The sequence below is a fragment of the Draconibacterium sp. genome (genome assembly GCF_041583095.1).
GTDB lineage: Bacteria > Bacteroidota > Bacteroidia > Bacteroidales > Prolixibacteraceae > Draconibacterium.
In genome coordinates this window covers 1-41,225 of the sequence record NZ_JBFHGM010000010.1, presented here as the reverse complement: position 1 = coordinate 41,225, position 41,225 = coordinate 1, and the positions used below count along the sequence as shown (strand labels likewise).

The 41,225-nt window shown below is 40.7% G+C and carries 24 protein-coding genes and 1 pseudogene; 24 read left to right on the top strand and 1 reads right to left on the bottom strand.

Translation table 11 applies throughout. The annotated features are described in order from the left end of the window. Positions 1-470: 470 nt before the first annotated feature. The 22 genes and pseudogenes from ABZB17_RS01815 (at position 471) to ABZB17_RS01710 (ending at position 39,568) form a co-directional block, all read left to right on the top strand. Positions 471-2,594: a discoidin domain-containing protein gene (locus ABZB17_RS01815; protein WP_372647734.1), complete on the top strand. Its 2,124-nt coding sequence runs from the start codon at positions 471-473 to the stop codon at positions 2,592-2,594. Positions 2,595-2,627: 33 nt separating this feature from the next. Then, positions 2,628-2,972, top strand: a pseudogene (locus ABZB17_RS01810) (discoidin domain-containing protein); the annotation flags it as partial. Positions 2,973-4,216: 1,244 nt separating this feature from the next. After that, positions 4,217-7,381 carry a SusC/RagA family TonB-linked outer membrane protein gene (locus tag ABZB17_RS01805; RefSeq protein ID WP_372647732.1) on the top strand — a complete coding sequence of 1,055 codons (3,165 nt, stop codon included), beginning with the start codon at positions 4,217-4,219 and terminating at the stop codon, positions 7,379-7,381. Between the two features lie 18 nt (positions 7,382-7,399). Beyond that, positions 7,400-9,145: a RagB/SusD family nutrient uptake outer membrane protein gene (locus ABZB17_RS01800; RefSeq protein ID WP_372647730.1), complete on the top strand. Its 1,746-nt coding sequence runs from the start codon at positions 7,400-7,402 to the stop codon at positions 9,143-9,145. 71 nt (positions 9,146-9,216) lie between these two features. After that, entirely contained in the window at positions 9,217-12,240 is a 3,024-nt protein-coding gene (locus ABZB17_RS01795; protein ID WP_372647728.1) for a SusC/RagA family TonB-linked outer membrane protein, read from the top strand. Positions 12,241-12,257: 17 nt separating this feature from the next. Then, positions 12,258-14,435, top strand: a complete 2,178-nt coding sequence (locus tag ABZB17_RS01790) for a RagB/SusD family nutrient uptake outer membrane protein (RefSeq protein ID WP_372647726.1) — start codon at positions 12,258-12,260, stop codon at positions 14,433-14,435. 38 nt (positions 14,436-14,473) lie between these two features. Next, positions 14,474-15,907 (top strand): DUF1735 domain-containing protein, encoded by a 1,434-nt coding sequence (locus ABZB17_RS01785; protein ID WP_372647724.1) that lies wholly within the window; start codon positions 14,474-14,476, stop codon positions 15,905-15,907. Between the two features lie 204 nt (positions 15,908-16,111). After that, a complete protein-coding gene (locus tag ABZB17_RS01780; RefSeq protein ID WP_372647722.1) occupies positions 16,112-18,058 on the top strand; it encodes a DUF4859 domain-containing protein in 1,947 nt (648 codons plus the stop codon). 134 nt (positions 18,059-18,192) lie between these two features. Further along, positions 18,193-20,901 carry a DUF5695 domain-containing protein gene (locus ABZB17_RS01775; RefSeq protein WP_372647720.1) on the top strand — a complete coding sequence of 903 codons (2,709 nt, stop codon included), beginning with the start codon at positions 18,193-18,195 and terminating at the stop codon, positions 20,899-20,901. Positions 20,902-21,073: 172 nt separating this feature from the next. Beyond that, entirely contained in the window at positions 21,074-23,713 is a 2,640-nt protein-coding gene (locus tag ABZB17_RS01770) for a T9SS type A sorting domain-containing protein (RefSeq protein WP_372647718.1), read from the top strand. A 40-nt stretch (positions 23,714-23,753) separates the two neighbouring features. Then, a complete protein-coding gene (locus tag ABZB17_RS01765) occupies positions 23,754-26,003 on the top strand; it encodes a DPP IV N-terminal domain-containing protein (RefSeq protein ID WP_372647716.1) in 2,250 nt (749 codons plus the stop codon). Positions 26,004-26,023: 20 nt separating this feature from the next. Next, positions 26,024-26,857 (top strand): hypothetical protein, encoded by an 834-nt coding sequence (locus ABZB17_RS01760; protein ID WP_372647714.1) that lies wholly within the window; start codon positions 26,024-26,026, stop codon positions 26,855-26,857. Positions 26,858-26,875: 18 nt separating this feature from the next. Then, a complete protein-coding gene (locus ABZB17_RS01755; RefSeq protein WP_372647712.1) occupies positions 26,876-27,595 on the top strand; it encodes a Crp/Fnr family transcriptional regulator in 720 nt (239 codons plus the stop codon). A gap of 141 nt (positions 27,596-27,736) precedes the next feature. Then, positions 27,737-29,140 (top strand): M61 family metallopeptidase, encoded by a 1,404-nt coding sequence (locus tag ABZB17_RS01750; protein ID WP_372647710.1) that lies wholly within the window; start codon positions 27,737-27,739, stop codon positions 29,138-29,140. An 8-nt stretch (positions 29,141-29,148) separates the two neighbouring features. Then, entirely contained in the window at positions 29,149-29,541 is a 393-nt protein-coding gene (locus ABZB17_RS01745; protein ID WP_372647708.1) for a PDZ domain-containing protein, read from the top strand. An 8-nt stretch (positions 29,542-29,549) separates the two neighbouring features. Then, complete coding sequence (locus tag ABZB17_RS01740; RefSeq protein ID WP_372647706.1) at positions 29,550-31,688, top strand: family 43 glycosylhydrolase; 2,139 nt, start codon at positions 29,550-29,552, stop codon at positions 31,686-31,688. 319 nt (positions 31,689-32,007) lie between these two features. After that, entirely contained in the window at positions 32,008-32,688 is a 681-nt protein-coding gene (locus tag ABZB17_RS01735) for an NUDIX domain-containing protein (RefSeq protein WP_045028179.1), read from the top strand. Positions 32,689-32,733: 45 nt separating this feature from the next. Further along, positions 32,734-34,245: an L-arabinose isomerase gene (gene araA / locus ABZB17_RS01730; RefSeq protein ID WP_372647704.1), complete on the top strand. Its 1,512-nt coding sequence runs from the start codon at positions 32,734-32,736 to the stop codon at positions 34,243-34,245. A gap of 33 nt (positions 34,246-34,278) precedes the next feature. Continuing rightward, complete coding sequence (locus tag ABZB17_RS01725) at positions 34,279-35,958, top strand: sodium:solute symporter (RefSeq protein WP_372647702.1); 1,680 nt, start codon at positions 34,279-34,281, stop codon at positions 35,956-35,958. Positions 35,959-35,976: 18 nt separating this feature from the next. Next, positions 35,977-36,660, top strand: a complete 684-nt coding sequence (araD, locus tag ABZB17_RS01720; RefSeq protein ID WP_372647700.1) for an L-ribulose-5-phosphate 4-epimerase — start codon at positions 35,977-35,979, stop codon at positions 36,658-36,660. Between the two features lie 94 nt (positions 36,661-36,754). Further along, entirely contained in the window at positions 36,755-38,422 is a 1,668-nt protein-coding gene (locus ABZB17_RS01715; protein WP_372647698.1) for a ribulokinase, read from the top strand. A 24-nt stretch (positions 38,423-38,446) separates the two neighbouring features. Further along, on the top strand, positions 38,447-39,568 hold the full coding sequence (locus ABZB17_RS01710) for an aldose epimerase family protein (protein ID WP_372647696.1): 1,122 nt from the start codon (positions 38,447-38,449) through the stop codon (positions 39,566-39,568). Positions 39,569-39,710: 142 nt separating this feature from the next. Here the strand turns inward: ABZB17_RS01710 and ABZB17_RS01705 are convergent, their stop codons facing one another. Next, the gene (locus tag ABZB17_RS01705) at positions 39,711-40,586 is read right to left on the bottom strand and encodes a carbohydrate kinase (RefSeq protein WP_372647735.1); all 876 of its coding nucleotides are present in this window, start codon (positions 40,584-40,586) and stop codon (positions 39,711-39,713) included. Between the two features lie 227 nt (positions 40,587-40,813). Between ABZB17_RS01705 and ABZB17_RS01700 the strand changes: the two genes are divergently transcribed. Further along, positions 40,814-40,942 (top strand): hypothetical protein, encoded by a 129-nt coding sequence (locus ABZB17_RS01700; protein ID WP_372647694.1) that lies wholly within the window; start codon positions 40,814-40,816, stop codon positions 40,940-40,942. Beyond that, the coding region (locus ABZB17_RS01695) for a hypothetical protein (RefSeq protein ID WP_372647693.1) at positions 40,942-41,225 on the top strand (284 nt) is incomplete at its 3' end. The genes ABZB17_RS01700 and ABZB17_RS01695, both read left to right, overlap by 1 nt.

Below are 41,225 nucleotides of genomic sequence, written 5' to 3'. Positions count from 1 at the left end.
CCGTTTTAAATACCGTATTAGAACGGTTAACCTTTTGCACAATTTGGATGCTGACCGAACCGCTTCGATTTTTGTTTTTTTCGGATAAACATACCCTAAAAATAGCTCCGCATGACCCAAATTGCAAATTTTAAACTCGTATGTTGCTGATATTCAATAGTGCTTTTTAAGAGCGTTCACGTCGCGCACAAAACAGGAAGATATTGATACCCAGCAAGCACTTTGACATTCGTATAATTTTTTTGGACATCCGTTATCGTCGGTTTCATCAAATTAGAATTACTTGCTCATAACAATACCAGCTGTGAAACTGATTGCGCTTAAGAAATGGGTTCCGATTGTTCGGAACGAATAGAATGTGATGCCGTTGGAATTAAAACATTTTACGATACTTACGGACGTCACTCAGTGTATTTGGATCTTGCCTTGAAAAAGTTTATTATCCTTATCGTATTTAAAACAACAAAGTAATGAAGAGTATAAAAATTCTACTATTGGTAATATCTCTGGGATTATTATTTTCCTGTAATCAACAATTAATTGATAAGCAAGAAACACTTGAATGTTTCGATTTTTGGTCGAATCAAGACTGGGAATGGTATAAAAGCAACATTCCGTTTTTGGAAACACCGGATAAAGACATAGATCTCACCTATTATTATCGATGGGAACTGGTAACTATGCACTTGGTGTATGGCTCTCCGGAGAATGGTTATGCCTCTACTGAGTTTATCGACCGCCCATGGTGGTCGGGTGCATATGGCACAATAAGTTGCCCTGTTGGTCATCATTTGTACGATTACAGATGGCTGCGCGACCCGAAATACTTGAGGGATTATACCAAATTCTGGTTTCATCATCCCGGGGCGCAACCTCATAATTATACAAACTGGCTTGGCGATGCTGTGTGGCAAGGTTACAAGGTTCATCAGGATACTGAATTTGTTACAGGTTTATTGAAAGGGCTGATTAATGACTACCAAAGATGGGAAGACCTTTATTGGGTTGAGGAAGAAGGGATGTTCGCCTGGGACGGAATGCACGATGGCATGGAAACCAATATAAACAGCAGGCAAACACCAAATTGGTTTGCTGGTGCCCCCGGTTATCGTCCTACCATTAACGCTTACATGTGGGCACATGCCAATGCCATTGTAAACGTTGCTAAATTAACCGGAGACAATAAAACGATTGACAAATTCACGGATAAGGCAAATACAATTAAATGCAATTTTCAGGATAAATGTTGGGATACAAACCGAAGTTTCTTTTTTCACCGGTTTAAAAATGATGAAGTTACGGCTGACAGAAGCGACACAATAAAAGCCAATACGCTAACCTACCAAAGTGGCAAATACGAAGGAAGCCCTCATGGACGAGAGTTAATGGCTTATGTTCCCTGGTATTTTAATATGATTGATGATACCCCGGAATTTGGGTCAGCATGGCAATTTTTAATGGATCCTGAATTTTTCTATGCAAAGTTTGGTCCTACAGTAACAGAGCGAAACGATCCCTTGTTTTTGATCTCGCCTAGATGTTGTGTGTGGAGTGGGAATTCGTGGCCTTTTGCAACTTCCCAAACCTTAAAGGCAATGTCGAATGTCCTTAATAACTACCAAAATCAGTTGATAACAAAAGAGGATTTCTTGGAAATGTTCAGCATATTTTCCATAACACACCGACAAGATGGCAAACCCTACATTGCTGAGGCTTTGCACCCCGATAATGGCTCTTGGGATGGGCACGATGTTCCCGGTCATAGCGAGCATTATTACCATTCATCTTACATCGATTTGGTTATTTCTGATTTGATCGGACTAAAACCCCAGGCAAGCGATTCTATACTTGTAAAACCTTTGATACCTGACGAATGGGAATACTTCATACTGGAGGATGTGGTGTATCATGGTTACAATGTTTCTATTGTTTGGGACAAAACCGGAGAAAGGTATAAAAAGGGAAAAGGTTTTCGAATTTTGGCAGATGGAAAAACCATTGCTTCTGCAGAACAGGTGCAGGATCTAAGTGCTTATTTGACGTCGAAACAAGTAAATATCACGGAAGAAAGCCAGGTTAACTATGCCGTTAATAACACCGACAAATATTACCCCAAAGCCATTGCATCATTTCCCGGGATTAAAGATCGTGTGAGCAAATTAAATGATGGACAGTTTTGGTATTTGACTCGCACTACAAACCAATGGAGCAATGAATATTCTGAAGAGGAGCAGGATTGGGCTGGAATTGACTTTGGAATTGAAAGGGATATAAAGAAGATTATTGTATATTTTGTAGAAGACGATAATAAAATTAAATCGCCCCAAGCCTACGAGCTTGAATACTGGGATGGAAAGGACTGGGCAAAAATACAAGGACAGAAAAGACAATATGAAAAGCCAATGGCGCGCAAAGGGAATTCCATTGAATTTAAAGCGCTAAAAACGTCTAAGATACGTTTGCTACTTCATCCTCAGGAGGGATACAATATTGCCATAAGTGAAATAGAGGCATGGGGGAAGCCAAATCTTCCATTGATTGAACCAAAAGAAAGGGATTCGATTCAATTGGGGTATAATTGCAGTGCATCTTAGACGTCAAGGTATGATAATTTAGATTTTTTAGCGGATGGCAAGATTTATCGAAATCAGCGGTGGACATCCTATGAATCGCCTAACGATATGGATTGGGTAGAAATTGATTTCAACAAGCAATACACGTTCAATCGGATATATGTATATTTTTTTCAGGATAATAATATTCTTCCTCCCGAAGAAATTATAGTTGAGTGTTGGGACGGTAGTAGTTGGAAAAATACAGCTATTGTTAAGAATATTCCTGAGAAGTATATCGGAAATGCTCTGAACATTCTTGCCGTTAACGAAACAATAGCTTCTAAAGTAAGGCTAAATTTAGTTCATCAAAAAGGGAAAAAGAGCGGTATATACGAAGTTGAGTTTTTAAACAAATAGTTACGGCTAAAGTGAAAACTCTAGCTCAACATCCAACAATTGCACAGAGGATAATATGAGAAATAGAAGTTTGATTCTTTCCATGATTAACAGTTAAACTTAAGCTAAAATTTGGTTCTTTTGTTTCAAATATCTCAATATTCACAAACAGTCAATCATATATGTTTACAACTTGCATAAATCACTTTACATATTGCTGAAGGAAGCAGCATTAGTTAATTTCCATATGATTATTTGAATAAAATGAGAGAAGAACGAACAATTGTACAAGTACATTACACATTTGTAATGCTTCCGTATTTCTTCCTTGATATTTCTATCCATAATGACAATGATAAGTTAGAGATGTGGTTATTCTTATCGTTCAGATCTTTAGAGAAGATTAAAGCCGGAACCATACTATAAATGCAAGCTTTCATAAATAGTGAGTTAGATAGCACGGTCAGTTTCTATGTCTTCAGTATCTTGAAGCAAGGAGCTGACTTCTTTTTTGCGGTTTAACAATGTATATTATTGAGGCTTCATTGACAATTCTTGCAGCTGTTATGTTTTTCATATTCAATGTGTCTATTTCTTTGAATGTTATCTACTGGATAAAATGTAATATGATTAGCTGCCAATTGTATGGATTTTTCTGGACAGGCATGTTGTGATAATAGGTTAAATAATGATTTGAATAGGCTGGATCATAAAGTAATTATTCATCTTTTTCTGATTTGTTTGGTTATAAAAGTAATTTTTACCTGTTCTAAGTTGTTGAATTGCAGCGGTATTTACATTTGTGATAGTTTTGAGAACATCTGTTATGGTGAAAATTGTCATTTGCTGCTTAATTGCGTATGATCTCTTTTCCCGGAAAGTACTATTGTGCAGGAAATGGAAAAGGGTAAACTAAAACGCTAAATAGAAATGCTTATGAAAAAATTAATTCTAATTCAGATTGTTCTTTAGACCTGTTTTTAATATCTGTTTCAACGGAGAAATTAATTACAGAGCAAATTGCCAAAAGAACGCAGCAACATTATCAGAATTCAACCGATCCGGCATTTATCAGTCCCGGATTTAATACTAAAACAGACCAAAAAACATGTGCTTATGGAAAAGACCAAATTGTAGAAAAATGTTAATCCTGAAACCTCCGGAAACTTCCTCGAAAAAAACAATGTCTTATTTCAAATTCAATAGGACCATTAAAGAGGGGTAAATTAATTCTAACACTAAAACGAATTTAAAAAGTGATGTAAATGAAATCCAAATCTATTGTGAAAATTCGATTACTGTTTTATGTTATCTGTATGATTTTCATACCCTTTTGGGCAGAAGCTCAGGAAAGGGGTATAACAGGAATGGTTTACGATGAGAAGGGAGAACCTATTCCCGGAGTAACCATTTTAAAAGTAGGTACAACTGAGGGAACAACTACCGATTTTGACGGGAAATTCTCTATAAGTGTAAGCGAAGGCGACATCCTGCGTTTTTCTTTTATCGGTTTTACTCCCCAGGAGATAGAAGTAGAAGATCAGGAAACTTTAAAAGTTGCATTAAGTTCCGATGTTAAAAGCCTGGATGAGGTAATGGTAGTTGCCTATGGTGTCCAGAAAAAAGAATCGGTAGTAGGCGCAATCTCCCAGGTTTCAGGAGAAAAGTTGAAATCCATTAAAATGGGAGGTAGTATTGAGAATACATTACAGGGAAGCTTACCAGGCTTAACTGTTATTATGACCGACCCTACTCCCGGAGAGGAAGCTATTGGTGGTTATTACGCTGCATCGCCTATTCAAATGGCGATTCGTGGTACTGCCTCAATGGGAAATAACAATCCTCTGGTAATTGTTGATGGGGTTGAGCGTAGTTTTTCAAATATTGATCCAAACGAGATTGCCTCGATTTCTATTTTGAAAGATGCTTCGGCAACCGCTGTTTACGGGGTAAAAGGGGCTAACGGTGTAATTATTGTGAACACTAAAAGAGGTAGAGCCGGTGCTGTGGAACTGGACTTTAGTGCTAACTGGACAATGAAAACGGCAGCAATATTGCCAGAGTACATGAACTCTTACGAAACGATGATGCTCAGAAACGAAGCCTACCGAAATGATGGAATGTGGGATATGTTAATTTCAGATGAAGCACTTCAGCATTATAAAAATCAGGACCTGCCTTACCTTTATCCTGATTTCGACTGGATGGACTACTTGTTTGAGCCAGGTTTCGATCAAACTTATAACCTGAATGCAAGGGGAGGTAACAACTTTGTTCAGTACTTCGTGTCGTTAGGGTATTTGGAAGAGGGAGATATTTTCTCTGTTGGAAATAAATTTCCTTACAATTACGACAAGAAAAATGCACACTACTGGCACCGACGTTATAATTTCAGAAATAACCTTGATTTTAACATAACAAGAACAACAAAACTATCTGTTAATTTAGGGGGTAACATTAAAGTATGGAATAAACCGGAAGATACATTTACCCAAATGATCTGGTACGAGAGTCCGACCAACCTGCCATTTTATCCTGCTGGTATCCTCGATCAATATCCTGATGATGTTATACCATATAATCAAACAGGCGACAGGCCTTTTATAAATCCTTCAAAAGGTGAGGTAAAATTACACTGGCTTGGTGGACGTGGTTTTTTACGTAGAAAAGCAAACGAAATTAATTCGGATCTTCGCTTAACACAGAAGCTTGACTTTATTACTGAAGGACTTTCATTTTCTGCAATGTATTCGTACAACAGCCAGGCGATATACAGTAAAACCTACTTTTATGAACCATACTATGGATATTATCTCGATCCGGAGACAACGCAATGGGGACGTTATGATGCCTGGGGGGCTGAAGATTTTGATACTCCACAACCACCTTTAACAGTAAGCAATAACGACAACTTGTGGCAGGTTGGTCGCTCACACTACTACGAAGCACAACTGATGTACGGCCGCCAATTCGGAAAACATAATGTTGGAGGGGTTGGTGTATTTAGCCGTCGTCAATCAAGAGCAATTGACGATTTCCCACATTACGAAGAAAACTGGGTAGGTCGTGGTACTTATAACTACGACGAGAGATATTTCTTTGAAGCAAGTGTTGCTCATACCGGATCAGAAAAATTTGCACCTGGACTACGATTTGGAACTTTTCCTGCATTTGCAGGAGGTTGGATGATTTCGAAAGAAGAATTCTTTACTCCAATTACACATCTATTCAACACCTTAAAGTTGAAGTACTCCTGGGGTAAAGTAGGTAGCGATGCCGGAATTGGTCGCTGGCTTTATATTTCAGAGTATTCGGATGCTGCCGGTAGTATTGGATTTGGTTACCCAATGCAGGGGTATCCTTACATTCAGGAAGGAAATATTCCTGTAACCAATGCAACATGGGAAGAGGCAATCAAACAAAACCTTGGTTTTGAGCTGGGAATGTTCGATAGCCAGATTACATTAAATGTAGATCTCTTCAATGAACGACGTAAAAATATGCTGCAACAACGTATGTCCGTTCCTACTTATGTTGGGGTAACTGAAATTAGAGGTAACCTTGGAGAAACCAAAAGCCACGGTATCGAGATCGACCTGTCAGTTAACAAGCAGTTTGGAAACGGATTAGGACTTTATCTTGACGCCAATGTTGCAGTGTCAGAAAACCGTGTGGTATTCTATGATGAGCCGGATAAAAACCCGTTCAACATAAAAGCGGAAGGGAAACCTGTTGATATAGCACGTCGTCTTGGTACTTATACTCCAGGATCTGGTTTAGTTGATGCCGGTTTTTATCAAAACTTCGACGAGTTGTTCTTATTCCCAACAGCAACAGGAGGTTCTCCAATTGTAGGTGACTTTAAATACCTTGATTTCAACGGAGATGGTGCTATTGATGCACAGGATTACGTTGTAGCAAAGGATCCTACAGTACCAAACTTAACTTTTAATGTAAAGCTTGGAGCAACCTTTAAAAAATGGTATGCTGATGCTACCATATATGGAATTGGACCAGTACAGAGTCCAATGCGTCAGGGAGGTATGTTTTACTTATATCCTTTCTCGGATAACGAAAGTAACGCTTACACTGCTCACGCAAATCACTGGACTCCTACAAATACCAATCCTGAGTTCCCTGCGGTTCATTACGCTGCGGCTGACCAGTACAACTACCAAATAAGTAATTTTTCAATGATTGATGGTCAGTATCTTCGTTTAAGAAACGCACGAATAGGTTATAACCTTGATATTCCTGCATTAAAAGATATTGGTGTACAGCGAATGAGTTTAGCACTTATCGGAACAAACCTTTTAACCTGGAAGAAAAGAAGCTGGGGGGGAGATCCGGAAGGATATAACTACGGAGTAGATTTTGGTGCATATCCGCAAACGAGAAGATATACGCTGGAGTTGAATGTGACATTTTAATTGTGAAAATAGAAACATATGAAAAAGATATTATTAATATTATTTACTGCAATAGCCTTGTTTGGATGCGAGGAATATCTTGACAAGGTTGAAGATTCGGATGGACTGCAGGAAGAAGATGTTTTTACAGACTACTTGAAGTTCAGAAACTTTGAAGACCGTATGTACAAAGATTTGAATAATTATTTGTCAGACGGTGATTATACCTATATCGCGGCATTGTGCGACGAAGGACATTTAGGACCAGGTTGGGAAACAATGCCGGTTGCTCAAAGTGGCGACTGGATCCGCTCGTACAAAACGGGTCAGGCACTTCAGTTTTATGGTGTTTGGGATGCTTGGCAAAGTATACGAATTGCAAATATTGTACTGCAAAACCTTCATATGCTTGAGGGAAATGCTACTGCAGAGCAAATCAATCAACTAAAAGGTCAGGCGCATTTTATGAGAGCCTGGTATTATTACGAGTTTCTGAAACGTCAAGGGGGGATGCCTTATATAAAGAATGTTTTTAGTGGTACCGATAACTTTGCTTTAGAGCGTTTATCATATCATGAAACAGCATTGGAAATTGCCGCCGATTGCGATACTGCTACTATGTTATTGCCATCAAGATGGGATGATGCCAATATTGGACGCCCAACTGTAGGAGCGGCAATGGCATTAAAAGCGTCAACGTTTTTGTTTGATGCCAGCCCGAGCAATAATCCCGGGAATGATAACTCAAAATGGGAAGCTGCTGCCGGTGCTGCCTGGGATATAATTCGAATGGCACAATCAACAGGGCGCTATAATTTGTTGCCTTGTAATGGTCAGGATCAGGTATCATACACAACTCCATCAGGAATTAAAACCATAGATTACGTTAGTGGTTACGATAGTATTTTTATGTATCAGCCATTTAACGACGAAATAATCTGGGAATTCTATGGAGCAAGTTGGAGCGGTAACGGAATGTGGACGGTATTTACAACACCGAGTATAAGTGGTGGTGGTGTAATACAGGGATTCAGCCCATCGGCCAATATTGTAGATAAGTTTGAAACTGATAAAGGATTGGCAATTGAAGATGATCCTGATTTCGATAATCAGGACCCTTATGTAAATCGCGATCCCCGCTTTTACCATTCTATCCTCTTTAACGGTGAGCGATGGACAAGTCAAACCGATCGTTACCTGGAATTGTTTAATGGCGGTGCCGAGCGCAAAAATGCTGAACACAACTCGTTCTCTGGTTATCTGGCCCGTAAATTCTGGGCTAAAAATGTAGACCAGTGGTCGGGAACTTCCTCACCTTTTACTCACGTAATTTATTTCCGTTTAGCAGAAATGTATTTACAATATGCTGAAGCAGCTAACGAAATTGGTGGTCCAAATCATACAATTTCAGGAGCTGATTTATCTGCAGTTGAAGCAGTAAATATTGTTCGCGCAAGGGTAGGAATGCCTCCTGTTAATGCACAATACCTAACAAGTAAAGAAGCTTTCCGCGAACGTATTAAGAACGAACGCGCTGTAGAACTTTACCTCGAAGGAAAAAGATTTTTCGATCTTTCAAGATGGGGAGATGCACATAAAGCAGAACACCGCAACCTGTATGCTGACAATTTTGAAGAAGACAGTGCAAGCCCCACCGGCTACAAAATTACTCGTTCTTCTGATCCATTCGCCAGCTTAACTTTTGCACAAAAACATTATAAGTGGCCTATCCCGCTGGAGGATGCTTTAATGTTTGATGAGTTTAAACAAAATCCCGGATGGTAGAAACACTCTGAATTGTGTATAAAATCCATACGAAAGAAATACAGGATTCAGTTAAAAAAAGAGTATTTGATATGAAAGAAAAATATATAAATAGACTTTTGATCTTGGTCACCATCATCCTGATAGGTTTAAGCACAAATGCACAGGAGGAAAAGGTACCGACAAAAGAAATTACAGCAATTCTTGTTGATAACGATAATGTACCGGTTGCCGATGCAGTTGTGTCGTCGTTTATTGCCAGGGATAAGGCTGTTACTAACGAAGATGGTAGTTTTACAATCAACATTGCAGCTGCAACACAAGAGCATCTGACGGTTAATGAAAGTGGTTATAAACCACTGACCATCGAAATAGAAGAAGGAGAACTTGAGAATAGTTCTTTGGTAATTGCAAAAGAGAATATTTACTCGGGAGATAAGGTACTTAATTTTCCTTACCAGGATATGTTAGCCAATCGTTCGGTATCGGCAACAACTGTAATTACCGGAGAAGAACTGAAAGCTTACCCAACTGCAAACTTTCTTGAAGCTTTAAGCGGAAGAGTTCCCGGGATGATCGTTTCGACTGGCAATTCTATGCCAGGATATGAAACAGTAGGAGTTAGTATACGCGGAGTAAGTGCAGTGACCTATATTGATGGAATTTTGCGCGATGCAACTGATTTGGCAATTGAAGAGGTAGACAAGGTGCATATTATTCGCGATTTAAGTGGCCGTGCCATGTTAGGAATAAGTGCTACCAATCCGGTAATCTATATTACTACAAAAACTGGTACTTCGTACAAAAGAGAGATTAATGCCATGGCAAGTTTTGGTGTGAGCTCTCCTGAGAGTTTACCAAAATATCTGGATGCATACGATTATGCAACATTGCATAATGAGGCTCGCCAAAACGATGGATTAAATCCACTTTATTCGCAGGAAGCGCTTAATGCATACCAGAATAACTCTGATCCTATCAGATATCCAAACATCGATTACCAGGACGAGTACCTGAAAAAGCAAACAATGTACCGGAAAGCTAATGTAAACTTCAGTGGTGGCGACCAGAAAGTAAGCTACTACTCGATGTTAGACTATGTTGGTACTGATGGTTTGGAAGCTGTTGGTCAGGATATGAAATACAACCGCTACAAAATCAGGGGTAATGTTGATATTAAGTTGAACGATTGGATGAAAATGAACGTTCACCTGTCGGCTGTATATGGCAAAAACAAATATGCAAACCAAGGCAATGGTTCAGATCCTTTTGATTTGATCTATTATACTTCAACTTATCCGTCGAATGCACATCCAATTACGTATGATGACAAGTATATTATCAGCGACAATTATCCTGTAAACTTAACCAACGAGTTGGTTTACGGAGGTTACGCCGAGAGTGTAGCACTTAACACTCAAAACGGTGCCGACTTAATAATCGACCTGGGTAGCGTGCTTGAAGGATTAACGTTTAAAGGTTCTGCTGCATTTGATGTTTATAACTCGATTACCAATAATAAAGGGGGAACAGAAGCACTGTATCGCCTCAATTTCAACGGCGATGAAATTGCAACAGAAAGAATTGTTGAGCGTGAAGTTGTTCCGAGTTTATGGAGTGGAGATAACAGTTACATGCGAAGAACTACCGGTTATGGACTTTTTACCTACGACAGAACATTTGATAAACATGCCTTAACCGTTAATACTTCTTACCTGCAATTGATGGAAGAGGTGAGGAACGTAGATCCAAACTACCAACCATTAAAAAGACAAGACCTGTCGTTCAGAGCGAACTATGCTTACGATAACAAGTATGTTGCACAAGTAGATATGAGTTACTCGGGAAGTATGTTCCTGCAAAAGAACGACCGTTTCAATCTTTATCCTACAGTTGGGGCCGGATGGGTTGTTAGCAACGAAGATTTTATGGCCGACAGTAAAGCTGTTAATTATTTGAAACTTTATGCTTCGGCCGGATACACTGGAATTGAGTATGTTGGTTTGGCCGGATTTAACTCGTACTACTTATTCGAAACTTTGTGGCAGGACGTTAGCGACTGGCAACCTGGTATTGACGGAAATAAAGGTGGTTCAGTTAATGTTTACAACATTATGCAGGCCGGTAGCGAAAGTTTTGAGCTTCCTACACTCCGCTTCATTAATGTGGGTGTTCAGAGTAGCTTGTTTAACAACTCCCTGGCAGTTGAGTTAAATTACTACAATCGTAACGAAAGTGATCTTTTCTCTTTGAAACAATACGAAACACCTTCGTTATACGGTGGATATGATTTCTTACCTGCTACAAACTATGGCGAGAATCAATATTGGGGATTGGACGGACTTGTACAGTATACCAATAAAATAGGAGAGCTGGAATATTCGATTGGTGCCAATGCCACATACAACAGGGGGAAAGTTATAACAATTGATGAACCTGTTGCATTGGAAGAATACCGAAAAAGAGCAGGAACACAAATCGACAATATTTTTGGTTATCAGGCTGATGGTTTGTTTCAATCGGAAGCTGAAATTGCAGAACGTGGAATTTCTCAAAGTTGGGGAGCTCTTCAACCGGGAGATATCAGATACGTTGATTATAACAACGACAAGGTTGTTGATGAGAAAGATGTTCACGACCTGGGAGAACATATTCCACGTATTTACTACGGACTTAATCTGAACCTGAAATACAAAGGAATAGGTTTAAGTGTAATGGGAACAGGTAGAGCCGATGGAAAGTATACGGTTGCAAATTATGAGATGATGGCTTCATCTACAGCAAACTTTACAGAACCAATGATGGATCGCTGGCCGGAAACAAATGACTACCCACGTTTATCATTTCAATCAGATAACAGCAATCAAATGTCGTCTTTCTGGTTAAGAAACGGAGCTTATTTCACCATGAAAAATGTGGAGCTAAGTTATACACTGCCACGTAGAATTTCTCAGAAATTCCTGATGAGTAATCTGAAAGTGTTTGCACAAGGAAAGAACCTGTTTACTGTATCAGAATACAGCAAATACGGTATTAATCCTGAAAACACCCTTGCAGGATCTTATACGTATCCGATAATGAGAACCATTGCCTTTGGGGTAGCATGTAAGTTTTAATTGTTAAAATTTCACGTATGAAACGAATAGAATTTATTATATTATTAATAGTAGTCTTTGGCTTTACATCTTGTGATTTTCTTGATCCGAGACCAATCCAGGATCAAACTACAGAAGACTTATGGAGCCATGCTACCTATGGAGAGGGTATCTTAACCAAAGCATACTACGATCTTGAATCGAATTATCCCATAAGGAATGATTTTTATACCGATAATGCGGTGCCAAATACAACAGGTTTAAATAATCTGGCTCTTGGTTCGTGGACGGTACAGAATAATCAGATAGGTGAGTGGGATCAATGTTACGAAAACATTCGTTACCTGAACTTATTCCTTGAGAATGCTGAGGGTATGCCTTATAAGATTTCTGATCCGCAGAAAGATTCACTTATTGCCATTCAACGGACCGGAGAAGCTTATTTCCTTCGTGCATGGTACCAGTGGAAATTGTTACGCGACTATGGTGGTTATGCCACTGGGGAGACCGAGGCACTTGGTTTTCCAATCGTAACCCATGTGTTAGGCCAGGACGAAGAACTTGATATTCCTCGTAATACATACGAAGAATGTGTTGAACAAATAGTGAGCGATTGTGATGAGGCGATTGCTATTTTACCAAATGATTATTTAAATGGTGATGATGAGTTAACAGGTTTGGTAAACAGGGGAAGAGCTTCTGCATTAGCAGCCAAGGCGCTGAAAGCCCGCATGTTTTTATATGCTGCCAGCCCGGCTTATTCAGGTGCTGAACAATCAAAATGGGAAAGAGCTGCCAGCGCTGCTGCCGAAGCTATTGAAGCAGCAGGTGGATTAACTGATTTGGTTCAGTTTGGTAATTTTAATAACGCAACCAGTATCGACAACATTTGGATTTCTCCCACATGGAACGGCGTATGGGAAGGATCTTTTTATCCTCCATCGCTTTATGGTACAGGACTTTGTAATCCATCGCAGGAACTTGTTGATGCTTTCCCTGCAAAAGACGGTTACCCGATTGTTGAAAGTGCTGTATATAAAAGTGGTGTTCCATACAAGAACCGCGACGGAAGATTCGAAAGATTCATATTCTTTAATCAGGATCTGTATAACTCAACCTACATTAAAACTGTTGAAGGTGGTGCCGATGCTCCGGGTGGATTAAGCCAGAATGGTACACGCACCGGTTATTACATGAAAAAGTTAATGAGTAAGAACGTTCGCCTTACACCTGGTGATGTTACTTCCGATGTTCACTTTTATGTACGCTTTAACAAAACAGAACTGTACCTTAACTTTGCTGAAGCAGCCAATGAGGCTTATGGTCCAACCGATGCAACACTTGGTTTTTCTGCGCTTGAAGCGATGCAGAAAATCAGAGAGCGTGCCGGAATCGATTCTGATCTGTCTTCTGCAAGTTATGATGATGCATACCTTGAAGCACAAGCGGCAGCTGGTAAAGATGCATTTAGAGAGTTGATTAAAAACGAGCGACGCCTGGAACTATGTTTCGAAGGTCACCGTTTCTGGGATATTCGCAGATGGAACGAACCATTAAACCATACGGTAAGTGGTGTACGTATTACGGTTTCTAATGAGCAGTTGGAACAAGAACCATTCAATGTAGCCTTGGCATCAACACCAAGTACCGACTATGTTTCAGGTTGGGAAGACTTAAATTCAATCAACAACGGATATGAAAATCCAACTTCCTCAACGGATCACAGCCGTGGTATCTACGGTAACTGGTACAGTGGTGGTGAGTGGAGATATGTACAATATGATTTCCCGGAATACCTTACTGCGAACGGAACAAGTACGAAGCATACTGTTGATCAGTCTGATATTTATTGGTTTGCTGATGGAGGTGGTCTTTTGGCTCCCGATAGTATTTACATTCAATACTGGGATGATAATACTTCAGCTTGGGAAGAAGTAGAGAATGCAGATGCCTATGGAAACGCACTTGACCAGTGGAATACAACAACTTTCGATCCTGTATCAACAAGTAGTATTCGAATTAATTTTAAGAATAATGTCGAATCATGTGGTATAATCGAATGGCAGGTTTGGGGAGTTCAAACAAGTCCTGCTAACTTTAATTACGAATACCGCACTGTTGAGAATCATACTTACCAGGATTATATGAGGTATATTCCTGTGCCATACACGCAAACGCTTATTATGAGTAATCTTAAACAAAACAGTGGATGGTAGCAGTTAGCTTTATATCTAATAACGTAAAATCAGTTACTATGAGAAATATAATTTTAATATTAATGTTGGTCGGTCTCTTGTCCGGATGTTATGACGACTACAGGCTTGATTATCCATATTCAACGGTTGCATTTTCTGATGCTACAGGAGGAGTGGATGTTCCCGGAGTATTGGGTCGCACTGTTGTAAAAGGCGAAGGATTGAGTCTTGAAATGGGAGTGTATTTGGCCGGTGTCCTTGAAAACGACCAGGAAAGATGGGTAGAATACGAAATCGATGAGAGCCTATTGGAAGGTACTTCTTACGAGCTTTTACCTTCTTCGTACTATCAATTGAGCGATAACGGCAAGTTTGTAATTAAACCTGGTGAATTTACAGGAAGAGTTACTGTTACGCTTGACTCAGTTGCTTTTTTGAACGATGCGAGTGCTACGAATTATAAATTGGCATTGCCAATCAGACTGCTTCAGACTTCTGAAGATTCTATTCTGCAAACACAGAGTACCAAAATTATTGCTATTAAATATATTAACCACTATGAAGGTTATTATGATAATAGCGGATCATTTGTTACTTTAAGTGAAACCGGAGAGGAATTGAATTCTGGCGATGTTGAGAATGTGATTACAGGTACAACCTTAAATCTTGATACAATTGTTATAAACGGTCTTATTGATGGAGTTGGAGAAGACTACATGGCTAAATTGCTAATCAACCCAGATAACTCGTTATATATCAAATATCTTCCGAAAGTAGAAGAAGAGGTAGTAGAAGAAAATGTTGCTTTAGCAAGTACTCCTTCAACATCATCTGTTTCATCGTGGGAGAATTTAAATGGTATAAATGATGGACAGGAACCGGTAAATTCTGAAACAAAAAGTGAAGGTGGTGCATATGGTAACTGGCCAAATGCCGAAACATGGAACTGGGTTCAGTATGATTTTCCACAGTACTATAATATAACAAAATCGGAGGTATATTGGTGGACTGACAACGGTGGTATCTTGATTCCTTATAACTCGTACATTGAATACATGGATCCTGAAACCGGCGAGTGGACATTACTACCTGATCCGGTTGTTAACGGAGAAAGTATTTCTGCTGCTGATTATGGTAATAAAACCTTGTTCTCTGGCGATAATCCTGGTTTCGGAAACGAAAAAGATCAGTTCAATGAAACAACGTTTACATCAGTGATTACTAACAAAATTCGTTTACATTTTATTGCTGTGGAATCACAGGGTATTCATGAATGGAAAGTTTGGGGTACAAAAGGAAAGTTGGCAGGATATGAGCAGGAACCAATAGAAAACCTAACCTTAACAGAAGGTAGTGGCTATGATCCTTCAACCAGTACAATTTCTCTCAACTACCGTGTAAATTACGTAGGTAAGGAACATTACACAAATGTTTCTTCAAAATTAGTATGGAGAAACAGAGTGCGTGATGGCGTGAATGAATGGAGACGATAGTTTAAAACAAAAAGACAGAGAGTATGTATTTTACTTGCTCTCTGTTATTTTCTAATGATCCATATGAGGTTGGTTAATTCGTCAATGGGGGCGGTAAATTTGATAGATATTAAGATGAAACAGAGCTATAAGCGATATCGAGCGAGCTATCGTATAAATATTTTTAATTATTCTTTGCTAAATATTTTTTTGCTTGTTTTTGGTATGATTGGATGTAGCAGTAATATGCCCGACCCGGTTCCCGATGAACCAATCGGCAAGACTGATCCGGTTGATCCGGTTACCGTTCTTACTGAAGCAGAAGTACTGGACTACGAAAAGTTTTACAAGCCCGGCGAATTTGCCAACATGGATTTTTTGCGTGCCGACAGCAAATGGTCGTTCGTGCGCAGCAAACAATCGGAGCATTTTATCGTGTTCTGGGAACCTCAATTTGGCGCAGATCCGAATGCACTCAGTGTGCCTGAAACGCTAAGGGTTGATATTGACGATATGCTGAAAAAAGCAGAGCAATTTTACGAAATAAACGTAAATACACTGGGATTTGCTGAAACTGGTGCCGCAAAATCAAATCTTGACAATTACAAGATGCAGATTTACCTTTTTTACACCCAGGACTGGATGGCTTTTGGGGCAGGTTACGACGACTTTATTGGAGCCTTGTGGGTTAACCCAAGTACTTGTAAGCCGGTTGGCTCTACCATTGCACACGAAATTGGACATACTTTTCAGTATCAGGTGTATGCAGACTTACTGGCCTATAGCGGAATTCCAAATGATTTTAACCGTGGCTTCCGATATGGTTATGGTGGAAATGGCGGAAATGGTTTTTGGGAACAGTGTGCTCAATGGCAATCTTTCCAGTCTTATCCGGCTGAAGCTTTTACTTCATACAACTTTGGGGTTTATATGGCAAATTATCATCGTCATTTTAACCACGAATGGCACCGATACGCCAGTTACTGGTTACACTATTACTGGACCGATAAACACGGCATCGATTTTATTGGCAAATTGTGGCGCGAAGCTGTTGGTCCCGAAGATCCGATTGAAGCTTACATGCGAATAAACGGTTTGTCGGTGGCTGAAATGAATAATGAACTTTATGATGCTGTAGCACATTTGGTAACCTGGGATATTGACGCTATTCGTTCAATTGGCAATGATTATATTGGGCAATTTGAGTATAAATTTTACGATGATCAGAATGGATCGTATCAGGTAGCCTACAGCAAATGCCCGGGAACAACCGGTTACAATGTTATTCCTTTAAATGTTCCTGAAGCGGGAACAGTGGTAACAACATCATTTACTGCATTAGCGCCAGGGGCGGCACTGGCACCGGGCGACCCGGGCGAATATAAAGATAACGGCACAACAAAAACAACAAGCAGTTACAACAGCAGTTCGTTAACAAGAGCCGGATGGCGTTATGGTTATGTTGCCCTGCTTGAATCGGGAGAACGGATTTACGGTGAGATGAACCGCGAAACCTCGGCAAGTGTTGAATTTACCGTTCCTGCAGGTTGTGAAAGGTTGTGGTTTGTAGTTCTCGGTGCTCCTGCAACCTACGAGGCTCATGCCTGGGATGAACTGGAAAGTAACGATGATCAATGGCCATATAAAGTGAAATTTACCAACACCGATCTTTTGGGAAATGTGGTAATTGATCCGAATGAGGATCCGCAAGATCTTACATTGACTTACAATATTTCATTTGCAGCTGATGCTGAAGCATATTCAGGCACTAAAGTAAACCTGAATAATAATGGTGACATAAATAAAATAGTTAAGGCGCTGACAATGCAACCTTCAGAAATTATCAGTGCTCTCCTGGCAGCAAAAGAGACTCCTCAGGAAGGGAAAGTTGCTTTCGCCGCTGTGGAGTCCGATGGTTCGTTAAATTACAACACAACGGCAAACGGTTACGGATTCTGGTTCGATAGTAAAGGAGATGTTACTGGCTGGGGTAGCGACAACGACAGTAAAGTATTTTCTGAATTTACCGCTTCCAATTTCGAATTTAGTATTGGTCAGTTTCCCGGAAAATCAAGCGCCGGAAATTCGAACACAATAAAAGAGGCATTGGTTTACCAAAAAGAAGGAACGCAATACAAGGTAACATTTGTTTTTAACATTACTATAAACTAATAAATTTGTAAGCATAAATCATTTCTACTGAACTATTGCTTATTAAAAACAAATAATATTTTAAAACAAAGCATCAATTTATAAGAAATATAACTTCCCGGAGTTAATTAATAAATACATTAAATAGACATTAAATGAAACCAAAGAATATTCTTTTCTTTCTGCTGTGCTGGAGCCTTTTGATGAATGCCGGAGCATATGCATCATCCTTTGTTGCTTCTTCTGATTCTATTGACATAAACAAAGGATCGTTTGAATTTTCTACCCCCGATCTTCGCATTGAAATACTAAAGTCTTCGCACACAGTAGCGGGGCTACATCCAATCTCCGAACCTGAATTTGATTTTACTCCGGGCGAATTACTAGCCAAAAGAAACAAGCTTGGTTTTTATCACCTTGGAGATATTAATTTCCGTGTTAAAACGGAGGGTGAATCGGCATGGACTTCGTTTTCATCGGCTGCTTCCCGCAAAAGTGTTACAACTCTGGAACCGAAAAGCGAACATCAGTTAGCTGTTTCCGATCTTAGTGAAATTCTTGAAAACAGCCCGGTACAGGTACTTCGGTACTGGGAAAAGCACGATGGACATCTTGCTTTGCGTTTCGAGATCAAAAACACTTCATCAAAAGCTGTTGAAATTGGTGCCCTTGGAATTCCTCTGATCTTCAACAATAACCACGACAGGAAAACACTGGACGAGGCACACGCCGAAAATGTTTTTTACGATCCGTACATTGGTATGGATGCCGGTTATTTACAGGTAATTCGATTAAAGGGTAGCGGACCGGTATTGTTGGTACTACCTTATGGCGAAACACCTTTTGAAGCGTGGAATCCGCTGCTTGATGATCCAACCCGAAGAGGAATTACATTTGAAGGTTTTCACGAGTGGATGCCGTTAACCTTAGCTTATGCTGAAAACGAATGGAAAGAAGCCACTCCCTGGAACACCCCTTCATCGAAAATACTAAAACCGGGAAAATCGGTTAGCTACGGTGTACAGTTTGTACTTACCGACGCGATTAAAAACATTGAACCTTCACTGATCGAAAACGATCGTCCGGTTGCATTTGGTGTGCCTGGTTACGTTGTCCCGCAAGATGTTAATGCCGATTTGTTTTTAAAGTACAGTCAAAAGGTAAAATGCATGCAGGTTGAACCTGAAGGCGCGCTGGAACTGAAAAAACCGGAAACAACAAAAAATGGCTGGGTAAAATATGCTGTTGCTGCAAAAACATGGGGCAGAGCACGTTTAACAATCACGTATAAAGATGGCTTAACGCAAACCATTAACTACAAGGTTATTAAGCCGGAGGAGCAGGTAGTTGCCGACAACGGAAACTTCTTAATGACAAAACAGTGGTTTGACGATGAAGACGATCCATTTGATCGTGGTCCGTCGGTTATCACCTACGATTACGAAGAGCAAAAACAGGTAACAGAAGATAGCCGTGCCTGGATTTGCGGATTGAGCGACGAAGGTGGTGCCGGTGCGTGGTTAAATGCTGTAATGAAACAATTGGTTCAACCGGATAAAAAAGAGGTTGCCATGTTGGAAGATTTCGTTCAGAAAACGATCTGGGGCGGAATTCAATACAACGAAGGACATGAAAAATATGGTGTTCGAAAAAGTATGTACTACTACGAACCCGACTCAATGCCTGCAGGTACTTACAGCAAAGATGTAAATTATAATACCTGGGCTGCCTGGGATAAAAAACATGCCGAAACGGTTGAGCGTTCATATAATTATCCACACGTTGCTGCAGCACACTGGGTGATGTATCGTTTGGCCCGAAATTATGAAGGTTTGGTGTCGCAACAAACCTGGGATTGGTACCTGATGAGTGCCTACCAAACTTCAATGGCCATGATGGAGTTGGCTCCGTATTACGCTCAGTTCGGCCAGATGGAAGGTAGTGTTTTCGTTCATATTCTTGATGATTTAAAAGCTGAAGGATTGTGGGAATATGCCCGTAAACTAGAAGGAACGATGAAACGTCGTGCCGATCACTGGGCATCGTTAAATTACCCATTTGGTAGCGAAATGCCTTGGGATTCAACAGGTCAGGAAGAAGTGTACATGTGGTCGCGCTACTTTGGTTACGGCGAGAAAGCTGAAACTACCTTAAAAGCAATTTTGGCTTACATGCCAACTATTCCTCACTGGGCCTATAACGGTAATGCACGTCGTTACTGGGATTTTCTTTACGGAGGTAAACTTTCACGTGTTGAGCGTCAGATTCACCACTATGGTTCAGCTTTGAATGCTATTCCTGTATTATACGAATACAAAGAGCATCCTGAAGACTTGTACTTGTTGCGTGTTGGTTACGGTGGTTTAATGGGATCCATTTCAAATATTACACAAGATGGTTTTGCTCCTGCAGCATTTCACTCGTTTCCGTCAACATTGAAAAACGACCCTATCTCGGGTGACTACGGAACCGGCTATTACGGATATGCTGTAAATACTTCAACTTATTTACTATTTAACGACGAATTTGGCTGGTTGGCTTTTGGTGGTAATGTTACCGAAGATGGAGATGTAGTGAAAGTTGATTTAACAACAGCAGCTAAATCACGTGTTTATGTAGCTCCGTTAAAAATGTGGTTAACACTTGATGCAGGTAAATTTAAAGCCGTTTCGTACAATAAGACTTCCGGAAAAGTTGAGGTTGAATTAGAAGAAGCAAATGAATTTACACCAAACGCATATTTAAGAATCAAATCATTTGACGAGGAAGCAGCTGCCAGCAGTGTTGCCGGACTTGAAAAAAATGAAAGAGGACAATATGTAATTCCACTTAAAAAAGAAGTGGTAAAAGTTGAAATGAATTAATCATTTTACAGAATAAATTCCGCAGTGATAAATAATTGCTGCGGAATTTCTAAAAAACTCAAAAAGCAAAATTTATTCAACTATCAACAGGAAGCTAAATGTGCCTGGGAAACGAATAAAATTTAAATCGAAAAGATTTACACCTCTCATAGAACAACAAAAATCAAGCAATATGAAAAGATCTACCTATTTAAAGCTGCCACTTCTCTTGTTTCTGATAGGCATTTTCCAGATAAATGCTTATACATTATCGGCAAATGAAACGGAGAGTGACAGTATAAATATTGCCCTCATTGCTAAACCTACTACATCGTTTGTTTCGGGTTGGGAAAACCTTGGAGCAGTAAATGATGGATTTACGCCAGCAAATTCCGGTGATAAAACAAATACAGCCTACGGAAACTGGAGTAACCCCGATTCGTACCAATGGGTACAGTACACATGGGATCAGCCTTATATTGCTACTTCAGTAGAAATCTACTGGTTCGATGATGGTGGTGGCATTTTGACTCCCGATGAAGCCTATATCGAAAATTATAATGCTGAAAATTCAACATGGGAGAAAGTTATTGATGTTCCTTGTGAAAAAGATCAGTTTAATAAAGCAAACTTAGACAAATTAACTACTTCGGGTATTCGCGTGGTGATGAAAAACTATTCAGAGTCGACAGGTATTCTTGAGTTTCGTGTTTGGGGAACAAATCTTTCGGGAAGTACCGATATTAATGCACCTGAAGCTCCGGGAACTCCGGAAATAGTTGAAAGGACAGAATCATCTATTAGTATCGAATGGGAGCCATCAGTTGATGATGTTGCTGTTTCTGCGTATAATGTATTGGTTAACGATTCGGTATATAAAGTTGTCTCCGATAATACGGTAACATTAGATAATCTAAGCCCAAATACGCACTTCTTTATAGCTATTCAGGCTACCGATGCTGCAGGTAACATTTCGAAAAAAGGCAGTGGTATATGGACCTTTGTAGGGGATGATCAGTTTGCCGCAGTGTCTTATAACTGGCCTGCTTATGATCCTACCCTGGATTACAATTTCAGAGATGAATATCCTACGTTGGAGATGCCTACCAAAGACCTTGACGATTGTCCGGGTGTTGTTGGAACGCAATCGTCAGGATGGTGGACATTTAAATGGGGACCGAACAAACGTTCGGAAATTACCGAAGCTGCCATCACTCCAATGTTGGAACGATTAAATAAAGACTTTGCATACTTTCGCGACACCATGGGATGGCCACCGGACAAGCGTGTCAAAGTAGGTTACAGAAGTGCTGTTTACCTGTTTGGTTCAGGTTTATGTACCGATGCCGAAGATACAACCGCACTTGGTGGCTGGATGGGAGCCATCAATTACCAGAATGAAAGCTGGCCAATGATTTTGGCTTCGTATCACCCGATTTACAGTTTCGATCCTGCTTGTCCGTACCCTGATCGTGAGGGACAAATGGGGGCTATGGTACACGAAGGAATTCATGCAGTGTTGGCTGACATGCCTGGTTGTAAACAGGCTGCCTGGTTCCATGAAGGTGGAAATACCTGGTTGCAACAGGAGATGGAAGCCACAAAAGCCCAGAGTTACAGTGAAATGGGATTTTTGAATGCCGGTCCCTATATTGCACCATTTATGCCAATTGAATGTTATACCGGTTGGCTGCAAGACGGAAGTTTTGGTGGCCCAAGCGCAGAAGGTGTAAATATGTTTGAAGGAAATCAGCAGATTTGTACCTGGAGAAATTTACTTGGTGGTACTCAATATGGAAATACTTTCCCAACGTTCCTTGGTCAGGCATTGGGTAAAGGAAGTGTGCCTTGGATCTGGCAAAACTGTCCTGAACGTGTTCTGGAAGGAATGGCTGCCGGTCTTGGCGAATCACAAATCCAAAGATTGATTATGGAATACCGGGCTAAACAAGCACTTATCGATATGAACGAATGGAGTGGTGCAATAAAAAAACTTCTTAACGCCAATATGGGGGGAACCATTCGTGTAGAGTGGCAACCAAACTGGATTGATTGTACACCATGGAAAGTTAGTCCATATACTAAGACTTGGATGCTGGACACCGAAAATAAAATACTTACTCCTGAACCACGAACAACTCCGGGATGGTCTGGAGCTAACCAGATACCACTTTTGGTTTCGGGTACTGAAGTTGAAGTGAATTTTATGCCAAAGGGTAAAAATATGACTTGCCAGTTGTGTTATCGCGCAACTGATGGAACACCGGTTTACAGTAAACCTGTTTCAAGCGGGTCATGTAAGTTAAAGTTGGACAAAGCTCCTGCAAACGGAGTTGTAATTGCTGTAATCTGCAATACCGACTATGTTTACGAAGGCGACGAAACACGTAAGGCGCATTTCGATTATCGATTACAATTAGTTGAAGGAATTGAAGGGAAAGCCAGTGTGTATCAAAAATGGTACGATTACTCTTCTACTATAATAAACATTCCGGATCCCGTAGAACCCTTCCCCACAGAAGGCCCGCTTTACGGTTCAAATGTAACAACAGGAGCGGTAAATATTTCAGTAGACGAAAAGGCAAGTTCATCGATTGTGTATCCGAATCCAATTGCCAGCAACGATGTGCTAAAAATTGAGTTCAAAGGCAAAATGTCTGAAAAAAAAGAAGTACGCATTATTGATGCAAGAGGTACTATTTTGTATTTTCAAAAAGGAATTGAGGAAGATTTATTTCAAATACCATTAAATATGCACTTAAAACAAGGCTTATACTATGTGAGTGTAAGAACAGATGAAGCAAATGATACGCACAAGTTTCTGGTGCTATAGGTGACGGAAATTTAATTGGCGTTTTAAAATACAGTGTTTTATGAAGCAATCTTTGTTCGTATTTATAGTTTTACTTCTTGCTGTTACAGGCGGTAAAACTTTCGCGAAAATTACTAAAGACGACTATGCGCGAGCCGATTCAGTAATGAAATTAAGCGAGTTGGTGTACAACCAGGTAACGCAGATCACGTGGATCGATTCATCGTCGGTATTCTGGTACCGTATAAAAACACGCGATGGTATGAAGTACAAACTGGTTGATGCGCAGAAAGGATCGAAAAAGATTGCTTTTGATAGCGACAAACTGCTTGATGCATTAAATCAGCAGCTGGAGAATGCGATTTCGGCAAATGACCTGGTTTTACGCGATCTGAAATTTGATAAGGATAAAAAGACAATTCATTTTAATTTCAAAAAAGCTTATTGGACGTGTGAACTGAAAAAGTATGAGTTAAAGAAAGACTCGGTTGAAAAGGAGCGCAACAGAAATGGTTATTGGGGAAGTTTTTCTAATGAAAAAGGAAACGATCCGGTGCCTTCGCCAAACACGGAGTGGGAAGCGTTTATCCGGGAAAACAATGTTTATATAAAAAACATGGAGACAAACATGGAGTTTCAGTTGAGTTTTGATGGAGCTCCCGGCGATTTTTATTCGTCGTATTTTTCGTGGTCTCCCGATTCCAAAAAACTGGCGGTAAATAAAGTGCGCGATGCTGAAAAACGCGAGATATTCTTTGTTGAATCGTCGCCAAAAGACCAGTTGCAACCTATTCTGCACAAACGCGATTACCGTAAACCTGGCGATGCTATGCCGATAAAACATCCAGCATTGTTTGATGTGGAAAGCAAAAAGCAGATTGCGGTTAATACTGGTGCTTTTGAACATCAGTTTAACCTTACCAACCCAAGATGGAAAGAAGATGCTTCAGCATTTACTTTTGAGTTTAATCAGCGCGGTCATCAGGCCTACAATGTAGTTGAAGTGGATGGCGAAAGTGGAGATGTTAAGGTATTAATCGACGAACAAAGTAAGACGTTTATTGATTACAGCGGAAAACGCTATCGTTACGATCTGGAAGAAACGAATGAAATAGTATGGGCGTCGGAACGTGATGGTTGGAATCACCTGTATTTGATCGATGCAAAAACAGGAGCAGTGAAAAATCAGATCACAAAAGGCGAGTGGGTGGTGCGAGATGTTATAAAAGTTGATGATGAAAATAGGACAATTTTCTTTTACGGATCGGGCAAAAACACCGTTGAAGACCCGTATTATTTGCATTGCTTCAAGGTCAATTTTGATGGCAGCGGATTAACCGATCTAACGCCGGAGAAAATGAATCACGATGTATCGTTCTCAAAAAATATAGGCTATTTTACCGACACCTATTCTACGGTTGATTCGCCACCATTTACAGTAGTTCGCAGCGCCGAGAATGGAAAGGTAATCGTGGAGCTGGAAAAAACTGATATTTCAGACTTACTGGAAAAAGGATGGATTGCTCCTGAGCCGTTTGTGGCTAAAGCCCGCGACGGCAAAAGCGATATTTGGGGAAATATTTACCGCCCAACCAATTTCGATGAAAACAAAACATACCCGATAATCGAATACATTTATGCAGGCCCGCACAGTTCTTTTGCACAAAAAAGTTTTAGCCCTGTTAGTTATGCTTTTTCAAGCCTTGCAGAGTTGGGATTTATAATTGTTCAAATGGACGGAATGGGAACTTCGAACCGTTCGAAAGCTTTCCATGATGTATGCTGGAAAAACCTGAAAGATGCCGGTTTCCCCGATCGTATTTTGTGGATAAAAGCGGCCGCCGAAAAATACAGTTACATGGATACTACACGTGTCGGTTTGTTTGGCGGATCGGCAGGTGGGCAAAGCACTTTGGCCGGACTTTTATTTCATCCTGAGTTTTACAAAGCCGGTGTTTCGTCATGCGGATGTCACGATAACCGAATGGATAAAATCTGGTGGAACGAACAGTGGATGGGTTACCCGATCGGGCCTGAATACGCCGAATGTTCGAATGTGGAAAATGCCGACAAACTGCAGGGTAAACTGATGCTGATTGTTGGAGAAATGGACGACAATGTTGATCCGGCATCAACCATGCAGGTTGCCGATGCACTGATAAAAGCTAAAAAAGATTTCGAATTGGTAGTCCTTCCTGGTGTTAATCATACGCTTGGAGGAACCTACGGTGAACAAAAACGCCGAGATTTTTTCATTCGTAATTTCTTAAAACAAGAAACTCCCGATTGGAATACTGGAAAATCAAATTAGATACATTAAAAGACTCTGTGATGAAAAGTTTGTTTACAAATAAAAAAATTAGAATTCTGCTGATCCTGATTGCCGGAATTATATCCTTTTCTAATCTTGCTGCAAATGAGCTGGTTAAAGAATATAAAATTGTTAAGCCACCCAAAGCTTTAAATCTCGATCCGTTTTATAAAAAGTATGTCAATGTAAATGGCATTCATGTTATGAGTTCGCACCGGGTACCTGATTCTGCTTTTATTAAAGCCTGTGAGATAATTGATTTTATGACCGATGGCTTACCTGAAGAGGTGCTCAATCAAATGGTAAAATTGAATACCCGTGTAGGAATTATGGCGCGCTACGAAGGAACAACTGATATTCCGGAACACGCGCACTTAGCCAACGATACGACACTGAACTGGGATGTTCGTGCACGAGGACTCGGAGGAACTATGCACGATCCGTTGACAACTTGTGCCGAAGAGAACCTGTTGTGTTACCAGATTGATAAATACCATGCCGAAGACATTCTGATTCACGAATTTGCACACACCATTCACGGTGTTGGTATTATGCCGCTTGATGATAAATTTAACGATTTACTTCAGGAAAAGCTCGACGCCGCAATGGCTACCGGGAAATACGAAAACACTTACGCAGCAACTAATATCTGGGAATATTGGGCCGAAGGTGTGCAAAACTGGTTTAATGTAAATGCCGAAGTTGAAACAACCGATGGAAAACACAATTGGGTAAATACCCGTTCGGATATGAAAAAGTACGATCCTGATCTGTACGAAATTGTAGGGCGCTATTTTCCCAAATTCGAGCATAGCCCGTCCTGTCATGCTGCTGTAAATTTATACGAGCAGTAATTTATAAACACAAGTAATATGGAAACACTTGTTAAGCCAATACGTAGGGTAGCATCAGTTGTTAAAGACGATTTGCGATTGTGCGATATGCATATGTTTCGAAAATTGTCAGAAACCGAATTGCTTGACCTCGAGTTAAATTCTGTGTACAAAACATTTAAGAAGCGCACTGTAATCTACCGTGAAGGTTGCAGGCATGCTGGTTTGTACATTATTCTGAAAGGCATTGTAAAAATCTACAAGATCGGAGGAAACGGGAAGCAGCAGATTTTAAAATTTGCGCAGCAGGGCGATCTTATTGGTTATCGCTCATTACTCACCAACGAGTTGGCCTGTACTTCGGCAAAAGCGTACGACGACACTTTGGTATGTCATGTGCCATACAACACCTTGATGCAATTATTTAAACAAAACTGGGATTTTACGCACGGAATGATGAAGTTTATGTGTAAAGAACTGGGTGAGTCAAATACATTTATTACCGATATTGCTCAGAAAACTGTGCGCGAACGGGCGGCAGAAATGTTGCTGATTTTAAAAGATGAATTTGGGGTTGACAATTACAACGCGCTTCAAATTGCGGTAACACGCGAAGATCTCGCCAATATGGTTGGTACGGTTACTGAATCACTTATCCGCGTAATGTCGGAATTCAGGAACGAAAACCTGTTGGAGCTGACCGGAAGAAAAATTATTTTCCTCAATACGAAGAAATTGCAGGCAATTGCAAATATCTGATTTTATATAGAAGTAGACTAAGTTAATTTCTATTTTTCATAGAACAAAGTTTAGGTGGGACAGTCAGTGCCTGCGGTTACCACTGTGTAATGCAGGTCTGGCTTTTTCTCAGTTGAAAATGCTGATTTATTTAACTTGCTTATGAACAATCTAAAAATGAACATCCGGCAAATAGCCTTGATAACTGTATTTCTTGTTGCAGCTACAGCTGTAATGAGTCAAAACGCGGCCGACACTGTTTTTGCTACCGTTTCGATGGATGCTCCGCACACGCACTATTACCAGGTAGAAATGGATTTTAATAGCAATGGAGAGCAAAACTTTGAGGTAAAAATGCCTGTTTGGACACCCGGTTATTACTGGATTTTAAATTTCGCCAAAAACGTAACAAGTTTGTCAGCCACCGATGAAAAGGGTAATCCACTGCAATTTTTAAAAACAGATTTAAATACCTGGAAGATTGAACCTGGTGATGCAAAACGAGTAAAAATTTCATACGACGTTTATGCGTACGAACGTTCGGTTGCCGATCCGTGGTTGGACGATGGACGTGCATTTATTCAGCCAACCGTTGTTTTTATGTTTTCGCAAGAACTGATTCAAATGCCGGTAGTGTTAACGGTAAATCCTTATAAAGAATGGTCGACTGTTACAACCGGTTTGGATTGTTTGAACGAAAAAGAACACATTTACAGGGCTGAAGATTTTGATGTACTTTATGACAGCCCGATTCTCGCCGGAAATATGGAGATCCTTTCGTTTGAAGTTGACGGAGTTACGTATACCATTTCAATGGAAAATCCGGTTGAATTTGACCACGAAACTTACATTAGTGATTTCAAAAAAATTGTAAAAAGTGCAACTTCGTTAATGGGCGACACACCCCATTCTTACTATGCTTTTCTGATCATGGATCAGGGATTTGGTGGTTTGGAGCACCGTAATTCGATGGCAGTTTTTTCGAACTCGAATTACGATGTTACCAACAGGGCCGGATATAAATCGTGGCTGGCGTTTATCGCGCAAGAATTTTTCCATTTGTACAATGTAAAACGTATTCGCCCAATTGAATTGGGGCTATTCGATTATTGCGGCGAAAACCTGACGAACATGCTTTGGGTAGCCGAAGGATTGACTGTTTATTACGAATACATGGTGCTAAATCGTGCCGGATTGATGTCGCAGCAGGAAGTGCTTGATGCCTACAGCAAAACCATTGCTACTTTTGAAAATGCCAACGGACGAAAATATTTAACGGCTCGTCAGGCGAGTTACGATACCTGGCTGAATTTCTTTAACTGGAACAACCACACTGACAATACCACCATTTCGTACTACGATATTGGTAATGCACTGGGCATGTTACTCGATTTAAAGATTAGGCACGAAACCGATGGTGAAAAATCGCTGGAAGATGTAATGCGAAATATTTATAACGATTTTCATAAAAACAAAACCGCGGTTATACTGATGATGAATTTCGCGAAGTTTGTGAAAATATTGCCGGGTGTTCGCTGGAGGAGATTTTTCATTATGCTGAAATAACCGAGCCAATGGATTACCAGAAATACCTGGATTATGTGGGAGTAAAAATGAACCTCACGCCAACCAAAATAGTGTCGTTCGGACTAACTGTGCTAAAAGCAGGCGATGGCTGGCAAATCACCGATATCGACCGAAATTCGCCGGCATGGCAAATTGGCCTGAGCATAAACGACCAAATTCTTGCAATTAATGGCACAGAAGTAAATGAAAGGCTGCTTGGCTCTTTAACACATCCTGAAAAACAAGGTGAAATTACATTGAAAGTAAAACGCAGAAGCGGAGAGAAAGTATTCACCATTCCGACTTTTGAACAGGAATGGTGCGATTGTAAAATGCAGGTGAAAACCAATATATCCGATAAACAAAAACAATTACTGGAGAGCTGGATTCTCGAAAAATAGACAAGAATATGAGGAAATTTCTATTGAGTATGATTGCGGGAGTATTACTCCTTTCGTCTTGCGGAAATAAAAAAACAGAACAAAAAAACACGCACATTTCTAACCCGATTTTGCCGGGGTGGTTTGCCGATCCTACAATTAAAAAATTTGGCGATATTTACTACATCTACGCCACCACCGATAATGAAATGCTGGGATCGGGAGCACCAACTGTCTGGTACAGTCGCGACCTTCAAAACTGGTACAACTATATAATGGAGGTGCCTACTTTAAATTCGGTGGCGCTGCGCAATTTTTGGGCACCCGATATTATGCAGGGCGAAGATGGACGTTATTACCTGTATTTTGGAAACTGCCAGGCAGGTTGCAACATTTATGGCTATGTATCGGATACGCCGGATGGCCCTTGGGAAAAATTACACGATGATGATACTACTGTTATTGCACAGAATTATCCGATTGACGGGTTCCCTTCGTTGGATGCTCAGTTTTTTCAGGACGATGATGGTCGTATTTATGGCTACTGGGGAACCTGGGTGCATTACAACAGTGGTTATGCGGTAGGCGAGTTAAATGCCGAAACAATGGACGAAATGTCGAACTCAACCAACATTCCGCTGGAGCAAACGCCAAATCCATTTGAGGCTGCTTATGTGATGAAAAAAGGCGACAAATACATTCTGATGTATTCTGCCGAATCATGCCACAACGAAACGTATAAAGTGCTTTATTCTTATGCTGACAATCCATACGGGCCATTTACCCCGGGTGAAAATAATCCGATATTGCAAACCAGCGAAGACGGAACCACTCACGGACCGGGACACCATTCCGTGCTGGAAAATGGCGACGACTATTACATTGTTTACCACAAACACGATGTTCCGTTTACTGCGGGCGGATTGGCACGTCAGGTGTGTATTGATAGCATGATCTTTGAAAACGACTCAACGATTAAAGCGGTGGTCCCAACGCAAAAAGGGATTAAAGCTTTTATTCCGAGTGAAGTACCTGAAGATATTGCATTCGGAGCTGTAGCATCGGCTTCGTCGTTTTATCATTTGCAATCGCCTGCTTACAATTATGAATATTTACCCGATTTTGCTTTTGATAACGATAACGCTACTATGTGGAAAGCTGCCGATAATACTTTTCCACAGAGTCTATCAATTGATTTGGGCGAAGAAAAAGACATCAAACGAATTACTACACAGTTCGAATTTTCACCCTATTATTATCAGTATAAAATTGAATATTCAACCGATAATACAAATTGGGAAGTTTATGTCGATCGATCAGAAAATCGCACGCCGGGGAGTCCTATGATAGATGATAATAGTGTGAGCGCACGTTATCTGAAACTGACCATTCTGGGAACAGAGCAAACCGGAACTTTTGCCGCCGTGTGGAACATGAAAGTGTACGAAGAAACTTTTGACATCCCATTGAACCTGGTAAACAAACCTTCGGAAAATGAGCCGGGTGCCGCAAGTTCACAAAGTATGATTGTTGGCTTTAATGCAAATTCTCTTTCCGGCAAATCTTTCGATAAACTGGCAAACACCGGTTCGTTGGGTGGCAATTTAGTAAGAAAAGGAAATGTAAAGATCGTTACCGATAAAGAAAGCGGAACAAATGCAATTGAGTTCTCGAAAGGAGCTTTGGAATTGGACGGGGTTGCAGTACCTAGAAGTTTAGAGTGGAACGGTGCATTTACTATTTCTACCTGGGTGAATAACCCGGAAGTGAGTGACAGAGATGAGTGTCTGGCTTCGTGGTGCGACCGAAGTGCGCATTATCTGGCCAATTCGTACAATGCCGTTCATTACAATAAAAGTAACTATGGCGCAGTTGCTCACCTCGACGGGCATTTTGACTTACCGTATAACAAAGTTCCTGAAGCCAATAAATGGCACCACATTGTAGTAACATTCGATGGGGTAGTGGAAAAAGTTTATGTTGATGGTAAGTTGGACAATGCACAGAACATGCTTTTGTCGTCTGCTGTTGAAAATGCAAAAATCAGAATTGGTGCTGCAGATACCGGAGAATACTATACCGGGCTTATGGCTTCATTTCAAATGTATGATTATGCTTTGTCGCAATCTGAGGTTGCGCATAGATATCATGAATCAGCTTTGAAATAAATAGCTTTATCGTATAAGAGATTAAATCAAGAAATAATAGTATATAGTACTCGTAAAATTGGAGCCGTCTGGCTCCTTTTTTTATTAGAATGAATTTAAATACAAGTTTTCGGGAAAATTGTCAATTCGTTGATCAATAACTGTATTGTTTTAATCTGTGTAGATTGAAAGTATCAGGAAATCAGCTTGATATGTGGTTATTGTTCTTGTGTGGAATAGTGAGTTTAATTTATGTTCTTCAGCATGATTATATATTTTGAAGGATGGTGAATAATAAAAGTTAAAAATACTTTTATAGATTTGTTCCATCAATATTACTATGAAACACTATACTAAACATCCGAAACATTTTGTAGCAGTTGACTGCGTAATACTGGGGTACGACGAAGGTGAACTTTGTTTGTTACTTTATCCACGGGGTTTTGAGCCATCAAAAGGAGCGTGGTCGCTTATGGGAGGATTTGTTCAGGATGGCGAATCGTCGGACAATGCCGCCAAACGCGTATTAAAACAAACCATAGGTCTTGAAGATATTTTTATGCAGCAGGTGGCTGCATTTGCCAATCCCGACCGCGATCCGGAAGCCAGGGTGATTAGTCTTGCCTACTATGCTTTGGTACGAATGGATGAACACGATAAAGCCTGTGTTAGAGAGAATGGTGCACATTGGTGGCCCATTTCAGAATTGCCGGAAATGATCTTTGATCATGGCAAAATGGTGGAACAGGCGCTGGTAAAACTGCAACAGGAAGCCGGCTATCGTTTAATAGGAAAAGAACTGCTGGCCGACAAGTTTACCTTACTTCAATTACGCAAATTATACGAAGCTATATTTCAGCGTGAATTCGATCCCGGAAACTTCAGAAAGAAAATCTTATCGCTTGATGTATTGGAGCGCCTGAATGAAAAAGATTTATCAGAATCAAAAAAGGGTGCTTTTTATTATACCTGTAAAAATGAAGTTACAGAGCGGGGTCTCGACCGAATTGTAAAAGTTTAATAGCATTTAAGAGTAATATATACATTTAAAATATAATCAAAGAATATGAGCAGTACATTAAAAGAAATGGAAGTTTGGTTTGTAACAGGTAGCCAACACCTTTACGGGCCTAAAACATTGGAACAAGTTGCAGAGCATTCAAAAGAAATTGCTGCTGCTTTTGACGCATCTTCGGAAATTCCTGTTAAAGTTGTTGTTAAGCCTACCGGAACAGGATCGAAAGAAATTCATCGCATTTGTAAAGACGCAAACAGCGACGATAACTGTATTGGTATTATTACCTGGATGCACACTTTCTCTCCTGCAAAAATGTGGATTCACGGATTGAAAGAATTAAATAAACCGTTGTTGCACCTGCATACTCAGTACAACAAAGAAATTCCATGGGACGAAATTGATATGGATTTCATGAACCTGAACCAGAGTGCTCACGGTGACAGAGAATTCGGTCACATTACGGCACGTATGCGTTACAACCTTAAAGTTGTTGTAGGTCACTGGCAGGATCCTAAAACCGTTTCACAGGTTGCTTCATGGGCACGTGTAGCTGCTGCATGGGCTGATTCGCAAGACATGCTAATTGTACGTTTCGGAGACCAGATGAACAACGTTGCAGTTACCGATGGTGACAAAGTGGATGCTGAAAGAGTTTTCGGATATCACGTAGATTACTGTCCTATTGCTGAGCTTGTTGCCGTACAAAATGAAGTAACTGATGAAGAAGTTGCTGAATTGGTAAAAGTTTACGAAGCAGACTACAACTTTGTTGACAGCTGTAAAGAAGGCGGAAAAGATCGCGAGCAAGTTGCTCACGCTGCTAAAATTGAAATCGCATTGCGTCGCCTGTTAGAAGCAAAAGGTGCAAAAGCTTTCACTACAAACTTCGATGATTTGGAAGGTATCGATCAGTTGCCAGGTTTAGCTTCGCAGCGCTTAATGGCCGACGGTTATGGATTTGGTGCTGAAGGTGACTGGAAAACAGCTGCTTTATACCGCACAATGTGGTTCATGAGTCAGGAAATGAAAGACTACAAAGGATGTTCTTTCCTTGAAGATTATACATTAAATTTCGACGGCGAAAAGAGCGCAATTCTTCAGGCGCACATGTTGGAAGTTTGTCCGTTAATTGCTGATGGCAAACCAACTCTTGACGTACTTCCTTTGGGAATTGGTGGTAAAAATGATCCTGCACGTGTTATCTTTAAAAGTAAAACCGGACCTGGTGTTGCCGCTACAGTTGTAGACATGGGAAGCCGTTTCCGTATGATTATTAACGCAGTAGATTGTATCGAATCAAAAGATCTTCCAAAACTTCCTGTTGCAAGTGCACTTTGGATTCCTCAACCTAATTTCGAAGTAGGTGCAGCTGCATGGATTTTGGCAGGTGGTACTCACCACACCAGCTTCTCTTACGACCTGAGTGTTGAAGACTTATTGGATTATGCTGAAATTGCAGGAATCGAAGCTGTAGTAATCGACAAAAACACTACCATTCCTACGTTCAAAAAAGAACTGCGCTGGAATGATCTTTACTATCATTTGGCCAAAGGATTATAATAGAAACTAAATCAAAAAAATAAATCAACTTTTATGGAATTACTAGATTGGATTGTAATTGGCCTTTTTGGTGTGGCACTTATCGGCATTATCGTTTGGGTTTTAAGTCAGAAAGAAGAAACTTCAGGCGACTATTTCCTGGCAGGACGAGATGCTTCATGGATTGCTATTGGAGCCTCGATTTTTGCTTCGAATATCGGATCAGAACACCTTATTGGATTGGCCGGTGCCGGTGCCTCAAGTGGTATGGCAATGGCACACTGGGAAATTCAGGGATGGATGATTCTGATTCTCGGTTGGGTGTTCGTTCCTTTTTATTCGCGAAGTATGGTACTTACCATGCCCGAATTTTTGGAGCGCCGCTATAATCCCGAGTCCAGAACAGTACTATCACTTATTTCTTTAGTGAGTTATGTACTTACAAAGGTTGCGGTAACGGTTTATGCCGGAGGATTGGTATTCCAGCAGGTTTTTGGTATCGAAACCATGTGGGGAATTGATTTCTTCTGGATTTCAGCTATTGGTCTGGTTTTATTAACTGCGCTTTATACCATCTTCGGAGGAATGAAATCGGTGTTATACACCTCGGTACTTCAAACGCCGATTCTGCTTGGTGGATCGCTGGTAATTGTGGTGCTTGGTTTAAAAGCCGTTGGTGGCTGGGATCAGGTTCTGGAAATTGCTGGTGCTACTCAGGTTAACGAATATGGCGACAGTATGATCAATCTGATCAGGGATAACCGCGATGCCGATTTCCCATGGCTGGGTGCTTTAATCGGCTCCAGTATCATTGGTTTCTGGTATTGGTGTACCGACCAGTTTATTGTGCAAAGGGTGCTTTCAGGTAAAAACGAAAAACATGCACGCCGGGGTACAATCTTTGGTGCTTACCTGAAATTGTTGCCGGTATTTCTTTTCCTTATTCCTGGTATGGTTGCTTATGCAATGAGCGCCAAAGGAAACGTAATGCTGAACGGCGAATTATATACCTTGCCAAGTGCCGATGCTGCTTTCCCGTCGTTGGTGGCCCAGTTGCTGCCTGCCGGTATTAAAGGATTGGTGGTTTGTGGTATTTTGGCAGCTCTGATGAGTTCGCTGGCTTCGCTGTTTAACTCTTCGGCAATGTTGTTTACCATCGACTTCTACAAACGATTCAAACCGGAAACTCCGGAGAAAAAACTGGTAAAAATTGGTCAGGTGGCAACAGTGGTAATCGTAATTCTGGGTATTCTTTGGATTCCGATTATGAGAAGTATTGGCGATGTGCTTTACGAATACTTACAAGACGTACAATCTGTTCTGGCTCCTGGTATTGCTGCAGCATTCCTGTTGGGTATTACCTGGAAACGCGCTTCTGCCCAAGGTGGATTCTGGGGACTGATGGCAGGATTTATAATTGGTATTACCCGTTTGGGTGCCAAAGTATATTACGAGAACGTTCAGGGGGCAGCCGACAACTTGTTTAAAAGTCTGTTTTTCGATATGAACTGGTTGTTCTTCTGTGGTTGGATGTTGCTGGTATGTTTGGTAGTGGTTATTGTTGTTAGTTTGTTAACCAAAGCACCAAGCGCCGAAAAAATTCAGGGCTTGGTATTCGGAACCAATACACCGGAACAAAAAGCTGCTACACGTGCCAGCTGGAATGGTTGGGATGTATTCCATACCGCTGTAATTCTAGGATTGACAGTAGCTTTTTACATCTACTTCTGGTAGAAATAAACAGAATAAATTATGCTTGAACAGTTAAAAGAAGAAGTTTTTAAAGCAAACCTGGAACTGGTTGAACTCGACCTGGTAATTTTTACCTGGGGAAATGTGAGTGCTATCGATCGCGAAAAAGGTTTGGTGGTAATTAAACCAAGCGGTGTTTCATACGAAGACATGAAAGCCAGCGATATGGTGGTGGTTGACATGGAAGGAAATGTGGTTGAAGGAAATCTGAAACCATCGAGCGACACCGCAACTCACCTGGTTCTTTACAAAGCTTTTGAAGGAATATCGGGAGTTGTACACACGCACTCGGCATGGGCAACCAGCTGGGCACAAGCCGGAAGAAGCATTCCTGCTTTAGGTACAACACATGCCGATTATTTTTACGGTGCAATTCCATGTACCCGTAAACTTACTGAAGAGGAAGTAACTACGGCATACGAAGTGGAAACCGGAAACGTAATTGTGGAAACCTTCGGGGGACTTGATCCGGTTGCAATTCCGGGAGTTCTGGTAAATAACCACGGTCCGTTTTCGTGGGGAACAAGTGCTCATAATGCCGTTCATAACGCAAAAGTTATGGAAGAAGTGGCAAAAATGGCACACACTACTTTACAGTTAACTCCGGGAGCTGAAATCGATCAGTTTTTATTAGATAAACATTACCTGCGCAAGCACGGTAAAAATGCATACTACGGACAGTAATTGTCCATCAGTTACAAAAAAAATCAAGGACGAAAAGTTGGTGGAGAAGTAAAATTTTCCACCGGCTTTTATTCCTTATTAAATCAAAAAAAAAATGGCAAAATATACAATTGGACTGGATTATGGTTCTGATTCGGTTCGTTCATTAATCGTAAACGTAGAAACCGGCGAAGAGGTAGCAAGCGTTGTGTTTGAATACCCGCGTTGGAAGAGAGGAGAATATTGCGACGCGCCAAACAACCAGTTTCGTCAGCATCCGAAAGATTATTTAGAAGGATTGGAATACACCATCGTAGAGGCGCTGAAACAAGCTCCTGAAGGTGTGGCCGAAAATGTTGTGGGTATTTCTGTTGACACCACCGGATCGACTCCGGTAGCGGTCGACGAAAAAGGTACACCACTGGCATTAACTCCGGGATTTGAAGAAAATCCAAATGCGATGTTCGTACTTTGGAAAGACCATACTGCAGTAAAAGAGGCTGCGGAAATTAACGAATTGGCTAAAAAATCGGATATCGATTTCACTAAATACGAAGGTGGAATTTATTCGTCAGAGTGGTTTTGGGCCAAGTTGTTGCATGTAACGCGCGAAGATGCAGGTGTTTACCGTGCAGCTTATTCGTGGGTGGAGCATTGCGACTGGATTCCGGCAGTTCTTACCGGAAATACAAATCCAAAAACATTAAAAAGAAGCCGTTGTGCAGCTGGACATAAAGCCATGTGGCACGAAGCTTTTGGCGGTTTGCCGTCAGAAGAATTCCTGACTCAGCTTGACCCAATGTTGGCTGGTTTAAAAGACCGTTTGTTTAAAGAAACATATACCTGCGATGTATCGGCAGGAACATTGAGTGAAGAGTGGGCGAAGAAATTAGGCCTTTCAACCAATGTGGTTATTGGGGTAGGAGCTTTTGATGCTCACCTTGGTGCCGTTGGTGCGCAAATCGAACCGTATCACTTGTCGAAAGTTATGGGTACCTCAACCTGCGATATGCTGATTGCGCCGCTTGAAGAAGTGGGTGATAAACTGGTAAGTGGTATTTGTGGTCAGGTTGACGGATCGATCGTTCCCGGAATGTTAGGCTTGGAAGCCGGACAGTCGACATTTGGTGATATTTACGCCTGGTTCCGTCGTTTACTGGAATGGCCAATGCAAAATATTCTGGCTGACTCTGATTTGATTGATGAGGCTACCAAGAAAAAACTGATTGATGAAACTTCAGGAAAAATCATTGCTAAATTAAGCCAGGAAGCTGAAAAAATTCCAATCGCTGAAAGTGGAATCGTAGCTCTCGACTGGATGAACGGTCGTCGTACTCCGGATGCCAACCAGGCATTAAAAGGAGCGATTATCGGTTTGAATCTGGGATCGGATGCTCCACGTATTTTCAGAGCTTTGGTTGAAGCTACTGCTTTTGGTTCAAAAGCTATTAACGACCGCTTCATTTCTGAAGGAATCCGCATCGATGGTGTGATTGCATTGGGTGGTGTAGCTAAAAAATCGAAACTGGTAATGCAAATTGTTGCCGATGTACTGGATATGCCAATTAAAGTGGCTCGTTCGGAACAGGCTTGTGCTTTGGGTACTGCAATGGCAGCAGCAGTTGCAGCCGGGGTATACGAGAACCTTGGTGAAGCGCAGGCAAAAATGGGTGGCGGATTTGAAATGGAATACCATCCAATTCCTGAAAATGTAGAGAAATACAAAGCGCTTTACGAGAAATACAATAAACTGGGTAAGTTTATTGAATTCGATTTGAATTAATAACCAAATAAATAAATAAAACCAATGAAGTACTTAGGAATTATTGCTTTGATTATTATGGTTTTTGGCTGTGCACAGGAAGAAGCCACAGTGGGTATATCAAGCGAAGATTTTGCGTTTGATTACAATGGAAAAACCATTGAACTTTATACTTTGAAGAACGATAACGGCCTTGTTTGTCAGTTAACCAATTTTGGAGCCAGGGTTGTGAGTTTGTATACCCCCGACAAAAATGGCGAGCTGGCAGATGTAATTGTCGGTTACGGTTCGGGTAAAGATTATGTGGACAAACCGGAGAGTTTTTACGGAGCAGTGATCGGTCGTTACGGCAATCGTATTGGCGGTGCTAAATTCTCGATTGACAGCGTTGAATACCAGTTGCAGAAAAACGACGGCGCGAATCATCTACATGGTGGAACCAATGGTTTTCACCGCCAGGTTTGGGATGCCGAGCAGCTAAGCGACACAGAAGTTGTTTTTAGCCTGGTTTCGCCTGATATGGAATCCGCATACCCGGGAACTGTAAACGTAAAAGTGAAATACCAGTTAACAGTGGCAAACGAACTTAAAATTGAATATTTTGCCACTACTGATAAGAAAACGGTATTGAATCTTACCAACCACTCGTATTTTAACTTAAAAGACGGTGGAAAAACTTCGATCAACGATCATTTGATGTATCTGAATGCCGATTATTATACACCTGTTGATGGTGGTTTAATCCCAACAGGCGAATTGGCTGCCGTTGCCGGAACACCATTTGACTTTACTACTCCAACAGCCATTGGCGACCGTGTGGAAGCTGATGATGAGCAGTTAAAAGTTGGAGGTGGATACGACCACAACTGGGTATTAAATACAAATAACAACGTAAGTACTTTGGCTGCAAAAGTTGTTGAGCCGGAGTCGGGAAGAGTTATGGAAGTATACACCAACGAGCCAGGTATTCAGTTTTACGGTGGTAACTTTATCAATGGAAGAATTGCCGGAAAAGAAGATATTAAATACGATTTCAGAAGTGCATTCTGTTTAGAAACACAACACTTCCCTGATAGTCCTAATAAGCCTGAATTTCCAAGTGTTATTGTAAATCCGGGTGATGAGTACTATTCAGTTTGTATCTACAAATTTGGTGTTGAAGAATAGGATAAGAAGGATTTTTTGTTTTAAGTTAATTAATAGTTAGTTAAAGGTTCTGATTTGTTTAGCAGGCAGGAAGAACCGAAAAAAAAGGAGGTTGATTTCAACCTCCTTTTTGTTTGCTCAAATTTCCGGCATGTCAATTTGGTCAATGCTGATTCATTATTGTCTGAATTTCATCCATGTTGTATTTAGGTGTTGCACCTGCTTTCGATGCCACAAAAGCTCCTGTTGCACAGGCAAGTATAATAGCTTCAGCAGGCGATTTTTTCTGCAGGAATGCCGCTACCAAACCGGCAAGGAAAGCATCGCCGGCACCAACCGTGTCAATGGCGTTAACTTTAAATCCCGGGTGTTCGTAAAACTTGTTTTCATAATAAATTGCTGCTCCTTTGTCGCCTCGGGTAACACAAAGCATTTCAACCTTGTAATTTTGCACAACCCATTTTATCATTTCTCCCTCGGTTTTGCCCTTAATTTTGTTCCAGTCGGCAAAAACACGAAGTTCTTCATCGTTTAGTTTTACGATATCTGATTTAGCCAGTAATAGTTCCAGCACATCTTGTTTGTCGTATGGTTGGCGCAGGTTTACATCAATTAATTTTACAGCATCGTTATCGAGTAATTTTAATTGTGTTTCGCGTGTAGTTTGCTTGCGTGCAGCCAACGAGCCATAAATGATCAAACCCGAGTTTTGTGCTTTATTAGCCAATTCGTCGTTAAGCTGAATATTGTCCCAGGCTACCGGCTCACATATTTCGTAGGTGGCATTATTATTCTCGTCGAGGTGCACCAGAACTTCGCTGGTAGGCAATGTCACATCGGTTTGAATCAATGAAATATCTACTCCTGAATTTTGTAAAAAGTCAAGGAGTTGTTTTCCTGCATCGTCGTTACCAACCGAGCTGGCAATTGCGGCATTAAGGCCTATTGCGTAGAGGTGCAAAGCCACATTCATAGGTGCACCGCCGGGTTTTGCTCCTGATGGAAGCCGGTCCCAAAGAACCTCACCAAAACAAAGAATTTCCTGATTACTTATAATTCATTTTAAACGCTCTATTGTAATTCGGGATAATTCAATAGTTTAGAATACGATTATTTATTCCGGCTTCATAAATTCCTGAATGCTCTCTTCTAACAACTGTTGAAATTCAGCGGGTTTTTCCCAAAAGACCAGATGACCAACACCCGGAATGATTTTAGCTTTAAACTCCGGGACATATTTTTTGAAAATTTCACCTTGAAAAGGACATGGGCGAAACGCAAAACTTAAAAGATAAAGAACCTGCTAAAGCTACTGAGTTAAAAAAAGATCTGGAAGAATGGTTTAATAACTATCCTCTAGATATTGATTTAACGAAGTACTCCTTTAAAAAATAATGATTAATACCCTTAAATTCCTGGTTTTTTTGCTGGCTTTTGTTTTTATTCTTGCTTGTACTCTCAACAATAATCATAAACAAAATGAGGTTCCGGCACCGCTTTTTGTCGATCCAAACTATCAGGGATCCTGCGATCCGGAGATCGTTTGGAACGAATACGAACAGCAGTGGTATATTTATTATACAGCCCGTCGTCCGATGCTGGAAAATACCTGGCTGCAAACACCAATTGGGGTGGCTGTTTCAAAAGACATGATAAACTGGGAATTTAAGGGTTATTG

Excerpts from the sequence above, each read along its gene's own strand:
- ABZB17_RS01745 (WP_372647708.1), top strand. The coding sequence starts at position 29,149 with ATGGATTACCAGAAATACCTGGATTATGTGGGAGTAAAAATGAACCTC.
- araD (WP_372647700.1), top strand. The coding sequence starts at position 35,977 with ATGCTTGAACAGTTAAAAGAAGAAGTTTTTAAAGCAAACCTGGAACTG.
- ABZB17_RS01750 (WP_372647710.1), top strand. The coding sequence starts at position 27,737 with ATGAACAATCTAAAAATGAACATCCGGCAAATAGCCTTGATAACTGTA.
- ABZB17_RS01770 (WP_372647718.1), top strand. The coding sequence starts at position 21,074 with ATGAAAAGATCTACCTATTTAAAGCTGCCACTTCTCTTGTTTCTGATA.
- araA (WP_372647704.1), top strand. The coding sequence starts at position 32,734 with ATGAGCAGTACATTAAAAGAAATGGAAGTTTGGTTTGTAACAGGTAGC.
- ABZB17_RS01760 (WP_372647714.1), top strand. The coding sequence starts at position 26,024 with ATGAAAAGTTTGTTTACAAATAAAAAAATTAGAATTCTGCTGATCCTG.
- ABZB17_RS01710 (WP_372647696.1), top strand. The coding sequence starts at position 38,447 with ATGAAGTACTTAGGAATTATTGCTTTGATTATTATGGTTTTTGGCTGT.
- ABZB17_RS01815 (WP_372647734.1), top strand. The coding sequence starts at position 471 with ATGAAGAGTATAAAAATTCTACTATTGGTAATATCTCTGGGATTATTA.
- ABZB17_RS01795 (WP_372647728.1), top strand. The coding sequence starts at position 9,217 with ATGAAAGAAAAATATATAAATAGACTTTTGATCTTGGTCACCATCATC.
- ABZB17_RS01800 (WP_372647730.1), top strand. The coding sequence starts at position 7,400 with ATGAAAAAGATATTATTAATATTATTTACTGCAATAGCCTTGTTTGGA.
- ABZB17_RS01785 (WP_372647724.1), top strand. The coding sequence starts at position 14,474 with ATGAGAAATATAATTTTAATATTAATGTTGGTCGGTCTCTTGTCCGGA.
- ABZB17_RS01755 (WP_372647712.1), top strand. The coding sequence starts at position 26,876 with ATGGAAACACTTGTTAAGCCAATACGTAGGGTAGCATCAGTTGTTAAA.
- ABZB17_RS01780 (WP_372647722.1), top strand. The coding sequence starts at position 16,112 with ATGATTGGATGTAGCAGTAATATGCCCGACCCGGTTCCCGATGAACCA.
- ABZB17_RS01735 (WP_045028179.1), top strand. The coding sequence starts at position 32,008 with ATGAAACACTATACTAAACATCCGAAACATTTTGTAGCAGTTGACTGC.
- ABZB17_RS01775 (WP_372647720.1), top strand. The coding sequence starts at position 18,193 with ATGAAACCAAAGAATATTCTTTTCTTTCTGCTGTGCTGGAGCCTTTTG.
- ABZB17_RS01765 (WP_372647716.1), top strand. The coding sequence starts at position 23,754 with ATGAAGCAATCTTTGTTCGTATTTATAGTTTTACTTCTTGCTGTTACA.
- ABZB17_RS01700 (WP_372647694.1), top strand. The coding sequence starts at position 40,814 with ATGGGCGAAACGCAAAACTTAAAAGATAAAGAACCTGCTAAAGCTACT.
- ABZB17_RS01725 (WP_372647702.1), top strand. The coding sequence starts at position 34,279 with ATGGAATTACTAGATTGGATTGTAATTGGCCTTTTTGGTGTGGCACTT.
- ABZB17_RS01715 (WP_372647698.1), top strand. The coding sequence starts at position 36,755 with ATGGCAAAATATACAATTGGACTGGATTATGGTTCTGATTCGGTTCGT.
- ABZB17_RS01805 (WP_372647732.1), top strand. The coding sequence starts at position 4,217 with ATGAAATCCAAATCTATTGTGAAAATTCGATTACTGTTTTATGTTATC.
- ABZB17_RS01740 (WP_372647706.1), top strand. The coding sequence starts at position 29,550 with ATGAGGAAATTTCTATTGAGTATGATTGCGGGAGTATTACTCCTTTCG.
- ABZB17_RS01790 (WP_372647726.1), top strand. The coding sequence starts at position 12,258 with ATGAAACGAATAGAATTTATTATATTATTAATAGTAGTCTTTGGCTTT.